The following is a 57671-nucleotide window of genomic DNA, read 5'->3' as shown; positions in this document are numbered from 1 at the left end:
CGTCAATAAGGCGGAAAGCGGCACTGAAGCCGCGTTCCGTTTTTTCGTTACCCGCTCAAAGAGGAAGGGTGCATGCATGTCTGATGCTCCACAGCAAACATCCAGCAAAGGTCTGCAAAAAAGCCTGAAACTGGTTTTCGTGTATACCGTCGCCACCGGATCGATCTTCACTTTCGTCAGCTACTGGGACTCGGTGTTCTTCAGCTACTGCGGCGCCGGAACGTTCCTGGCGTTCGCGCTGATGACCGTGGCCATCCTGCCCGTCGCGCTGGTCTACAGCGAAATCTCGCCGCTGTTCAAAACCGCGGGCGGCGAACTGATCTACAACACCGTCGGATTCAACAAGCATGTCGGATTCCTCGCATCATGGCTGATCATGGCCGCCTGGATCTCCGTGCCGCCCGCGGTCGTCATGGCCATCGCCACCTATCTGGGCAAGCTGTTCAACCTTGATCTGAGCTTCCGGACCATCGTCATCATCGGCGTCGTGATCCTCGTCGCGGTGTTCCTGATGAGCCTGCAGGACATCAAGGTGCTGGTCAAGGCGCAGGCCACCTGCCTGTTCGCCAACATCATCACCACGCTGATCACCGCGGTGCTGATCCTGACCTCCGGCCACTGGAGCTTCGACAACGTCGCCAAGCTGTTCGACTTCTCCTCCTTGGATTCCACGATGGGCATACCGGCGTGGATCATCGGCATGGCGTTGCTGATCACCCCGTATTTCGGCTTCGAAACCGTCCCGCAGATGGTCGAGGAAGGCGACTTCCCGACCAACAACACCAAGGCCGCCATCTGCGGCTCCGTGCTCACTTGCGGCGCCATCTACACGATCTTCTTCTTCTGTGTGGCGGGCCTGGCCCCGGTCAGCGACCTGCTCGCCGGAGACGCCGCCAACGGCTTCATGACGATCACGGCCATGCAGAACATCCTCGGATGGAAGTTCTGGCCGGTCGCCTACGGTCTGATCTCCATCCTGATGGGCATGACCGCGTCCATCCTGGGCTTCTGGATGTCCACCGTGCGCATGCTGTACTCGATGGGCAAGAAGAACTTCCTGCCGCAGGCCTTCACCAAGGTCAACAAGCATCAGCAGCCCATCCTGCCGAACATCTTCCTGCTGGGCGTCAGCCTGACGTTCATCCTGCTGCAGAACGCGGGCAGCTTCATGAACGACTTCTTCAACCTGATGTCGTTCGGCTGCGCCTGCGCGTACGCGATCACGACCGTCTCCGCCATCCGTATCCACCACAGGCATCCCGAATGGTACAAGGGCAACAAGAACGTGGTCAAGGGCGGTGACGCGTTCCGTGTGCTCGCCATGCTCATCATGATCGCCATCGCGTTCTTCTGCACGTTGGGACAGGGAATCGGATCGTGGATCTCCTTCGGCGTCTACCTCGGCATCGGCGTGCTCATCTGGGCGTGGATGGTGCTGGTGCGCTGGAAGAAGACCAAGGTCGTCATCGAAACACCGGACGGCGAAACCGAATTCTGAGCCGTACAGGCAAGCCGCTGAAAGCAAAAGCGAAACTTGGGCGTTTTGACGCTGAAACGCCCGGACCATTAACCAACAACCGAATTATCAAAGGAGACAACATCATGGTTCAGCCCAAGCTCGAAGGCAAGGTCGCCCTCATCACCGGTGCCGCTGCGGGACTCGGCGAAGGCATCGCCGAAACCTATGTGAAGTACGGCGCGAAGATCTGCATGGTCGACCTGTCCCCGGACGTCGAAAAGACGGCCGACCGCATTCGAGGCATGTACGAGGGGGCCGAAATCATCACCTGCGTGGCCAATGTGGCCGATAAGGCGCAGATGGTGGATGCGGCCAGGAAGACCGCCGAAGCTTTCGGCACCGTGAACATCGCATGCTGCAACGCCGGCGTGTGCCGTCTGGCCCCGTTCGAGGAAATGACCGACGAGATGCGCGACTTCCACATCGACGTCAACATCAAGGGCGTATGGAACACCTGCCAGGCTGTGATCCCGTATCTGCTGGAGAACAAGGGCGGCGCCATCGTCATCGCGTCCTCGGTCACCGGCGATATCGTCGCCGACGCGGGCGAGGCCGCCTACGCCATGACCAAGGCCGCTCTGGTCGGCCTGACCAAGTGCCTCGCCGTCGAATACGCTGACCGCAACATCCGCGTCAACTGCTCGCAGCTGGGCTACGCCCGCACCCCGATGGTCGAGAAGATGGCCATCGAATCCAATCCGGACGATCCGGAAAGCGCCATCAACGACATCGCCGTCGGCGTGCCGATGAAGCGCCTCGCCAAGCCGACCGAAGTCGGCGAACTGTTCGCCTTCCTCGGCTCCGACGAGGCCAGCTACATCACCGGCGCCCAGATGGTCATCGACGGCGGCAGCACGTTGCCGGAAACGATGAGCATCGGCACCAACTGACATCGGAGCGAATAAGGCTTGCCGACGGGCAAAGGCCGGATGCGCATTGCGGGAGAGCATGCGCATCCGGCCTTTCGTCGTTCAGAGTTCCGCATCCGTTCATCCGCCGTTCGTATGCATGTGCATCACGGTTCACCGCGTTGGTGTATCCCTGTGCGTGCGCGCGCCTCCACTGCACCTGATTGCGGAAACGGCGCCGAGGCGTATCGCGCAGTCATCCAAGGAGAGGAACCTACATGGGCAAATCACGTATACGCACATCGATGGTCGCAGGGATGTCCGGCATCGCGGCGATCGCGATGCTGTCGGCGGTGGCGGCGCCAGCCGCCGGAGCGGCCACCGACACCTACTACAGCAGCAAACAACCGTACGTCGCACCTGACGCCACGACGCTCGCCGGATATTCCAAGGCCCCTGAAGGTTATGGGCCGGTGTACACCGAGATGGTCGCACGTCACGGATCCCGCGGTCTTTTCCAGCTACAAATATGATGCCCTGCTGAAGCTCATGGCGCAGACCGCCGCGGAAAACGACGGATTCGTGAGCGAAGAGGCCGGGCGGACCTTCATGTCCAATCTGGACGCCATCACTGCGGCAAACGTCGAAAACGGCTACGGCATGCTCACCGGCCAAGGGGCCACCCAACATCAAGGCATTGGGGAGCGCGCATACGATCGCAACAAGGCGTTGTTCGATGCCGCCGCCGCGGAGGGCGGAAGCATCGCGTACGAATCCTCCGGCGAGTCTCGGGCCACCGAATCCGGAGAGAACTTCAAAATCGGTTTCGACGAAGCATCGGGCAATGCGCTGTCGGATTCCTACGTGACGCCGACCGATGCCGCGGACGCGGGCGCCGGCGCCCCGTTCCAGAAAAGCCCCGACACGTTGTATTTCCATAAGACTGAGAACCCGGACGGCAGCGAAAAGACCGGCGGCGCATATGACATCGCCAAGCGTTACGAAGACTTCGTCGAAAACGATGGAATCATCGCCAATGCGGAGGACTACATCGAAAACGTGCAGGCTTCGCGGGACGTCTCCTACGCGCTGCTCGGGCAGATCTTCACAGAGGACTTTCTGAACAAGATCGATGACGGGACCTATCGCTGGTACAACACCGTCAATGGCAAAGAGGACGAGAACGAAGACGGACTCGATGACGAAACGCAGGAGCCCATTACCAACTGCGCTCCGAACGCGGGCCCGCAGGACGCCGACGCGTGCGGTGAAACCGGTAAGAAGATCGCGTCCGTGGTGGACGCCGCAATGGACCTGTACAACCTGTATATCATCGCGGCCGACATGCAGGCGGAAAACACCGGCTCCCATGTCTTCGGCTTCGACCGGTATTTCGAGAACATCCCCGCGGAAGACGGCAACGTGTTCGCCTGGATTCTTGATGCCGAAGATTTCTACGAGAAGGGGCCGAGCTACGCGGGGCAGGACGAAACGTACCGCATCGCACAGCCGTTGCTCGACGACTTCTTCGATTCGATCGATGAGCGCATGTCCGGCGGTGAGACCGTGGCCACCTTCCGTTTCGCCCATGCCGAAACCATCATGCCGTTCGCCGCGTTGCTGAAACTGCCGGGCTCCGGCATCCAGGCCCCGGCCGTGGCGAACCCCACCTCCGACGGCGACGTCTACAACTATGCGAACAACGATTGGCGCGGCGAATCCGTCACGCCGATGGCCGCCAACATTCAGTGGGACGTGTATGCCAAGGAAGGCGTCGATCCGGTGACGGGCAAAGCCTATACGCCGATCGTGCGCATGCTGTACAACGAGAACGAAATCGCGTTCAACGATTCCTGCACGCCCGTCGCGGAAGGTTCCTTGTGGTATAAGGAAACCGAGCTGAAGCAATGCCTGTCCGGCATCGCCACGGACGAGGACCCGCGTATCGTGACGGCGTCCGACGTCGCCGATGCGCAGGGCGGACCTGCCGAAAAGCTGGCCGCCACCGGAGCTCCCGTCTTCGTCGCCGCGAGCGCGGCCGCGATGCTCGCCCTCGCGGGCGCATCGCTGTGCGTGTGGCGCGCCCGTCGCTGAAATCGGACGGGATTCACGCAGGCAGCCGTTTCATCAGCGATTCCACGTGGCCTTTCGCCCGAACGTTGTAGCGGGCGAGCATGATGACGCCGTTCTCGTCGATGACGAACGTCGAGCGAATCGGGCCGACGTGTCTGCGGCCGTAAAGATTCCGTTCCCCGAACGCGCCGTACCTGCGATGCACCTGCAGGTCCGCGTCGGACAGCAGGGGGAACGGGATATGGTCGCGTTCGCGGAATTCGGCGAGCCGGCTCACCGAATCCTTCGAAACGCCGACCACCTGATATCCCAGAGCCGACAGGCGTGCGATGTTGTCGCGGAAATCGCACGCCTCCGCCGTGCATCCCGGCGTCATCGCCGCAGGATAGAAATACAGCACTACGCGCCGTCCGCGCAATGCCGTCAAGGAGATGTCGCCGCCCCGATCGCAGGGAAGCGTGAAATCCGGGGCCGCGTCTCCCTGTTGCAGGCGCACCGCGTCGTCGTTCCCGTCGTCGGGCGCATTCGTCATATCCGTATCGTGTTCCGTCATGGTTCCATCGTAGACGAGCAACGGCGACGGTCGGTGCGATGGACTCGCCGGCGAGCGCGCGACGCCGCGTCGACGTCTATCGGCGGATGCGCCTGGAGAACATGACGCTGTCGCCGAGTCCGTCGAGGGCGAGGCCGAATGTCAGCGAATTGGGGTCTCCCGTCAGATCGGGGATGTGGGCGTCCAGCTGTTCGACATCGTTCCGATCGTCGTTCCAAGGTTCCGCGGTGGACACCGAACGGAACAGGGGCGTGACCGCCTGTCGGTCGCGTGCGTCAAGGCGAATCAGCGGAACTGCCATCGTCGCCTCCAATGGTCCGACGGTCTGATGCGGTGCGGGGCCTGTGCGCGGCCGGCGTGCATGCCGGCGCCGTCCTGACGGCATTCCGTTTCGTCGGCAAGCGTAGCATGCCTGCTCGTTCCGGGCTGGGTTTACAGTGCTTCATGTGAAGAAGACCGATGCGCGCGATGGGGTGACGACTATGGGAAACGGTACGGCCGGGCATGCTCCGCAAGCCGCTTTTGCGATTCAGGGCCGTAGGGGGACGATCATACTGATCGCGGTCGGCCTTGCCTGCGGCGTGCTGTCGGGACTGTTCGGCATCGGCGGCGGCACGATCATCGTCCCTGCGCTGATGTGGCTGGGATTAAGCCAACGCCAGGCGGCTGCGACGTCGCTGGCGGCCATCGTGCCGACCTCGTTGGCCGGTGTGGTTTCCTATGCGTCCAGCGGAAGAGTCGATTGGCTATCCGCATTGCTGCTGGCGCTCGGCGTGGTCGCCGGCAGCCAGATCGGCAGCCTGCTGTTGAGCCGCCTGCCGGAAGCGGTGCTGCGTTGGATCTGGGTGGTGTTCCTCGCATGCGTCATCGTTCAGCAGCTGACGTTCACGCCATTGCGCGACGGGCGGATCGTGCTGCACCCGTGGTCCGGATTGCTTCTGATCCTGCTGGGCGTGTTCGTCGGTACGATGTCGGGCATTCTCGGCGTCGGGGGAGGCGCGATCATGATGCCCGCATTGTCGTTCCTGTTCGGTGCCGGCGATCTGCTGGCGCGCGGCACATCGCTGCTGGTGATGGTGCCCGGCGCGATTTCCGGCACGGTGACCAATTGGAAGCGCGGCCTGGTCGAGTTGCGCGGCGTGCTGGGCATCGGCGTATGCGCCGCGCTGACCGCGCCGCTGGGCACGTGGATCGCAGGAATGATCTCCCCACGCACCGGCGCGCTGCTGTTCGCCGCCTGGCTGGCGATCATCGCGGTCAAAGGCGTGATGTCGGCGGTGAAGGCGACGCGCGGCTGAAGGCCGCGTTGCTGATAGCATTGAAAGGCAGTGTGACGAAGATCGGAAGAGGATGGTGGCATGGAGAATAAACGGCGTTCGCACATTGAGCGTTGGCATATTATGTTGCGTGCCATGAGCATGGAGATCCGCGAGCATAAAAGCTCGTTCGTCGTGTACGTGGTGCTGCGCGTGCTCGTATTGCTGACGCTGGTCCTGCAGTTTTTCAACGGCAACTACGAAAGCGTGTTCCTCTGCCTGCTGACCCTGGTGCTGCTGGTCATGCCGAGCTTCGTGCAGGTGGCCTTCCACATCGAATTCCCCTCCGTGCTGGAAGTGATCGCGCTGCTGTTCATCTTCGCGTCAGAGATTCTTGGCGAAATCAGCGCGTTCTATGAAAGCTTTCCGTTCTGGGATACGATTCTGCACACGCTGAACGGCTTCCTGATGGCGGCCATCGGCTTTTCATTGGTGGATCTGCTGAGCCGCAGCGAAAAAATCAAATTCGAACTGTCGCCGTGGCTGATGGCGATCATCTCCCTGTGTTTTTCGATGACGATCGGCGTGCTGTGGGAGTTCTTCGAATTCGCGATGGACAACATGTTCGGTCTTGACATGCAGAAGGACACGGTCGTCCATTCCATCGCCACGGTGACGTTGGACCCGAATCATGCGAATGCCGTCGTCACGATCGACGGCATCGCCGATGTCGCCGTCAACGGGCGGGACCTGGGGCTCGGCGGATACCTTGACATCGGCCTGTACGACACGATGGAAGACCTTATCGTGAATTTCATCGGCGCCGTCGTCTTCTGCGTATGCGGCTTCCTCTACATCAAATACCGCGGCCATGGCTCGGTCATCAGCAAATTCGTGCCCCGTCGTAAAACGAAGGAGCACGATTTCCTGCAGCGGATCCTGGACCTGCACGACGCCGAGGCGTCGGACAAACTCAGCGGACCGACAACGTCTGACTGAGCGTATGTGACGCGTGCGGCGCGACGGTGACGGCCTGATCGCGGTTCGCGGCGGCTTCCACGCAGACGAATCCACGCCATTCGCCGGTCTGAAGGTCGCCCAGCGAATCGCCGAGCTGTTCGCCCGGATTCCAGACGACGGTCTGCGGCGCGCCGGCGTTCCTGACGGCGATCACGCGGTCGAGCGTCTCGTCGCGCACTTCCAGCGAAGCGTCGGCGGCGTAGTAGATGTAATCGACCATGCCTTCGAATCCGAGCGGCTCGTCAGCCTGCACGCGTTCGGGGAAGCCTTCACGGGTCGTGTCAAGATAATGGCTGCCCTGCAGGCCGTCGATGGTGACGCCGCCGATATCGCCCACATGCAGATAGGTGTGCAATGCGGCCTCATAGGTCAACGGCGCATCGGCATTGTTCCGCACGGTCAGCGCCATGGTCAGCCCGTCGCCGATCTCGATGTCGTATACGGCCTGGAAATCGGCTCCCGGACCGGACATGACCTGTTCCAGCGTGGTCTTGTCAAGCTGGGACGAATCCAACACGTAACGCAGATGCGAATCGGTGGAAGCGGATTCGTCGAGCTGCCAGAAGCTGATGCGCGCCAAGCCGTGCTTCGGCTTCTTCTGGGCGGTGGCGCCGTTTTCATAGCCGGCGTTGAACCAGGGGAAGACGACCGGAACGCCGGCGCGCATCGCGGATCCGGCCTTCATCGTGATGGTCTTGGGCTGCCACAGGACGGGAGCCTCGCCGGCGGGCGCCCACTGCAGCACGTGCGCGCCGTAGTCGCTGACGAAAGCGGAGCTTTTGCCGTTGGAGATATGGCGAATATTGAAGGAGTCGTTCATATCGTCCAGTATATGGCGACGCATGTCGCATACATGCCGTTCGATTACGATGGATGCACGGCATCGATCAGGGAAGGCGGTACGTCGTGGCGGCATACGGGCGCGATACTACGGATTCGGATTTCGCATGGATGCGTGACGCCGTGCAAAGCGAATGCTCCTCGCGCGTATACGATCGCGCCCGCGGCATCGCACGGCAGTGGCGCGACCGTGTCGTCGCCGCGACCTGCATGCCTCAGACGGCGGATTCGCGGCTGGCCTTGTCGGTGAAGATGCGCGGCACGTCACGATACGACGTGTATGCGGTCAGTCTGACGATCGATATCGGAAACAGGATTCTGCTGGCCCGCGGCTGCAGCTGTCCCGCGTTCGCCGACGACGTCGGATACGGTCGGGGCCATGTCCGCATCGCCCGCAGTCGGAGCCAGCATGAAGACGGCGAAGTCTACGACGACGGCGGCTACGACATTGAATACGACGATTTCGATGATGATTTCGGCGGCGGTTTCGACGATGTCGATGACGGCCCCGTATACGGATCGGTGTGCGCCGACGACGCGACGCCGGCCGACCGGTATGCCGGCATCTGCAAGCATGTCGTCGCGTTGGCGCTGATCTTTTCGGAGCGCCCCGAAATCTTCCACGGGTATCGTGCGTTCTCCGGAACGCCGGAAGGGCTGCGCTCCTACATGCGGCGTATCGACGATCGTCTGCAGGAATCCGACAGGAATCGTCAATTGGACGCGCTCAAACGCATCGCCTACGCCAAGGATCGCCTGCGCGGCGAACAACATGGGATCCCGGTCGCCAAAGGATCCCGATCGAACGGGGCGCCTTCGCATAGGCGCGCCGCCGACGCGGATACTCCGACACTGCCCGGCGGCGTGTATCTCAAACCCACGCTGACGCTGGGCTCGAGCGCTTGGTCGCTGCAATTGAGCATCGGCTGCGGCAGCGCATCATACATCGTCAAAAGCATTTCCAAACTGGTGCGTGACATCACCGACGAAGTCCATACGTCGTACGGAGCGAAACTGGCCTTCGTGCACACGCCGAACATGTTCGACGCCCAATCGCGGAAACTGGTCGGCCTGCTGCAGCGCATCATGGAATCCCGGCGCATCGCCTACACGCAAGGCCACATGTACGTGTCCACGGCAAGCATCGAACGCAATCTCATGCTCAGCAATGCGGAAACCGTGGAACTGCTCGACGTGTGGACGGCAAATGGCTCGATCGACCTCGTCATCGAAGGCGCCGCACTGAAGGCGCGGCCGGTTCCCATCATCGACGAGCGTCCGGCCTTCGGCTTCACCGTCGAACGGCAGCGGCGCGGCGGCAAAGAAGGCGCCGTCATACGATGCGACACCACCATCTACACCACAGCAAACGGCGGCGATCGGGCATACGTGCTCGCATCCACGCCTCACAGCGGCGGCCGGCCCGTCTTCTTCCGGACCGGCGACGACATCAGACAGGCGGAATCCGTTCTGACCATGCTGTGCGACGGCGATCCGGACGGCGTCTTCATCGAAGACGATGACTGGATCATGTTCACCCGCACCATGCTGCCGATGCTCGCCAAAGCCGGCATCGGCATGCAGCTGCCGCAATCACTGGCGGTCGACCGCACCGAACATTGCACGATCGCCTTCTATCTGGACCGCGATCACGACAGCATCACCTGCGAGGCGGCGGCGCAGTACGGGCGACACTCCTTCCAGCTCATACCGGAAAGCGACGGCATCCACGGGCCGGCGCATCCCGACTCCACCGACAAAGCCAGCCTGATCGCGCGCGACCGCAGCACGGAACGACAGTCCATACAGCTGGTGCGCCAACTGTTCCCCGAATACAGGCCCGCACAGCCGGCCACGTTGAAGGAACGCGACGAAGACGCCGTACTGCTGCTGCTCACCGAAGGCGTCGACATGCTGCGCGAAATCGGCGACGTCTACTCCACGCCGGCCTTCGACGGATTGATGACGGCATCCTCGCCCAGCATCAAAGTCGGACTGTCCATCGACGGCGGTCTGGTGGAAATATCGCCCATCGCCGACGAAGTGCCCGCCAACGAAGTCGGCTCGGTGCTGGCCAGCTACAGGCAGCGCCGCCGATACCACCGCCTGCGCGACGGACGCTTCCTCGACCTGCACGACGCCGACCTCGACGAACTGGACCGCGTCGCGCAAGACCTCGATCTGAGCGCACGCGCATTGAACGACGGCGGCATCACCGTGCCGGCCTGCCGTGCGTTCATGCTGGACGGCGACGTGGACGACGCGCATAAAAGCGAATCCTTCAGCGCATATATCGGCGAACTCGCCGTCATCGATCCCGCACGATACGAAGTGCCGGCGCAACTGCGCGACACCTTGCGGCCATACCAACAAGAAGGCTTCCGATGGATGGCGACGCTGTGCGACAAAGGATTCGGCGGCATCCTCGCCGACGAGATGGGCCTGGGCAAATCATTGCAGACACTGACATTGCTGCAATACCGGGCCGCGCTCGCAGGCGACGGGCGGCGCTGCTCGCTGATCGTCTGCCCGGCGTCGCTGGTCTACAATTGGGCCGCCGAAGTCGCGAAATTCACGCCGCAATTGAAGGCCGTGACATTGGTCGGCTCGAAGGCGGAACGCCGAGCGATCCTGCAGTCGTTGAAGACGGAGCGGGATGTCGCCGGCGATGGCGGTGTCGCCGGCGACAATGCGGTCAACATCGCAGGCGACGCGGGGGAGAGCGGCGCGCGAAATCCTGCGCCCGACATCGTCATCACATCATATGATCTGCTGCGCCGCGATATCGAGGACTACAAAGGCTGCGTTTTCGACGTGATGGTGTTGGACGAGGCGCAATACATCAAAAATCATGCCACCAAACTCGCCAAGGCGGTCAAACAGGTCCATGCCGACCATCGTTTCGCACTGACCGGCACGCCCATCGAAAACCGGTTGAGCGAATTATGGAGCATCTTCGATTTCCTGACGCCGGGACTGCTCGGCAGCTACACGAAATTCCGCGAACGCTTCGAACAGCCCATCATCGCCGCCGGCGGCGAGCCGTCCGTGATGACGGATAAACTGCGCGCCGTGGTCGGACTGTTCATCAAACGTCGTCTGAAGGCCGACGTGCTGACCGAACTGCCCGACAAAACGGAAACGATCGTCACCGTCGGGCTTGAAGGCGAACAGCGCAAACTGTATGCCGCGCACGAGCAGCGGCTGAAAAGCATCGTCAACAAAACGCAAGGCAAGGATTTCGACACCGGCAAACTGCGTATCCTCGCGGAACTGACGAAACTGCGCGAAATCTGCTGCGACCCGCGACTCGTCTATACGAACGCCAAGGACGCCTCGGCCAAGCTCGCCGCCATCGAGGAATTGGTCGACAATTGCATCGACGCCGGCAAGAAGACGCTGATCTTCTCGCAGTTCACGTCGTTCCTCGACCTGATCGGAGCGCGACTGACCGCCCGCGGCGTGAAATATTACAGCATCACCGGGCAGACGCCGAAACGGAAGCGCCTGCAATTGGTCGACGAATTCAACGCCGATACGACGCCCGTGTTCCTGATCTCATTGAAGGCCGGCAACACCGGGTTGAATCTGATCGGCGCTTCCGTGGTGATCCATGCCGACCCATGGTGGAACGAGGCCGCGCAGAACCAGGCCACCGACCGTGCGCATCGCATCGGGCAGACGAGTGACGTCAACGTGTATCGCATCGTCGCCAAAGACACCATCGAAGAGCGCATCGTCAGACTGCAGGAGGCGAAAAGCGACCTGGCCCGCCGGTTCACCGACTTCGGCGACATCGGCGATCGCGGCGGCGTGGAGGTTGGGGCCGGCGCCGCCTCGGTCGCCACGCTGACCCGCGAAAACCTGCTCGACCTGCTGTCCTAGTTGGCCTTCCCCTCCTCTTGACACTTTTGACCGGTGTCTACGGCGTGTTGCGGTCAAAAGTGTCAGAGAGAGGGAGTGCCGGCCATGGAAGACGGTACGCAGGGTTGCGTGGCTGACGTTTTTGGTCGCGACACGCCGTTGGTTGCGGTCAAAAACGTCAGAAGAACGGGAAGACCGATGGGAGTCCGGCGGGAGGACGGCGGGGAAGTCCGACGGGGAGCCCGGCGGGAAGGGCGGTGGGAAGGGCGGTGGGGCCGATGGGAAGGGCGGCGGGGCCGATAGGGAGGGTTAGCTGGGGGTGGTGGGGACGGTCGAAGGGGAAAGCCGCCGCGCTTGGGTTTGGGCAGGGGCGGCGGGGCCTGCGGGGAGGAGCGCCGGGATTATTCGCGGACGAGCTGGATGTGTTCGACGTCGTCGCGGCGGGAGCGGCGGTAGATGACGAAACGGTTGCCGATGATCTGCACGACTTCGGCGTCCAGCCGTTCGGCCAGCTCTTCGGCGGCCTCCCTGGCGGTCAGTCCGGAGCCGTCCAGCACCATGCATTTGATGAGTTCACGCTTTTCGATGGTCTCGTCGGCCTGCTTGACGGCCGCGTCGGTCAGGTCGTTCTTGCCGACCTGGATCAGCGGATTGAGGTGCTGGCCGAGGCCGCGCAGCTGCTTGATCTGCTTTTTGGTCAATGCCATGGGAATCATGTCCTTCACGTGTATGCGGATCGCTGTGTTCGCCGCAATATCAGTCTTGATCAGTCTTCCCACTGTACAGTAAGGCGGCGTCTTGTATTGCAGTCGCGTATAAAGGCGCGCGATTCGGCCGCATACGCAGGCGAGTGGGACGAGGACATTGCAGGCGCGTATATACAGCGTGCAAAAGGCCGGATTGCTCGAATCGTTGTACACAAATGTCCGAATCGTGGACATTTGTGCAGTCGGCGGGACTGCGGATGATTAGCTTGCAGCAACAACTTAACCAAACCGTTGAAGCGGAGATGGTGACGGCCACGCCCCTACAGAGAGCCTGCGATGCTGAGAATCAGGCGGAAAACGGGCCGTTGCATATGGGGCCGCCGAGGGTACGGTCCAAATGCGTGCGGCGCGGATGCGTGCGGCGCAAAGTAAGCCGTGACGTGAAGGCATACGTCAGTTGCCGGAGGTATGAAGGTACCTCGCTAAGCGCACGGGTCATGCCGTGAAGACAAGGTGGCACCGCGGAAGCGGCGCATATGCCGGGGAATGAAGATTCATTTTCGGCATGTGTCCGTCGATTTTCGTCCTTGACAAGCAGCGAAGCTGTCGGGGACGTCGTATGTGAAAAGTCCATGATGGCGACGCTGAACATCGATTCAGAAAGGCCATGCCATGGAGTTTGCTCCGACTTTTGATGAAGTCAGGCGATACGGCGCCGGCGAAGAATACGACGTGCTGCCAGTCAGCTGCGAAATCCCGGCGGGAAACCTGACGCCGCTTGACGTGCTCGCAGCATTCAAACGCACCTCGCGACACTGTTTCCTTTTGGAATCCGCCGAACGCGGGCGGAACGGACGGTATTCGTTCGTCGGTTTCGAGCCGTCGATGTCGCTGCATTGCGTCGACGGCATGATGACGGTCGACGGCGACGTCTTTGCGACGAATGATCCGTCGGCGCCGATCCGCAAGGCGCTTGCGGCGCGTCGCAGTCCGCGCATCGAAGGACTGCCGCCTTTTACGGGAGGTTTCGTCGGATATTTTTCCTACGATTACTTGGGATACGCGGAGCCGACGGTGCCGCGCGCGGTCGATGACGGCGACGTTTTCCGCGACGTCGACCTGATGCTGTTCGACAGTGTGATCGCCTTCGACCATATCCGTCACACGATCATTGTGATCGACAATATGATATTGCGCGGCGGCGAGCCGGCTTATGCCGAGACATGCGACAAGCTGCGTGGAATTACGGATTTTCTGCGCGATATCGAAGCGCAGTTGGCTGGCGGCAAGCGGTTTGATGACGAAACCGGCCGTCTGACCGGCCCGATGACGCCGCTGTTCGACGAATCGCGATTCTGCGCGATGGCCGAACGCGCGAAACGGCACATTCGTGAAGGCGACATCTTCCAAATCGTCCTGTCGAACCGTTTGAGCGCGCCCTTCACGGGAAGCCTGCTCGGCGCGTATCGCGCGCTGCGCGACATCAATCCTTCGCCATACATGTTCTACATGCGCGGCGACGACGTGGAGATCGCCGGCGCCTCGCCGGAAACGTTGTGCAGACTGCGCAACGGCGAACTGCGCACCTTCCCGCTGGCCGGCACCAGGCCGCGCGGGCGCGACGATGCGGAGGACCAGGCGTTGGAACGCGATCTGCTCAGCGATCCCAAGGAGCTCGCCGAACACGATATGCTGGTCGATCTGGGGCGCAACGATCTGGGCAGGGTCTGCGAATTCGGCTCGGTCGAAGTCGAACGGCTGCATGATGTCGAACGGTTCTCGCACGTCATGCATATCGGCTCCACCGTATGCGGGAAGCTGCGCGTCGACCGTGACGCGTTGGACGCCATCGAAGCGGTGCTGCCGGCGGGAACATTATCGGGCGCGCCGAAAATCCGCGCCTGCCAGCTCATCGCAGAACTCGAACAGGCACCGCGCGGCATCTACGGCGGCGCCATCGGATACATCGACCTGACGGGCGATATGGACGCCTGCATCGCCATCCGTCTCGCCTATGCGAAGAACGGCACCGTGTATGTGCGCAGCGGCGCGGGCATCGTCGCCGATTCCGTCGCGGAAAACGAATATCGCGAATGCGTCAACAAAGCGGCGGCGGTCATGGCCGCATTGAACGAAGCGGAAGGGGCGGCGGCATGATTCTCCTGATCGACAGCTACGACAGCTTCACCTACAATCTCGTCCAACTCATCGGCTCGATCGAACCGGATATCCGCGTCGTACGCAACGACGAACTCACCGTAAGCGACGTGGCCGCGCTGCGTCCCGACCGCATCGTGCTTTCGCCCGGTCCCGGCCGCCCGGAAAACGCCGGCATCATCGTCGACGTGGTCCGCGAGCTCGGCGGCAGCGTGCCGATCCTCGGCGTATGCCTGGGCCATCAGGCCATCTGCATGGCCTACGGCGCGCGCATCACCTATGCGAAGCATCTGATGCACGGCAAACAATCCATGACAACATTCGCAAACGACGATGCGAATGTGCTGCTGCGCGGATGCCGACGCGTGTCGCCGGTCGCCCGATACCATTCGCTCGCGGTCGACGCGTACGACATCCCCGACTGCCTTCAGGTCACCGGCGTCGCCGACGACGGCGAAATCATGGCCGTACGGCATAAGACATTGCCCGTATACGGCGTGCAATTCCATCCCGAATCCATCCTCACACCGGACGGGCCGGCGATGCTGGGCAACTTCATCAGATAGCGGCCGCCGCAATCGTCGCAATCAGCAGAATCAGCAATCAACACAATCAGCGAAACCTCATCAACCAGGCATCATCATCAAGGAGACATCATGATCAGGGAAGCGATCGTCAAAATCGTCGACAAGCAGGATCTGACCTACGGCGAAGCCTATGTCGTCATGAACGAAATCATGAGCGGCCAGACGACGCCCACGCAGAACGCGGCCTTCCTCGCCGCACTGTCCACGAAAAGCGCACGCGCGGAAACCATCGACGAAATCTCCGGCTGCGCGGCGGCCATGCGCGATCACGCGACCACGGTGGACCTCGGCATGCCGATCTTCGAGATCGTCGGCACCGGCGGCGACAACGCGCACAGCTTCAACATCTCCACCACCTCGGCATTGGTGTTGGCGGCGGCCGGCATGAAGGTCGCCAAGCACGGCAACCGCGCGGCCTCCTCGCTGTGCGGCACGGCGGACTGTCTGGAGGCGTTGGGCGTGAACATCAGCCAAAGCCCGAAGCGCTGCGCCGAACTGATGGACGAAGTCGGCATGTGCTTCTTCTTCGCCCAGAAATACCACACGTCGATGAAGTACGTCGGCGCGATCCGCAAGGAGCTCGGCTTCCGCACCGTATTCAACATCCTGGGCCCGCTGACCAATCCGGCGACGCCTTCGATGCAGCTGCTCGGCGTCTACGACGAATATCTGGTCGAACCGTTGGCCAAGGTGCTGTCGAATCTGGGCGTCAAACGCGGCATGGTCGTATACGGGCGCGACAGGCTTGATGAGATCTCCATGAGCGCGCCCACCGCGGTATGCGAAATCGACGACGGAGAATTCAAGTCGTATGTGATCGCGCCGGAGGATTTCGGCCTGCCGCGCTGCACGCGCGAAGACCTGCAGGGCGGCACGCCGCAGGAAAACGCCGCGATCACGCGCTCCGTACTGGCGGGGGAGCGGGGCCCACGCCGCAATGCGGTGCTGATGAACGCGGGCGCATCGCTGTATATCGGCGGCAAGGCCGACAGCATCGCCGACGGCATCGCATTGGCCGCGCGGACCATCGATTCGGGCGCCGCGACGAAGACGCTGGAAGCATTCATCGAAGTGAGCAACAGGCCGTCGGATGACGAGTGCGCGTAAGTGAAAGGCGTCACGGCTGCGTGCCATAATGAGCGGCGTTCATGCAGGGGAACCCGAACGGCCGGGTTGAGAAAGGCGAACGCCTGACCCTTTGAACCTGTACGGCTAACACCTACGAAGGGAGCATCATGACTGACACGCAGTCCGCCGCATCATCGCACAGCCCGTCGGAAGCCTTCAACGGCCCGATCACATTGAATAATCTGCCGCCGTTCGCGCGCCGCATGCGCGAAGCCGCCGACGTGGTGTGGGAGGACGGCTATCGTCAGCCGTTCCTGCGCGAACTGGGCGAGGGGACGCTGCCGCGTGAAAAATTCGCCTTCTACCTGCTGCAGGACTACCGTTACCTGAACGATTATGCCAAAGTGCACGCGTTGGCGACGACCAAGACCAGCGACCTGGAGATCATGCAGTTCATGGTCAACGTGCAGAACAGCATCTTCAACGTCGAATCCTCCGTGCACCGCAAGTACATGGCGTCCTATGGCGTGACCGAAGAGGAGATGACGAACGTGAGGCAGTCGATGTTCGCGCGCGCCTACACGTCGAACATCCTCGCCATCGCCTACGAAAAGGATCTCGTCGACATTCTGGTCGCCGTGCTGCCGTGCGCATGGGTGTATGCGGATTACGGCCAGCGTCTGGCCGCCGAATTCGCCGACACGTTGGACTCCAACCCGTACGGCAGCTGGGTCGACATGTACAAGACCGACGAATTCTGGCAGGGCGCGGTCTGGCTGATCGAACACATCGAACGCATGGCCGCTGACCTGAGTGAGGAACGCAAGCAGGAGCTCATCGACATCTTCGTCACCGGCGTGCAGAACGAATACATGTTCTGGGCCAGCGCCTACGACATGCATTACGCATGGAAGAAGGAATGGGATAAGGGCCTGAACTGATCGCGTCATGCCGTCAGGCATCGGGTGCCGGGCATATCCCAACAGACGGCGTGATGTTGGATATGCCCGGCACCTCTTGCTTTTCCGGCGAACCAGATGCCGGCATCCCGCCATTTTTTGACGATATGCCGTACGGATCCGAACGTCGGACATGCGGTTCACAGGATCGGCAAGGCAAACAGCAGGATGATATAAAGGACGGCGAAAAGCGACAGCGCGGCCTCGCCCCAGGACAGGCGCGCCACACGCCAATGCGTACGCTGCAGTCCCTCTTCGAAACAGCGCGCATCCAAAGCCAGCGCCAACCCGTCGACATGCCGCAACGTGGCGGCGAAAACCGGAACGACGATGGCGGCCATCGCACGGCAGCGACGCAGTGGGGAGCCGCTTTCCACATCCCCGCCGCGAGCCGCCTGCGCGTCGACGACGGCGCTCGCCTCGGCGGCCAGGTCAGGCAGAAAACGCAATGCCAGGCTCATCACCAACGCCACCTCCTGAGTATGCCAACCGAAGCGGCGCAAGGGCGAAAGCAGCGCTTCGAAAGCGTCGGTCATCGCGGTGGGCGTCGTGGAATACAGGAACACCGCGCCCAGAATCACCACAAGCGCGAACCTGAACGCATACAGCAGCGCGGTGACGATGCCGTCACCCGTAACGGTCAACGGCCCGAATCGTGCCAGCACGGTACCGGTATGGACGAACAGCACGTTCAGCAGACCGACGAACGCCAGCAGCGCCAAAAGCATGCGTGTGGAATTGAACAGACGCTTCACGCCGATGCCCGACAATGCGATCAGGACCGCGGTCGCCAGCATGCCCGATGCGAGCTGCGGCGCGGATGAGATCGCGAACATCGCGAACATCAGCGCCAGGAAGACCGGCGTTTTCACACGCGCATCGATGTTCGGCAACGGCGGATTCGCGTGCAGGCGATGCAGCGGATCGCCATGCCACTGATACCGGCACCGAGGCCGGTATCGAGAATCGGCGGCGTCAGCCTGCGACGGCGTTCGCGATACGTCGGCTGTGGCCTGATCGGCATCGGCGACGGCATCGGCGACGACGGATTCCCCGTTCATGCCGCCCGGCGATACGGAACCGTTCAACCGGATCACGCGGTCGGCCAAGGACATCTCCTCCTGCGCATGCGTGATGATCAGCACGGCAACGCCACGTCTGGCGAGCGTCGCGATCAATTCGCGCACGCGCGCGGTGGCCGCGGCATCCAGACTGGCCGTCGGCTCGTCCAATACCAGCACGCGCGGGGCGCATGCGACCACGCCGGCGATGGCGGCCAGCCGACGCTGCCCGCCGGACAGGGAGAACGGCGAACGCTGCGCCACATGTCCGATATGCAGCAGTCGCAGGGCATCGTCGACGCGCGATCGCACCTCATCATCGCTCAGACCAAGATTGCGTGGACCATATTCCACATCCTGCGCGACGGTCGGCGCGAACAGCTGGCGCTCCGGATGCTGCATGACGTAACCGATTTCACGCCGAAGCCGCCGGCGGTCGCGTTTGCCGATCCCCCTGACATGCGTGCGGCGGCCGGAAAGAGAACGACGGCTGCGCGCCACGTCGATGCCCGCGACGGCGATATCGCCTTGCGACGGCTTCGCCAACGCGCAGGCAAGACGGGCGATGGTGCTTTTGCCCGCGCCATTGGCGCCCGTCAGCGCGACGATTTCGCCCGGAAACACATCGAAGGAGACGTCTTCGAATACCGGCCGCTCCTCTTCGGGATATCGGAAGGACACATGCCGGAACGACAATGCCGGCGCGGCCTGATGCGTGGCCTTTCCCGCGGGTTCCGACGATGATTTCGATGCTGGTTTCGCAGATGATTCCGCAGACGGTTCCTGCGGGAATCGTGCGGCGTCTTCTTCGCATTGCGCCGCTGTGGACTCCACGATACGCCCATCCAGCAATTCCACGATCCGGTCGGCATCCTGCATTTCATCGGCATGATGCGTGACCAATACGATCGTCGTGCCGCGGGCATGCAGGTCGGTGAGCAGACGCATGAATCCGCGCCTCGCATGCGGGTCGAGCATGGCGGTGGGCTCATCCAGGATCAGGGCGCGGGAATCCATCGCCAGCATGCCGGCGATGGCGATGCGCTGCTGCTGGCCGCCGCTCAGACGCGTCGGATCGTCGTCGGCATGGCCGAGCATGTCGACGACGGCCAGCGCCCGGTGCAGACGCCGCCCGATGCCGTCACGTTCGATCCCCAGATTCTCCGGGCCGAAGGCCACGTCATACTCGACCACCGTCGTGACGATCTGGTCTCGAGGATTCTGGAACACCGCGCCGATGCTTTTGCGCGCGGTACGGTAGGCGTCCGGATGCGCGCCGGCGGCATCGAACACGACATGCCCCATCAGCGTCACATCGCCGGCATCAGGGGCGGTCAGGCCGGCGATCAGCCGGGCCAGCGTGGATTTGCCCGAACCGTTCGGGCCGACCAGACACACGTATTCGCCGGCATGAATGTCAAGACTGACGTCGTCGAGAGCCCAGGATGCGCCGCCGTCATAGCTGAATCCGACATGACGCAACGACGCGACGGGAGCGTCGGCGGAAAAGCCGTTGATACGCTGCATTCACGCCTCCGCGTCAGCGGTCGAGCAGGCGGGAGACCGGCTTGTAGACCAGGAACGTGATGACGCCATGCAATGCGAATTTCGCCAGGTTGAACGGCAGCAAGGCCGGCACGATCAGCGCGGCGACCTGTTCGACGGTCATATGCGCATACAGCGGCGTCACCAGCAGATTGCCGATGATGGCGGCGATCAGAGCCGTCGCAGCGCCGGCAAGAATGGCGAGAACGGCGTTGAGGCGCGTCTTCGAACGGCGATAGATCAGCGCGGCCGGTACGGACAGCGCCAAGGCGACGGCGACGGCCATCAGCGTGCCCCACGGGTCGATGAACAGATGCGGCAGAAAACCGAGCACGCTGACGATGGCGGCGGCGGACGGGCCGAACGCGAAGCCCGCAATCAGGCAGACGATGCCGGAAGGATCGTATTTCAGCCACGGAATGCCGGGAATCAGCGGAATCTCAAGAAAACTCACCGCCATCGACAATGCGGTGAACAGCGCGTAGACGGCGATGCGGCGGGTGGACCAGCGTCCCGAATCGGCCACGCCCGTCGAATGCGAGGAATCCGGACGTACGGCGGCTCCGGCGGCGTTGGCGGCGTCGCCGGAGCCGGCACCGGAGCCGGCAGTGGAATGGGTATGGTTATGCGAAAGCATGCTCATGACAGAGCTCCGTTTCTTCCATCCGGACTGTGACCGTTGGCTCCGGAATCCCACCGGATCGGCCGCCATGGCGGCTCGCGGGCTTCGCCTTGCAGCCGTTATATGCCGGTTGCGGCGTTACCGCCAGTAAGGAATCGCACCTTCCCTGAAACTTACAGGCCTATCTTTACTGAAGCGACGGGACAATAGCCGCACGGCATGATGCGATGCGATCGAAGTCGTGCGATCCTGCAGAGGATACGATTTCCGCAGACGATACTGCGCATCGATCAAACGTCGATCGACCTTCGATCCAGCATCGTCCGGCCTCCGAACAGGCGGTCATCCGACCGTCAATCAAGGGAGAGTGCAAGAATGGTGGGCATGAGTGAAAAGAACGCCGAAAAGAACACCATCGAAAAGCTGGCGATTGTCGTCGTGACCTATAAGCGTCAGCAACTGCTCGCCACACTGTTCGAATCATTCGAAAAATTGACGGTCGCCCCGTGGCGCATCATCATCGTCGACAACGAGGCCAGCGATGAAACGAAGTCCATGGTCGAAGGGCTTTCCGGCAGGCTGGCGGTGCGATGGGGCAAAGCGCAAGCCGACGCGGAAGGCGGGGAAGAGCGCGTCGTATACGCTCCGCAAGCCGGCAATCTGGGCGGTGCCGGCGGCTTTTCCGCAGGCGTCGCCAAAGCGTACGAATTGGGTGCTGAATGGTTCTGGGTCATGGATGACGACGTCGCCGTGCTGCCGGAAGCCATCGAACGCCTGGCGAAGTGGACGGACCGTCATGATGTGATTCAGGGAAGCCGCTACGACTTCGACGGCGGCCCGTTCTATTGGCAGTACGATTTCATCGTGCCGCTGGGCATTCCCAATCCGATCGCGCCGGCCGCCTTCGGTCCCGCCGGATATCGCGTGATGGACACCCTGTGCTTCGAAGGCGGCCTGTTCCGCCGCAATATCGTCGAACGGATCGGCCTGCCCGATCCGCGCTTCTTCATCTATTGGGATGACACGATGTACGGCTATCGCGCAAGCAAGGTCACCAATCCGATCGTCGTGCCGGACGTGATTCTGCGCCGTACGCGCGAAATCGGCAATTGGGACATCGCCGGCCTGCGCCAGCTCAATTCGACCTCCGACATGAACCGCTACCACATCATGCGCAACCGCGGCTACATGGCCCGCTATTTCATGGTGTACGGCGATTACCGCCCGTTCCTGTTCGCGCTCGGCACGGCCGCCACCGCCGCGAAGGAAGTGATCCGTCTGGTGATGGTCGACCGCGAACATGTGCGCACTGGGCTGGTGCAGATCGCCAAGGGCTGGCGGGATTCGCACAAGCTGATGCACGACCCCGACTGGAAGCCGATGCCGCCTTTGGCCTGACGCGTCCCGCCCGCGTTCAGGCGTGGGTGAAGCGGCCTCCGTCGCCCCACGTCCAGCTGCCCTGGCCGGCGCCGATCTGGAAATGCAGTTTGGCGATGCCCAGATCGTTGAATGCCTGACCGGATTCGAGAGCGGGGTCGATGCTGGCCGTGGCCGTACCGGTGGCGGCGTCATAGGCGAACACGATCGGCTGGCGATTCATCGCGCTCGGCGCCTTCATTGCGGCCTCCACGCCGCTGCGGAACCATTCCGGAGCGGCGGCGCGTTCTTCGTCGTTCATGCCTGCGGTGAATTCCTCGAAGGATTTGCTGGCGCGATGCGTGCGCTGGTATTCGCACAGCTCCTCGAAGCTTTTCGCCGCATGATTCACGTGATCATGCGGCAGTCCGATGACGATGCCGACATACAATTCCCGATCGCCGTCGATACGGCAGTATCCGGCCGCTTCGGCGGCGTTCCAGCTGCCGCCCACCCACAGCGTGCCAAGGCCGCGCTGCGTGGCCGCCAGCACGACGCGCTCCGCATAGAAACCGGCCTGCTCCTTGGCTTCGTCGTCATCCTTGGGCCCGATGACGGCGATATAGTTGGCGGCGTTATGCAGATGCCCTGAAGCGTTCGCCTCCGCGAACACGTGCGGCTTATCGGTGACCAGCTGCATCGAGAGGCCCGACAACGTGTTCACCGCGTCGATGGTCATGCTGAGCTGGCGGATCATATCGTCGTCGATCGGATCGGAATCATAGTCGCGCACCGCGGTACGAATGGCGATGGCGTCAATAAGCTGTGTATGTTGTGCCATGCCACCATATTATGCGTCGCCGTCGGCGTTGCGCGGCTGACGCGCAAAATTTTTATGCAATCGTATGCAAAAAATCGATGTCGTTGCGTGTAATCGGCGCCATGCGGGCTAATATGGCAAGTACTGGTCCATCCCACACCAAACCATCTACCTGGAAGAGGTCAATGATGATTGAAACTGCGCAGGCGTTCGGCGTTGATATCGGCGGCTCCGGAATCAAGGCGGCTCCGGTCAATCTGGAAAAGGGCGAATTCGCCGAACCGCGTCTGAAGATTCTCACCCCGGAGGTCTCCACGCCGCAGGCCGTCGGCGAAATCGTCCGCCAGCAGCTCGAGCATTTCGAAGTCCCTCAGGATACTCCGGTGGGCATCGCCTTCCCGGCGCCGATCAAGCCCGGTCAGAAGCTGGACTTCATGGCCAACCTCGACCAGTCCTGGATCGGCGTGGATGTGACCGAAGTCTTCTCCGAAGCATGCGGACGTCCCGTCACCGTGGTCAATGACGCCGACGCGGCAGGCCTTGCCGAACAGCAGTACGGCGCCGCAAAGGGTCATGACGGCCTGGTCATCGCGACGACGCTCGGCACCGGCATCGGCACCGCGCTGATCTACAACGGCGTGCTGATCCCGAACACCGAACTCGGCCATATCGAATTGCGCAAGGGCAAGGGCGATGCCGAAAAGTACGCGGCCTCCTCGGTGCGTGAGCGTCTTGACCTGAGCTACAAGCGTTGGGCGAAGCGTCTGACCAAGTATTACGGCCTGATGGAAATGTATTTCAATCCAGAACTGTTCGTCGTCGGCGGCGGCGTCAGCCGTGTATCCGAAAAGTTCCTGCCGTATGTCGATATCAAGACGCCGATCGTCGCGGCGAAGCTGCATAACGAGGCCGGCATCATCGGCGCCGCCTATTATGCGAGCACAAAGCAGAATCACTGATTGATCACTGCCGATATGCCATATGCGGCCGGCATTGGATGATGGAATGCCGTCTGTCGGGGTAGGGTAGCGTTGCCATTGCGTGGCGCTGCCATACCCTGTTTTTCTTTATCCTTAAAATGATTACGCCGATACCGTAAGGGTGGCGAGGCAAATGCCCCCCCCCCTGACGCTTTTGGCCGCAGACTCCGGCGTGTTGCGGTCAAAAGTGTCAGGAGGGCGGAACACCACCAATAACAATCCGCTAACGACATACTCTCTCTGACGCTTTTGGCCGCAGACTCCGGCGTGTTGCGGTCAAAAGTGTCAGAGGGATAGCCGTAAGGAGCGGAGAGGCCCATGCCTGCGGGGGAGGGGCAGCCGGCGGCGCCCGTGACGAAAGGCGATGCCTTCGTCACGCAGGCCGGCGGCGCGCACCACGTCGAACTCGCGAAGGCTTGTCGCGTGCAAAGGCCCGTCGTCCGCAGATGCTCGCCGCTGTTCGAATTGCCGAAACGATGCAGCGGGACCGTGTCCCCGTTGGCAATGCCTGGAATCCTGCGCATATTCGATTAGAGGCTGTAATGAAATCGTTGACGGCTCAGCACCATGAAATTACTGTTGATGATTTTCCGTCCATATTGCGAGACCAATATTCATCCTGTACGGAATAGGCTCACATATCCGAGCCCGTTTTGCGGCGGAATCCCGTTACAATGATTGCCATGGGATTTCTCACACAGTTGTTCGGCGGCAAGCCCTCGTCCATGCCGTCCTCCGTCGTTTTCGAGATGCAGTCGGCCGGCCACACCTATGAAGACGGCAACCTTGGCCTGAAGCCCACCACGTTGACGATCACGCCGCAGGACCGCCGCGTGGCCGTGATCGGTCTGAACGGGGCAGGCAAGACGACGTTGCTGAAACTTCTGGACGGCGCATTGCAGGCGACGACGGGCTGCGTGCATGTGATCGCCGGCGACGAAACGCTTGACCCGAGCGTGAAGAAGCAGAACAAGCGCGTCGAAGAAGTGGTCGGGCGTGTACGTCGCGAGGAGATCCCGAACAGCTACTATCAGGCGAAAGACATCGGAGCGGCGGTCGATGCCGCGTTGAAGGCGCGGAAAATCCCCGACAGCGAACGCATGGCCATCATCGGCAACCTGTTCGCCCATTTCGGTCTTGCCGATGTGGCGCGCCAGCCGGCTTCCGCGTTGGATTCGCTGAAACGCCATCTGCTTGCGATCGCCGCCGCGTTGAGCGTGTCCCCGGCGGCCATCGTGGCCGACGAGCCGACGAAAGGCCTGGATGAGATCGGGTCGGCCATGGTGGCGAAGGCGCTGTTCACCTACGATAAGCAGGTGATCTTCGCCACGCATGACATCGATCTGATCCGCCGCCCGGAATATGCGATCGACCGCGTGCTGGTGGTCGACGATCATGCGGTCGTGTTCGACGGCAAGCCCGAAGAGGCCGCGGCATTCTATGACGATCTGGTCCGGCGCGCATTCGAAGCGGCGAAGGCGCAGATGAGGGCGTAGCCGAAGGCGCGGTAAGGCGATAAAGCCGGATAGGCCGTATTGTCAGGCTTTCAGGCGATCGCCTCGTCGACCATCATGGCGACGGTATCAAGCAACGCCCGGATGCCGTTTTCGAATACGCCTGGTTCAGGCAGCAGCGATACCGCCAGATAGCCGTTCGACGTCATGTCGAAGAAATATCCAGGCTGGCCGGTCAGATTATGCGTTTCGATCAGACGAAGTACCAGCTCGTTTTCGTCGATGACGGACGGCACATGCAGCAGCACGTTCCAGCCGCCTTCCGCGCGCAGCACATTCGTATAACCATACCGGTCATCGTCGAGCAGCCGATGCAGCGATTGCAGATTGGCGCGCGTACGCTGCCGCACCAGAGCGGTCTGTTCCGGCGCGATGTCCAGCATGTCGGGAATCCGGTCGGCGATCAGATCGCTCATCGGCAGATAGTCGTCGGCGATCACATCCAGACGACGCTTCGCCTCCGCGACATCGTCGGCCGGCCCGGAAACCTGAATCCAGCCGACTTTCGCGTGCGGCGCCGCCAGCATTTTGGAAAAACCGTCCAACGCGAATGTGAGCACGCCCGTTTCCCCGGCCAGTCGGGCATTGCCGGCGAAAGGCTCCAGATCATAATCGAAGAACACTTCATCGGCGATGATCGCGATATCATGTTCGCGGCATAGCGCAACGATCGCCGCGCGTTCCTCCGGCTTCACATATGATCCGGTCGGATTGTTCGGATTGATGAGGATCAGCGCGCGGATGCGGCCGCCTTCGGGGGAGTCGAGAACAGCACGCAATTCGGCGACGTCGATATACCAGGATCCGTCGAATCGCAATTGATAATTGATCGAATCCACGCATTCCAATTGCGCGATGGATTCGATCAGCGGATACCCCGGCTTGGGCGCGAGCACGGCGTCACCGGCATCGCATAACAGTTTGATCAGCCACGAGTACGCCTGCGAAGTCGAGCTCAGAACATACAGGTCATCCGGCGATGGCGATACCGGCGTCTGATTTTGGTTTTGCGCATCGGCAAGGAACGCCGCCAACGCTTCGCGCGCGGCACGGGGGCCTCGCGGATCGGCGGCATACGGACCCGGCAGCATCACGGGGGCAAGACCATGCCTGGTCGGATTGGAATCATTCAATTTGCCGAGAGCGACGCCCCGCCGTTTCGCCTCCGATTCAGCCAAGGCGATGGGATTTGGGGAGCTGATGTCAACACGGGAGGAAAAATGCACGGTCATAGGCCAATACTGTAGTCCGGCCAAGGTATAGGCCGGTTCGGCCATGATCCGAACCGCGGCCTGCCATAGACGATGGCCTTGCCGACAGGCGTGCCATCGGCAAGGCCGTATACGTGATTCCGATATGTTTTCTGCCGGCTTCAGGCGAAATAGAATCCGTTGAAATCGTAGGAATACACACGGTACAGATACGACGTGCTCGGCTCCATGTAGTACTGCGCCAGCAGATCGCCGTCGGCGTCGTACTGTCCGAACAGGCCCTGGCCCCCCGAATCGATGAGCACATGGCCGTTGCCGAGTTCCTGCGCCGAACTGACGTATTCGGAGAACGGCACGTCGAACTGGCTGACTTCGGCGTACGTGCCGGCGTTCTCGTCGACCAGATACTTGCGGAACTGCGAAGTCGCCTCAGGGTCCTGCGCATCGGTGACGATGCCGTCGACGACGCTCCAATCGAAGTCGGGGCGGGTCATCGCATATCCGAAGTTATTGTCGAACATGTACAGGTAATACTGTCCGTCCTCAAGGGAATCGTCGGGCGCGTACGTGACGGAATGCTGGCCGCCCGTATCCGGGAAATCGCCGTCCTTGGCCAGGAACGCCGACCGGTATTCCGTGCCGTCCCACACGCTGGGCTCGCCGATCATGTAGTCGAGCGTCGGATCCGTTTCCAGATCGTTGACCTTGATGATCGTCGAGGTCTCGCGCGCGGAGAACAACGCGGAACCGTCAGGCAGCATCTGGATCGTGTTGCAGTGGATCCAATCCCAGCGGTCGGTCGCGGACGGGTCGGATTCGTCGATGCCCTCATGCTCCGTGGAGGCCTTGTAGTCCGGGAACATATCGGCGAAATCAAGCAGCAGGGAGACCTCGCCGGTTTCGACATCCAATTTGACGACCTGATCCTGCACGGCATGGTCGGAACGGGTCAGGTCGGTGGCGAGCATCACGATGTCGCCGTCATCGTCGAACGCATAGTCATGATGCAGGATGAAACGGTCGCCCAGGTCGCAGATCTTCTCCAGCTTGCCCAACCGGTTCATGCCCACCATGTGCTTGGTGGAGGCGGAGAACCACATCAGACCGTCATCGTCGAACAGCAGACGGTGCGAACGGTAATACAGCACAGGCACTTCGCCGCGCAGCACACCGTCGGTGTCGTAGTAGAACATGAAATCCTGGTCGTTGCTGTCGTTGCCGAGAACCGCATACAGGCCGTCGCCCAGGTCGGTGCCGTCCTCGGGCCGCTGCGTCAGCTCAAGCCGGACGTCCTCCGCGCCCAGCAGCGTCGCGCCGGTGCGTTCGACGGAACGCGTCCGCTCGCCGCCGTTCTCGTCGGTGACGGTGAACGTGATCGTGTTCTTCTCATCCGGAATCAGACCGAGAACGCTGAACTCGTGCTCCGTCTGATATTCCTCGTCCTGATAGGCGGTACGGGTGAAATCCGGGTATCCTTCCGCCGAAACGGTGTACGTGACCGAAGCCGGTTCCTCGGTGGTGAAATACACGTACAACGACGTGGTGTTCGTGCCATACGGGTTCTCGGCGATGAAGATATCGTCCAGCGTGCGCTCTTCGGAATCGCGTTCATGCGCCAGCCTGTTGTCGGCGCTTTCCTGATACTGGGTCGTATACACGTTTTCGATCCGAGCGTTGAGACGTGTGACGCGGCTGTGCTCGATGGCGGCCTGGACGTCGTCGGACGAGAGGACGGTGACGCCCGCAACGACCGCCAATGCGACCAGCGCGCCGACCCATTGCAGTATTCGACGGTGCGCGGACGATGATGCTGTATGTTCCAACTTTCCTCACTTTGAAGGCGATCGTATGGCGAACGCACGGTTGACTAACGGCAGTATAGTCGTGGAGCTTGTCAGGGAAATGGCCGGAACCTGGGAATACGCCGGCATTACGCTGGGAAACCCTGGCGGCATATCATGCGGTAACGTCGCGGCAACGCTTCAGCGCAATAGCGAGAACCATGATTTCACGTCGTGATACAGCGTCGGATTGTTCTGCATCAGCGAATCGCTGCGTCCGATCACGAACATCGACACCATCACCAGCAGCAGGGACAGCATCAGCAGCAGCGCCGTCGCCATCCGGGCCCGCGATCTGATCGAAGTCTTCGGCCCGTTGATCGCCGTCAGAATCGGCGAAAACGCCGCCAGCACGATCAGCCAGCCGAAATCCGTCATATAGCGCCATCCCAATCCGCCCTCATGCGCGTCGAACGCGATGAGGAAGAACGCCAGCAGCATGCATACGGTCGCGAAATAGCGCCACCGCCCATACGTTGCGCGGCCGCGCCGGGCGAATACGGCGAACGCCGCCAGCGCAAGCGGCAGCATTACGAAAAAGCCGCCGATGACGGGCTCCGCATACCCCCACTGCGGAAGCGGCGTAGGGGAGAGCGCCAGAAACGGGAAGTCGTCGGTGAAACGCAGCGGCAGCAGCAGATAATATCCGACCGTCACCAGAAAATTCGATGCCGTCTGCTGGTTGACCGTCATATCGGAAACGGTGATCTGATAATCGTTGCCGAATTGGAAGGGCGAATCGAAACGCGCCATATTGTAGGCCAGCAGCGGCAGCACCACGATGATCGCGGGAACCAGCATCGCGGCGGGCGTGGCCAAAGCCCGCTTCAACGTGACGGTACGCGCGCGCAGGGCATGCAGCAGCGCGGCGATCTGCGCGTGGAAAATCGGAAACGCCAGCAACGAGGCGACCGCAAAAGTCGGACGGCATCCAAGATTCGCGGCGATGCACAAAGCGCCGGCGGCCACATGCGGCAGCGACAGGGCGGGAGCGCCTTCAACCGACCACATGCCACGACCGGACTTGCGCGGCGACGTCGCGCCCAGCCACAGCCACAGGCCCAACGACGTCAACGCCAGCGAGGCGACGACCGGCACGGAATAGAAATTCGTGCGGAACGCCAGATACGGCAGATTCGCGCCCAGCAAAAACAGCACGCATATCATCGACGTGGCCGCCAGCGAAGTGGTCTCGTCGATGCGATGCACCAGACGGATCACCAGCAGCAGGCCGAAAACGAGGAACGCGAACAGCAGGACCATCATCGCGGATCCCGTCGGCAGCATCAGACCGCCGTCCGTCCACAACGACGTGATCGCCTGATACGGCAGATACAGCATAATGGCCGGAATCACGCCGAAATACGAATACCAGTGGCCGTCATATACCGCATAGTCCCAGTAGATCGGCGAAGCGCCTGCGGCAAGCAATTCGTCGCGAACCTGCGGATCATACGGATTGGCGGCGTCCGCAAGCCCGTCGGGCATCGGCAAATCCAGCCACGCATGCCCGTGCAGCAGGGCGTCGGCCACATGCACATACTGGTCGAAATCATAGGTGTAGGAGCCCGGCTCATGGAAGACCAGCGGTGTGAAGGCGGTCGCCTGCCAGATGAACACGACCGTCGCGGCGACGGCGAACGGCGACAGCAATGCGGCGAACGCCACACGCTGGCGTCGCTGCGAAGGGTCAAGCGGGATGCGCCACAGACGCGAACCGGGCCGCCACAATGTCAGCAGGACGACGAAGAACAGCATGATGCCGACGCGCAGCGGGTCGATGGAAAACGGCACATGCACATTCGCCCGCACGGCCGCGACCGGAATCACGCTGCCCGTAGGCGCCAGCAGCCACAGGCGGACCGAATCGGACGCCTCGCAGCGCAAATACAGCGAGCGGGGGCTGTCCAGCGATATGGATTCGATCCGGCCGGAGACCCCGTCGCCGTCGGCGCGCACGGAAAACGTCGTGCGTATCGCCGTACGTTCGGCGGTGTCGGTGTCTGCGGTGTCGGTAGTGTCGGTAGTGTCGGCGGTGGCGTCGGTGGCGTCGGTGGAGGCGTTTTGCGCGTCGATGACGTCGTCGTCCTGCATATCGCCGCCGGCGTCGGCGTGCGCGTCGGCGCGCACCGGATCGACGCGGATGAACGACGACGTGCCGTCCGCCTGCACCTGCAAGTATGCGCCGGTCGGATCGGTGATCTGCAGCAGCCCCTCATCCAGGCGCTTCACGCCCGGCCCCAAGACATTCGACGCGGCGGCGGAATCGGTGCTCGCCGAAAGGGACGACCAGAACGGCATGTTGAACACGCCGCATTCGAGCAGCAGGATCGTCGCGATTGCGGCGATCCAGCCGATGATGAGACGGCGGCGGGCCTTGAGACGCTGTCGGGAGGAAATCACTCAATGTATTGTATGCGGTGCGCGGCATATGCGTTTCGACGGCGTGAGGCATGCGTGGGGCGCATGCGTTCGCGCGACCCGTGATCGGGCCCGTATTCTCACGCCCGCATCGTGCGAACGCTCACAAGGTATGATGACAGTATGCCTCATACCACACCGCAATCGAACAAGCACGACCGTCCATCCAACAAAGCCGTGGCAACGGGCCGTCTTGCACGCGGCGTAAGGCAGCTGCTGAATGCGGCCCTGCACGGAACCGCGCCGAAGAACGGCTCCGCGAAAGCGTTCGAAGACGCCCTGGCGTCATCCGGGGGACTCGCGCACACGCTGTCGGAGCATTCCATCACCTTGACCCCGCTCATCAAACGCCGCGCATTCGACGATTTCGAAGGGGTACCCGGCAAACTCCGCCTGGGCTGGGCGCAGCTGCCGCAGACCAAGGGGCAGGCGTTCTCTCTCGGCATATTCGCCGATGACCGGCATTTCTCACAGGTCGCGATCGCCGACAGCAAGGGGCGCGTGTTCGTCGGAACCGATCCGACGATGGACGTGCAGGGACGCGAACCACGGTTCATCTTCGCGAAGGAAGACGAATTGTCCCTGCCGGACGACGCGCGACTGGTGGCGACGCCGCATGAGCGCGGGCGGCGTTCCCCTCACGATTCGCGGTCCTCTTCGGCGCGCCCCACGTCGCGCTCCGCAGAGCAATCCGCCATACATGCCGCCGTTCGCGACGCGAAGGACCCCTCGCATACGGTGAAGGCCGTGCAAGGCGGCATCGCAGGTCGCGACGGCAGCGGCCGCATGGTCTGGCTTGCCTCGTGGCTGAAGCGAGGCAACCGATACACGTTGGAGCAGGTGCGCGCGAATCTGCCCAAGTCGATGCGTTTCAATCTGGAATACCGCGATGCGATCGCGATCGCGTTCTTCGCCGCATACATGCTGCCGCAGATGAACGGCGTGCTGATCGGTTTCGGATCGGGCAACATCTTCCGCCGCCTCAACCGTGAGGCGCCGATGGGGGCGATCCGCCGTTCCGTGCGTGACTCCCTGTCCGCGCGTGCGCATGGCATGCGCGCCTCCGGACTGGAGGACCATTTCGCCGATCTGATGCGCGAGGCGGGCGCGTTGGATCAGATTCCCGGCTTGGAGGCGGTGCACGGCGCAGAGCCGATGCATCTGTATACGTCCAGCTATTCGGGCACGTATTTCTTCTCATGGGATTCGTCGATGCCGTTCGAGCCGGCGTTGAAGGCGCTGCGCATCGAAGGCAATCTGAACCGTTTCTCGGTGGTCAGCTCATGGCTGGAACGCAACGCCCGCATGGGCCTGCAGCCCACCGAAGACACGGTGACGCGGGCGCAGGCGGCGCAGATCGACGAGGCGCTGTTCGAACATCCCGCGCTGATCGTGCTGCCGCGTTTCGAAGACGCACGGACGGATGCGTCGCCGACGCCGGACGGCCTGTCGGTGCCGTCGGCGGATCGGGAACTGGAGGCCGTTTCCGAATTGGTGCGTACCGCGCGCATGATCGCCGGCCATATCGCCACCGGAACGTGGACAGAGGATCGCGACGATCCGCAGACGGACGCGCATGTCCGGCAGGCCAACGAGACCGAATCCGCCTACAGCGGCAGCGAATGGGTGTACCGGCAGACCATGGCGCTGCTGCTGCGCAGCCTGCGTCTTCCGTTCCGCTACGACGTCGAATTCCGTTCGAATCTGAGCCGCGGCGAAGTGGCGGTGGGCTTTACGTCCGCCGGCGTTTCGATGATGCCGTCCAGCCATTATGACGGGAAGCGTCATACGTGGACGACGTATTCGGAGGACGAGCGCGCCGCGATGTGCACGGATTACAATCTGCGCGTCGGCATGATGATGGCGGCGTTGGCGTTCGGCGCGAGCAAGGATGTCGAATCGGTGTCGATCCACATCGATTCGATCGGCCTGGAGGAGGCCGTCGCCGAACAGGACAGCGCGATTTCGAAGCTGATGAGCGAAGCGCTGAGCAGGTTCGAACGCATGCATGCCGGCGATATCGGTTTCACCGGAGGCAAGGCCGACCCGAAGGACGGCGATATGCATGGCGATCCGTCAAGGGCTGCGCTGCCGCCGGTGCGCGGTTTCGCGGAGATGTCGCCTTCCGGCGGCCATGATGAGCCGGATGCGGCGTCGCCGTCGGAAGCGTCCGCCGCCGCGTCCGTCCCCTCTTCGGACGACCTGCAGGATATGAGCGAGGTCAATCGCAGCTTCGAAGATCTGATGCGCGATTTCGATTTCGACGAGATGACGTTCGCCTCATCCTCGTCGAACGACGGGGAATCCGCCGATGCCGGCACGCCGGATGATGACGGCGCGCATGATCGTGACGCCGCCGCGGCGAACGGCATGCAGGACGCCGCGCATTCGACGGAGGCCGACGCTGCCGGCGAGCAGGGCGACGAGGATCCGTTGGCGGCCTTCCATCGCAATCCGACCGTGCGCAATATCGTATCGGTGACGTTCACGCGTGAGGAATTCCTGGATTACATCGACGGGAACGGTCTGAACGAGCCGTTGCAGGCGTACCGCGCATTCGACGCGACATTGAGCGTGGACGGGCATGGCGCATTGCAGCCGGTCGAATCGCAGTTCGAATTGCGCGACAATCGTTTCTCGCCTTCCGGCTCGCAGGAGGAACCGGAATTGTCGGAACAGCGTTTCTCCGCCCGAACGGCGGAGATTCTGGGCACCTTCGACGCGGTGGGCCTGTCGATCCAGCGCGCCGACCTGCTGCAGCGCGCGACGGGCGAATTCCACCGTCTCGCCGTCGACGTCACGCTGACCGCGGCCGAAAAGGCGCAGCAGGCGATGAACGTCATCAACTCCATCGCCGATCCCGAACTGACACAACTGGCGCCGCGGATCACCAGCGCGTTGATCGACGGCGAGGACATGCCGAACCTCACGTTCCACATGTCCGACGATCTCGACGCCGAACGCGTGAAGGCCCGCGACCTGCTGTTCTCCGGGCAGCTGGACGCTTCGCTCGAACATATGGAGAACGCCGTGGAAGCGCTCGACCGCACGTTCGAAACGAATCCCGGCGTGCCCCGCTACTTCAACTCGTATGCGGAACGCGTGGTCTACAACCATCTGTTCGCGACCGAGGACGAACTCACCGTCATCATTCCGGACAACCTGTTCTACGCGCACATGGAACTGGCGGATCTGCTCGCGCAGCTGAAGGGGCCGCAGGAAGCGTTGAAGCATCTGAACGCGATGGTCTCATACGCGCCGTCCTATCCGCTGTCGCATCTGAAACTGGCCGTCCAACTGGCGCGGAACGAGGACTGGAATTCCGCCGGAGCGGCCTGCCTGAACGCATTGCGCGTCGCCCTGGACCGCGACGACGCCGCATACGCCTACTACCGGTTCGCCTATTCGGCATGGATGCGCGACCAGTTCGACGTCGCCGCCGCCGCGTATATCATGTGCGACCACATCGCCTCCGGACGCATCGCCATGCTGGAATCGGAATTGCAGGAACTGCTCGCCCGCGCCGAATCGCAGTGCATCGACGTGCCCACCAACGTGGAGGACGCGATGGCCGTGCTGCGGCGCGACGACCTGCCGATATGGCCGGATGTCGAAGTGTCGTCCATCGTCGACGACGCCGCGCACGTGTGCGTGGACGAAGGCATGTTCGTGCCGGCGCGTACGCTTACCGTCGCCTCGTCGCGCATACACGACGCCGCGCATGACGGCACCGACGTGGTACAGTCGCAGTTCCTGCGATCGCTGAACAATTGAGTGGAGGAACCATGGCCTCGAAACATGACGTCGAATCCGAACAGCTGGCATGGGATTTCGACGCGTCGGACGCAACGTCGGACGATGCGCCAGCCGTCGTGGAACAGCATGAAACGGTCGGCTCCGACGCATGGATCGCGGGATTGCAGTCCACCGACGCCGACGCCATGGCATTGGACCGGCTCGACGTGAACGCCCTGTCGGCGGAGGCGGCCGCACGCCTGTGGGCGCGAGTCGCCGCATGGGTCGAATCGGATCAGATCGCATACTATATCGACGATGCCCCCGTCTCATCCGACGCCGCCTACGATGCGCGCCTGCGCTGCCTGCAGGCCTTGGAACAGGCGTTCCCCTCACTGGATTCCCCGCAGTCGCCCACGCATCGCGTCGGCGGCACGTTCTCGAACGATTTCGCCTCCGTCACGCATCCCTCACGCATGATGAGCCTGGACGACGTGTTCTCATTGGAGGAGCTGCGGGCCTGGTACGATTCCGTGCTGCGCGACCTCGACTGGCCCGAATCGAAGCCGCTGCCGATGTCGTGCGAAGTGAAGATCGACGGACTCGCATTGAATCTGATCTACCGCAACGGCGTGCTCGAACAGGGTCTGACCCGCGGCGACGGCGTCACCGGCGAAGACATCACCCTGAACGTGCGCACCATCGCATCCATTCCGCAGAATCTGCAGGGCCCGGCGCAGGACATTCCCGAATTCGTCGAAATCCGCGGCGAAGTGTTCATGCGATGGGACGACTTCCGCGCATTGAACGAAGCCAACGAAGACGCCGGCCGCGTGCCGTTCGCCAACCCGCGCAACGCAGCCGCCGGATCGCTGCGCCAAAAGGATCCCCGCATCACCGCGACCCGGCGTCTGAGCTTCTACGCGCACGGCATCGGATCCCTGCGATGGGGCTCCGGCCGTGACGGACACGACGAAATCAACGACCAATCCGAAGCCTACGCGCTGTATGACAAATGGGGCGTGCCAGTCTCCCCGCACAACCGCACCGTGCAGTCCTTCGGCGACATACTCGGCATGATCGACTATTACGGCGAACACCGCGGCGACATCGAACACGCGCTCGACGGCATCGTCGTCAAAGTCGACGATCTGGCATTGCAGCGCACGCTCGGCGCCACCTCGCGCGCGCCGCGCTGGGCGATCGCGTACAAGTACCCGCCCGAGGAAGTCAACACCGAACTGCTCGACATCACCGTGCAGGTGGGGCGCACCGGGCGCGTCACGCCGGTCGCGATCCTGAAGCCCGTATACGTCGCAGGCTCCACCGTCGCGCGCACGACATTGCATAATCCGTTCGAAGTGGCGCGCAAAGGCGTGCTGATCGGCGACACCGTCATCGTGCGCAAGGCCGGCGACGTGATCCCCGAACTGGTGGGGCCGGTATTGGAACGCCGCAACGGGCGCGAAGACAGGCTGCGCGAATTCGTGATGCCGACGAACTGCCCGTCCTGCGGAGCCGCATTGGCGCCGGCCAAGGAAGGCGACAAGGACATCCGCTGCCCGAACGTCGAATCATGCCCGGCGCAGCTGACCGAACGCATCATCAACCTGGCGTCGCGCAAGGCCTTCGACATCGAGCATTTGGGCGACCAGTCAGCCATCGCATTGACGAATCCCGAGGAAAACCGGCCTTCCGGTGTGGAAACCTACGATCCGAACCGTACTGAGATCCTCGTCGCTCCTGGCGAAGAGCCCGAGCCGTATGAGCCGATGGAAGGATTGCAGCTGCCGCCGGCGCAGCGGCCGGTGCTGTCCAGCGAAGCCGGCCTGTTCACGTTGACGGCGGACGATCTGAAGGACGTGTACGTGTGGCGTGAAGCGCCGATCATCGAAGTGCAGGAGCATGTCGACGCCAACGGGCGCAGACGCAAAACCCGCAGACGCATCGGCGGATCCGGCCTGTGGCATCGCGTGCCGGCCTTCTGGACGACGGCCACCAAAGCGAAGAAGATCGGCGCGAACACCACCGATGATTTGCGTCGCGAAGAATACCCGGATTATGAAGTGCCGGCGGACGCCGTGATCGTCGACGAACTGCGCAAGGCATCGCGTGACGGCAGCGTCAGCGTACAGCCCGTGTACGTCAGGCCCGGCGAGAACACGCGTAAAATGCTGGACGAAATGGACAAGGCGCGGCACGCCGACCTATGGCGGGTGCTTGTCGCCCTGTCGATCCGCCGACTCGGCCCACCCACCGCGCGTCTTATCGCGACCACATTCGGTTCGCTGGAGGCCATCGAAAACGCAAGCGTCGAAGAGCTTTCGCAGATCGACGGCATCGGGCCCGAAATCGCCGAATCCGTGGTCGGATGGTTCGCCGCGGCGCGCACGCCGGGGGATTGGCGCGGCGACGTGCTTGACGCGTGGAAGGCTGCGGGCGTAGGCGTCGGAGAGGCGGAAACCAGCGACCTGCCGCAGACGTTGGCCGGCAAAACCGTGGTCGTCACCGGCACGCTGGTCGATTTTTCACGTGATTCCGCCAAAGAGGCGATCGTCGTGCGCGGCGGCAAGGCGGCAGGTTCGGTCAGCAGGAAGACCGACTGGGTCGTCGTGGGCGCGAACGCCGGTTCGAAGGCCGCAAAGGCCGAAGAACTGGGTGTCCCCGTACTGGACGAAGACGCCTTCAAACGACTGCTGGAAACAGGCGATCCTACGCCCGATCCGGACGGTCAGCCGATTGCGGACGTTCCATCAGACGTTCAGCCAACGCTTTGAACGTACGGCCCAAGCCGTCGGTGCGCAGCGCCCCCTCCTCGGTGAGCACTGCGGGCCGGCCGGCCTCGCCGATCTCGCGCAGCTGCGGCTCAAGCGGCAGCTGCGCCATCAACGGCACGTCATAGCCCAACGCATGAGTCAACTGGTCGGAAACGCGCTGGCCGCCGCCGGCGCCGAAAATCTCCAGACGTTCGCCCTTATGTTCGAAATAGCTCATGTTTTCGACGACGCCACGCACCTGCATCGGCACCTGCAAGGCCACCAGGCCGGAGCGTACCGCAATATCGGAGGCGGAAGACTGCGGCGTCGTCACCACCACCAATTCCGCATTCGGCAGCGCCTGCGCCACCGAAATCGCCATATCGCCCGTGCCCGGCGCCAGATCGAGCAGCAGCACATCCGGCTCGCCCCACCACACATCGGACAGGAACTGCTCCAACGAGCGCTGCAGGCGCGGGCCGCGCCACAGGATCGCGCGATCGGTGCCGGCGAACATGCCGATCGACATCATCTTCACGCCCCACGCCGTCACCGGCATCAGCATGCCGTTCAGATTCGTCGGCTGCGAATGCACGCCGAACAGGCGAGGAATCGAAAAGCCGTAGATATCGGCGTCGATCACCGCGGTGTCCAGGCCGAGCGCGGCGAAGGTCGCGGCGAGATTCGCCGTCACCGACGATTTGCCGACGCCGCCCTTGCCGGAAGCGATCGCGAAAATACGCGTTTTGACGCCCGGCTTCGTAAACGGATTCTGACGGCGTTCCGCCTTCAAACGTCCCACCAGTTCGGACAGCTTGTCCTGGCTCATCGCCGAAATCTCGATATGGGGGATAAGCGTCGCATCCGGATACGAGGCGACCGCCTGATCGATCTGCTCGGCAATGGCCTGCGACAGCGGGCATCCCTCCACGGTCAGCTCGACCTGCACCGTCACGTCATAGGCCTCATTGCCGGCGGCGTCATTGGTCGGCGTGATCGCGATGCCGGGCACCATGCCCAAATCGGTGATGGAACGGCCCAATTCCGGATCGATGACCCTGCCCAGCCGTTCACGGATCGCTTGCTCAATCAGACGTACGTCGCCCATACAACCTCCTTCAACGCACACCACCCTACCGTGAAACGGGGGAGCGCGCCAGAGGAGGATGCGAGTGAGGTGCGTGGCGTCATGCATTCATGGCGGATTGTGTTGTTTGAAGTTATTTCTGTCTCCCGCAGGCAGAAAAAGAGCCCCCGGATTTTGAGCACTGCCAGGAGGCTTGGAGGCTGCCGTTGGCATAGCGATATAACGATTGACGTGTGAATGCAAGAGGATTGGTCCGCCATATTCGTCGCATGGTGTACAGTGTCCGATGACACGGGAGCCCGAAGGGGCTGAGAGGAAGCGGACGCTTCGACCGTATGAACGTGACCGGGCAATTCCGGTGTACGGAGTCTCTCTCTACCCGTGCCTTTGAAAAGAAGAAAGGCACATATCATGTCACAAACCGTAAAGAACGCAGTCGTCCATTCCCGCAAGTGGCGCGTCGTCGATATCGTCGTCGCCGCAGTCATCGCGGTGGCTTCCGGCGTGGTGTTCTGGGGCTGGGACATCGTCTGCGGAGCGCCTTTGGCGTTGTTCGAAGCGGTCACCCCCGGTTTCGAAGGTCTGCTGAACGCATTCTGGTTGTTCGCCGGACCGCTGGCCGCAATCATCGTGCGTCGTCCGGGCGCGGCATTGTTCGCGGAAACCGTCGCCGCACTGCTTGAACTGACGTTGGGCAACCAGTGGGGCGTAGGCGGATCCCTGGTCGTCGGCATCGTGCAGGGCGCAGGCGCCGAACTCGCCTTCCTCGTCTTCGCATACCGCAAGTGGAACTTCCCGGCCACCGTACTGTCCGGCGCGCTGTCCGGACTGGGCTGCGGCATCTACTACTGGCTCACCAACCCGGGCTGGGGCACGCTGCGCGCCTCCATCTATCTGGGCACTTCCATCATCTCCGGCGCAGTGCTCGCCGGTGTCCTGATGTGGTATCTGCATCGCGTCATCGCCCGTACCGGCGCGCTCGACCGTTTCGAATCCGGCCGTGCCGTACGCGCATAAAACCATGCGGCATCGCTGATCGGCGCCGCCGGACGGCATCATCAAATCACAACCGCGAATAATCCCGAAAACGCCGCCGAGCGATCGCATACGCCGGCGGCATCGCGGCGATGACGGCGGGCCGTTGCCCACGGGCGGCCCGCCGTTTTTTGCATGGATGCCATTGCTATGCGATATCTGCATATCTGCCTTATGACGCCGGTGCGATACGCCGTCCCTTCTCCATGACGTAGTTGGTCAGCGTCACGCCTCGCCGCGTCACTTCCTGCGTGCGTACCGTCCTATATCCGCGATGTTCGAAAAACGGTTTCGCGCTGATGGATGCATGCGTGGTGATGACGCTGTCGCACCGCCGTTCCAATTCATCGCAGATCGCGGTGGCGATCCCCTCACCCTGATGCGCCGCATGGACGTACAGCCGGTCCAGATAACCGTTTGCGGCCATGTCCCCGAATCCGACAATGGTCTGGCCTTCGTCTTCATCTTCGTCCAAGGCCACGATGGTGTAATGCTCCAGGAAAGACCTGTTCCACTGGTCCATGTCGATGTTCTGCGGGGCCCAGGCATCCAATTGCGCCGCTGTGTAATCCTTCGCATTGACGGTATGAACGGTGGCTCGGAACAGTTCGATGATTTCACTGCAATCCGACGGGCGATACTGCCTTAATCGCATGGCGCCTCCGCATGATTCCACGACTTTTCGTCCATCGATGGTACCTTGCCCGCTCTATGTCGTATTGATTCTTTAGACGTCTTTGTGCTGGTCTGCGTGACAAACGGTTTTTGCCGCAGTCGATGCGGCATTAAATGCGGGTATGGAGAAGTATGTTCTAGGGGTCCATCCATGGGGGCGAAGAAAAGAGCGGTTTGAGTGGATTGTTGATACCACGCTCAAAATGAGGAAGGCATCTAAGCCATATCTTGAATGGCCTAAATCGCGAGATATGAGGAAGCACAACGATTTTGCCCGGGTTTGCCGCAGAACATGTAGAGGCTGAGCAGGGACGCTTCCGCCGGATCTGAGACGCGCCAATGTGACAAAACAGGCAGGAGAAGCGACAATGAACAACGACGGTACCCCGCACGCGAGCATCCAAGATGCGGCGAACCCCGCGGGGTCGTTCTCTTTCCAGCCAGTCAAACCGCCGCTATCGTTCGAACGTCAGGTCGATCTCATGCAGGAGCGCGGGCTGGTCGTCGACGATAAAGCCGAAGCCGTGCGATGGCTGTCTCAAACCAACTATTGCAGGATCCGTGGATACTGGCTGGCATACGAGGACGACGGCAAGTTCATCACAGGCACAACCCTGAAGGACATCCGGGAAACATATCGTCTTGACACCGAGCTTCGGCTGTGGCTATGGGAGGCGATCGGTCCGATCGAAATCAAAGCGCGTACCGCTCCTGCCTGCCATCTGGGCATGGCCTGCGGTCCGCTCGCCTACGGGCAGGCCGAATGCTTCTCAAACGAAAAAGACCACCGGCACTCAATGGAAAGCTTCCACCGCGAACGTGACCGCGCGTTAAGGGACCGCATTCCATGTGTGGTGCACAATATGGGTAAATACGGCTGCCTTCCTATCTGGGCCGCCGTGGAGATTATGTCGATGGGAACCAGGTCTCGGCTGTACGGCAACCTGTCGAATACGGCCGCATACGCCAATGGGATGACGGTAAGGAAAGCCGTCGCGAATGACTTCGGCGGCGTTCCCCGTCACGCGGAAAGCTGGCTGAGGCATCTGACGTATATGCGCAATCTGTGCGCTCATCACAGCAGGCCCTACAACAGAACGATGACCATGAAGCCGGCTTTGCTCAGAGTGGACGCTCGATATGCCGGTTCGAAACTGTTCCCGACGATACTTGTGATTCAACGCATCTATGAATCCCTTTGGCCGGAATGCCGGCCGATGACGGCGAACGATCTTGTTTCGCTGATCGACCGCCATCCATCCGTATCGTCGACATCTCTCGGCTTCCCGGATAACTGGCGCGTCGTATCACGGTAGGATGAATCGGAAAAGCAAGCTGCGAAATAAGTGAAGAGGTCGTCCCGCAGTCACACTATTGATGGTATCCTGATACCGGATGGAATCGTTCTCCCCATATGCCAAGGAGGGCGCGCGAGAAAGGGCAGCGGATAGTGCTTATCTGAAAGGCGACGAATACCGTCGGCAGAACCGTGCGCGTCGAAGCGCACTGCCGCGCGTTGCCTTCAGGGCCCGACATACGGTTCCGTATTCGTCGTTCGCATCAGATGCATATCACAACAGCAGTGCGCCTTGTATGAAAGGCATCCAATATGATGTTGACGCTATCCGATGTCTCCTATACCTATCCGCAAGCCCCCGACCCGCTTTTCGAACACGTTTGCACGACCTTCCCCGACGGATGGACCGCCGTCCTCGGCGACAACGGCATCGGTAAGACCACGCTCATCAACATCGCCATCGGAAAGCTCAAGGCCGATCGGGGCAATATCGGCCCTGCGCCGGGAACGTTTGTCAGTGCGTACTGCGCGCAGGAGACGACGGCCAAGCCGGACAACATCGACGATTTCGCCTCGGATTGGTCGCCGTATGCCATGGCCGTGCGCAACGCGCTATGCATCGACGACGCCTGGCTCTACCGTTATGAAAGCCTGTCGGGAGGCGAGGCGAAACGCGTGCAGCTTGCCTGCGCGATGGCGGCGCAGCCTGACCTGCTCGTTTTGGACGAGCCGACCAATCATGTCGACGCCCGCACGCGCGACGCCATCATCGCGGCGATGCGCCGATATCAGGGCATCGGCATCGTCATATCGCATGACGTCACGCTGATCGACGAGACGTGCGGGCGATGCGTCGTCTTTGAACGGCGGCATGTCGGCACGCGCGACATCACCGTCGTCAACACGTATTCCGGCGGATACACGCAGACGGCGGCGCAGATCGAAGCCGCGGCGGCGCATGACGATAAGGCTCTGGCGGCCGCCAAGGCCGAAGTCGGAAGGCTTCAGTCGGTGCAGGCGCAACGCTTCCAAAACGTGCAGCATGCGAATTCGCGTATGGCGGCGGGGTCTCGTATCAATGCGAAAGACCATGATGCGATCGGCCGGCGCCATCTTGCGAAGGCGACCAGCGTGGACGGTGCCGCGTCGCGCGCGTACGCGCAGATGGGCGCCCGCGTGGCCGAGGCGAAAAGCAAAGCCGCCGGCATCATGATCCCGGCGTTAAGTATCGGCCCGACCGACCATATCGGCATGACGGGCCCGAACGGATCGGGCAAGACCACGGTGATACGCGCGTTGGAGGCCGCCCTGCCGGATGACGTGCCGACCCTGACGATCGGGCAATGTCTGGATGATGCGACGGTCTGCGCCTCGCTGGATCGTCTGGCCGTGCTTCCACGCGAAGCCCGTGCCGCGGTGTTGGGCGCGTACGCCCGATTGAACGCCGATCCGGACCGGCTGCTTGCAGGCGGCGCGCCGTCGCCGGGGGAGAGCCGCAAGCTGCTGCTGGCTCTGGGCGTGGTCGACGGTCCGCAGCTCGTCGTCATGGATGAGCCGACCAATCACCTGGATCTGTCGTCGAAACAGGCGTTGGCCGCATGCCTTGCCGATTTTCCGGGCGCCCTTGTGCTGGTCAGCCATGACGAATGGTTTTTGCGGCAGGCGATGCGGCATTGAAGGATGCGCCATTGCAGAATGAATGGCGAGGAGTCATATAGGAATGTGATGGCCATGAAATCATAAACGCAATCAAATGCGGAAATCCGAGGTCGTTATTGCCGTGTCGCAATTGTCCGAAATCGGATTATCATGAAATACTATTGTCTGAATTTTGACAAAGTCGCGTGTCGGCAGGATGTGCGGGTCGCATCATGCTCGACGGATGCGTGACACGGCAATGATTGCGATGCCGCTGTATGACTGCAGAGGAGGGACCCATGACCGACGGCGCTTCGGTATTGCTGGAACGCTTCAATCGTTCCTGGAAAGGCATCGATCGCGTATACCACGAAATCGCCCGTCGCAGCGGCCTATCCGACTGCGCGTTCTGGATGCTGTACGCATTGCGCGAAGCAGGCAGCGCGATGCCGCAGAACGAACTGTCGCAGGTTTGGCTCTATAGCAGGCAGACCGTATCGTCCACGCTCCGTCAGCTCGAGGGGCGCGGATTGGTCACAGTCGACTATGCGGCCGGCAGCCGAAGGGAAAAGCAAATCGATCTGACCGAGGCCGGCGTGCGATTCGCACACGACAATATCGATCCGGCTATGGGTATGGAAAAGCAGGCGCTCACCGAACTGAGCGCGTCGGAACGCGACATGATGTTCGAACTGATCGACCGTTATGCGCATCTGCTGAACAATGCGCTGAACACCGGCAGCGACGGCGATCACCACGAATAACAACGATTGCACAACGACGGACAAGGGAAGGAGCAACCACACCGTGAGACTGCTGTTACGATTCCTCAAACCATACAAGGCGCTGACGGCCGCAACCGTATTCGCGCTGTTGCTCGATGTGGCGGGCGTGCTGTTCATCCCCACCATTCTTGCCTCGATGATCAACATCGGAGCCACCGAAGGCGGCATCGACAATATCGTGTCCACCGGCGTTCTGATGCTCGTCGTCACCGTGCTGTCGGGCGCAGGCGCATTGGGCGGTAGCTATCTGTGTGCAAAACTGTGCTCCGACGTGGGCCGCGACATCCGTAACGCCATCTACGATTCGTCGCTGCGTTACGCCGACGGCGACTTCAAGGAATTCGGCACCGGCTCGATGATCACACGCACGCTGAACGACGTCAACGTCATCCAGCAGACGCTGATGATGAGCCTGCAGATGCTCGTCCCCGTGCCGATCATCTGCGTGATGGGCATCACTCTGTCGTTCGTGATCGACGTGACGATGGGCTGGGTGCTGCTGCTCACCGTGGCCATCGTCGCGGCGATCACCGTGTTCGTCGTGGCCAAAGCCGTTCCGATCTTCGACAGGCTGCAACGGTTCATCGACCGCATGAACACCGTGCTGCGCGAAAACATCACCGGCGTCCGCGTCATACGCGCGTTTGGACGCGACCTTCATGAACGCGGGCGCATGGGCAAAGCCTTCTCCGACTACGCCGACAGCGCCATCAAAGTGAATCTGATGTTCGCGGGACTGGACAGCCTGTCGTTCTTCTTCATCAACATCGTCATCGTCGTCGTCATCTGGATCGGCGGCGACCGCGTGGGCGCGCATGCGATGCAGATCGGCGACATCACGGCGCTGGTCGAATACGCCATCCTGATCCTCTTCTACATCATGATGGCCGGATTCGTGATGTTCATGGTGCCGCGTGCATTCATCTGCCTGGGACGCGCGAAGGAGGTCATCGACCGCAAGCCTTCGATCGAGGACGGAGTCTCCGACACCGCCACCGACCGCGGCGCCGCATCCGCATGGAACAGCCAGACCGACGACGGCGAACCGATCGAAAACGAGAAGGTCGTATGCTTCAACCACCTCACCTTCCGTTTCGCGGACGGCGCCGAAGACACGCTGCGCGACCTCACGTTCTCATGCCGACGCGGCCAGACCACGGCCATCATCGGCCCGACCGGCTCAGGCAAATCAACGGTCGCGCGCCTGATGCTGCGCCTGATCGACGCGACCGACGGCCGCGTGCTCGTGCAGGGACGCAACGTCAAAGACATGACCCAGCATGAACTGCGCGAACGAATCTCCTACGTGCCGCAGAAAGCATGGCTGTTCTCCGGCACCATCGCCGAAAACCTGCGCTACGGCAACCCCGACGCCACCGACGAGGCACTCTGGCACGCGCTCGACGTGGCCCAAGGCTCGTTCGTGCGCGAACTGCCCGACAAACTGGAGTCACGCGTGGCGCAAGGCGGCACGAACTTCTCCGGCGGGCAACGGCAACGTCTCGCCATCGCCCGCGCATTGGTGAAAAAAGCCGACCTGTATATCTTCGACGACTCGTTCTCCGCGCTCGACTTCGCCACAGATGCGGCGCTGCGCCGCGCATTGGCAAGCGAGATGAGGAACGCGGCCATGCTGATCATCGCACAACGCGTGAGCACCATCGTCAACGCCGACCAGATCATCGTACTGGCGGATGGCAAAGTGCAGGGCCGTGGCACGCATGAGGAGCTTATGCGCGATTGCCCGACCTATCAGGAGATCGCGCGCTCGCAGATGCCGGCCGAAACACTGGAATCAATCGAACGACCGGCCGCGGCAGGCCAAACGGACAACCGGAAGATGGAGGTGACCCGATGAGCGAGGCAACCGCGACACCGACCCATGACGACGAAGAGGAACTGGAGGTTCCCCGCGACCTCAAAGCCACCGTGCGCCGTCTCTGGTCCGTCGCAAAATCACAGCACTGGCGCATCTTCGCCGTATGCGTCAGCATCGTATTGTACGTCGCCGTCACATTGGCCGGACCGATGTACACCGCCTATCTGATCGATCTGATCTGGGGCGAGGTGCAGGCCGCCTGGCAGTCCGGCGAACAGTTCCGCATCACCTGGCGCAACGGCGGGATGCAATGCCTGGGGCTGTTCGGTCTCTATACGCTGCAGTGGGCGTTCTATTCGACGCAGACCTTCGTGATGGCCAGCTTCGCCGAGCGCATCAACCTGATTCTGCGCAACCAGGTGGGCGAGAAACTCACCAAACTGCCGCTCAAGTATTATGACGCGCATCAGCCCGGCCGCATCATCAGCCGTGTGACCAATGATCTGGACAAGATGAGCGAGGTGCTGCAGACCGGTCTGCTGCGTCTGCTCGTCGCCATCGGCCAGGTGACCGGCGCCGTCGTGATGATGGTGACGATCAACGTCTGGTTGGCTGTGGTGTTCCTCGTATTCGCCGTCGGATCGACTTTCGTGACGCGGTTCGTGGCATCCAAGACCTTGGTGCTGGCGGCCGAACGACAGCGGGCGGTCGGCATCCTCACCGGACATGTGGAGGAGGCGTATTCGGGCCGTTCGATCATCCGCGCCTTCAACCAGGAGGAGTCCAGTTCGGAGCGCATCCATCAGGCCACGCAGGACGTGGCGGATACGATGCGTCGAGCCGATTTCATGACCAATGCGATCAGCCCCGCAATCCGTCTGATCGTTCGTCTCTCACAGGTCGTCATCGCCGTGATGGCGGGCCTGATGCTGGCCGCCGGACAGCTTAGCGTGGGCGTGTTCCAGGCCTTCTTCCAATACATCAACCAGGCTTCAGAACCGTTGACGCAGATGTCGTTCACCATCAACAGTCTGCAGTCGGCGCTGGCTTCGGTGGAACGCGTGTTCGACATTCTGGATGAGGAGGAGATCGAACCCGAACCGCCCGAACCTGCGCATGTGCGCGAACCGCTGCGCGGCCGCGTCGATTTCTCGCACGTCAGATTCGGCTACGACACGGAACGTCCGCTGATGAAGGACGTCTCGTTCGTCGCCGAACCGGGCCACCGTACCGCAATCGTCGGCGCCACGGGAGCAGGCAAGACCACGCTGATCAACCTGCTCATGCGGTTCTACGAGATCGACGGCGGCCGGATCCTGCTCGACGGCGTCGACACCCGTCGGATGAACCGTACCGAACTGCGTGGCGAATTCGGCATGGTGCTGCAAGACGCGTGGCTGTTCGACGGCACGATCGCCGAAAACATCGCCTACGGGCGTCCCGACGCCACACGCGAGGAGATCGTCGCGGCCGCGAAGATGGCCCGCGTCGACTATTTCGTACGCACGCTGCCCGACGGCTACGACACCAGATTGGCGAACGATGCGGAAAACATCAGCCAAGGCCAACGGCAGCTGCTGACGATCGCCCGCGTCATCCTGTGCGATCCGAAGATCCTGATCCTCGACGAGGCCACGTCGTCCGTGGATACGCATACGGAGCGGGAGATCGGCAAGGCGATGGACACGCTGATGCGCGGACGGACCAGTTTCGTCATCGCGCACCGCCTGTCCACGATCGTGGACGCCGATCTGATCCTGATGATGGACCACGGCACGATCATCGAACAGGGGACGCATCATGAGCTGCTGGCGGCCGACGGCGCCTATGCCCGCCTGTACAATTCCCAGTTCGCCTGATCCCAGGCATCCGGCTTCGGTTTCGGTTTCGCGTCGGATATGAATGTGCCCCTTGGCTTTGTCGCCAAGGGGCACATTCATATCCGACGCAGGCCATTGCGGGGCAATGACCTGCATCGGAAATGTCAGATGTGGAAATACAGTTCGTATTCCAGCGGGGTCGGGCACAGGCGGGCCTGATCGATTTCGCCGCGCTTGAGGCCGATCCAGGTTTCGATCAGGTCTTCGGTGAAGACGTCGCCGGCGGTCAGGAAGTCGTGATCGGCTTCCAGCGCGTCCATGGCCTCGGACAGGGAGCTCGGGACCTGCTTGATGCCGGCATGCTCTTCCGGCGGCAGTTCGTAGAGGTCCTTGTCGATCGGTGCCGGCGGCTCGATGTGGTTCAGGATGCCGTCCAGGCCGGCCATCAGCTGGGCGGAGAAGGCCAGGAACGGGTTGCAGGAGGGGTCCGGGGCGCGGAATTCGATGCGCTTGGCGGCCGGGGAGGTGCCGGCCAGCGGGATGCGGATCGCGGCGGAACGGTTACGGGCCGAATACACCAGGTTGACCGGGGCCTCGAAGCCCGGAACCAGACGATGATAGGAGTTCAACGACGGGTTGGTGAAGGCCAGCACGGAGGAGGAGTGCTTGATCAGGCCGCCGATGTACCAGCGGGCCATGTCGGACAGGCCGCCGTAGTTCTTCTCGTCGAAGAACAGCGGCTTGCCGTCCTTCCACAGGGACTGATGGCAGTGCATGCCGGTGCCGTTGTCGCCCGCGATCGGCTTCGGCATGAAGGTCGCGGCCTTGCCGGCCTGAGCGGCGGTCTCATGGACGACGTACTTGTACTTCATCAGATCGTCGCCTGCATGCTGCAGGGAGTTGAAGCGGTAGTTGATCTCCTCCTGGCCCGCGGCGCCGACCTCATGGTGGGCGCGTTCGAGCACCAGGCCGACCTTCTGCAGATTGGACACCATGTCGTCGCGCAGGTCCTGGGTGTGGTCGATCGGGGGCAACGGGAAATAGCCGCGCTTGACGCGGTTCTTGAAGCCGATGTTCGCGGTGCCGTCGTCTTCGACGTCGCGGCCGGAGTTCCACGGGGCTTCGACGGAGTCGACCTCGTAGAAGGAACGCTGCATGGAGTTTTCGAAACGGACCTTGTCGAACAGGAAGAACTCGGCTTCCGGAGCGAAGTAGGCGGTGTCGGCGATGCCGGTGGACTTCAGATAGGCTTCGGCCTTGGCCGCGACCTGACGTGGATCGCGCGAATACGGTTCGTCGGTCAGCGGGTCGACGATGGAGAAGGAGACGTTCAGGGTCTTGTGCTTGCGGAACGGATCGATGTAGGCGGTGGTGACGTCCGGGATGAGCTTCATGTCGGACTCGTTGATGGCCTGGAATCCCTCTATGGAGGAACCGTCGAAGGCCATGCCGTCGTCGAAGGCGTCCTTCAGGAATTCGCTGGCCGGCACGTTGAAGTGCTGCTGAACGCCGATCAGATCGGTGAATTGGACGGAGACGTATTCCACGCCTTCCTTGTTGATGAGGGCCTCGGCATCGGCCTTGGTTTCCAGTGCAGTCACGGGACCGCTCCTTTCCATGTGTTCCATGAAAAAAAGTAACTTACGGGTTCCAAGTGTAGAGGAAAGCGTTTCGCCCACTCGCGGTTTGGGTTACGAGAATGTTTCGTGATGGGGGCGCGACCGTGTCCAAAAGGTGTTCCGGATAAGGGAAAAGCCCCGGGAAAGGGCTTTTCCCAGGGCTTTCGGGGCGTCGCCCGTCGTTCAGGACGATCCAAGAGCACGCCCGGATTCTGATGACGGTCAGCGTCCGCGCATCGCACGGCGGCTGATCTTCTGCGGGCGGTTCGGGTCGATGCCCTTCGGGATGCCCATGCCGGCCTTGTTCTGCAGCGTGCGCAGACGGCCGTTCAACGTATCAAGCTCCATCTTGGTCAGCAGGAAACGACGCTTGGGATGGATGGCGGCCATGAGCTTGTTCTTATGATGGGTCGGCTCGTAGCTCTTGCTCTTGATCACCGTCTTGCGCAGCTTCTGCAGGCTCACCTGATGCTCGCCTTTGCCGACGTAGATGCGGTAGACCGGAATGGAGGAGCCCGCGGTCACGCCCTTGATGCGCTGTTCCTGGCGGTCCATCGCATGAACGAGACGCTTGTAGTCGCCCTCGCCCAGCAGGTAGATGCCGTTGAAGCCGGTGCCGCGCCAGATGACGTCCTTGGTCTTCGGATCGATCCAGACGGGTTCCTGCGGGAAGGTGAAGCCGGCCTTGCTGATGTTGCCCAACACGCTGATGGCTGCTCCGGGACGTCCTTCAAGCTTGGCATAGCCGACCTTATCCGCACGATTCGTCAAAGTGATGGTGGCCAGCAGCGCGCCGATCATGATGAACGTGACCATCGTGAAGATCCAGGTGAGCCACGACCAGTGGAATACGAGGCCCAGAACGATGCCCACGATGACCGGGGCGAGCGCCGCGCCCGCCAGGAACCAAGGCAGCTGCTTGTCCGATTCATGCGTGTACTTGTAGATCTGGATGATCTGCTTGAACAGATGCTGCTTGCCCTTCGGCTTCTCTTCCTTTTCTGCCATGCTTCCTCACTTGGTTGACGTGGTTGAACACACTGAAACGTTAGTCTATCAGCATCGCCGGCGTTTTCGTGCCGTTTTGCCGTCACCTCGTATGCAACGGGCGTCCGTCGGCCTTGAGCAGCGCCTCCCCGAAAGTCTCGCCGAACGTGGGGTGGGCATGGATCAGGCGGGCGGCGTCGGCGAGCGGAATCGCATTGCCTACGACCTGCTGCGCTTCCGCGATCAGGTCGCTTGCGGTCGGCGCGACGATATGCACGCCGAGCACGACAGGCACGCCGGGCCGGTCGGCCCTTTCGCCGCAGACGACCGACATCGCGCCGCCGGTGCCGCTCATCATGATGCGCGCGTTCGACATCATCGGATACGCGGTTTCCGTCACGTTGACGATGCCGTCATGCGCTTTCGCCTGGTCGAGCGTCATGCCGACGGTGGCCGCCTCCGGCGTGCTGAACACGATGCCTGGAACGGTGTCGTCGTCGACCGGGCGGGGGGCCAGTCCGGCGATGCTTTCCGCGATGACGATGCCCTGTTCGAACGCGCGGTGCGCCAGCGCGGGGCCGCGTGTGATGTCGCCCAACGCCCACACGTGGTCGATGCTGGTGCGGCCGTATTCGTCCGTCACGACCAGCCCGCGTTCGTCGCGTTCGATATTCGCCTCATCGAACCATGCGTCATCCGTGTTCGGGTCGCGTCCGATCGCGACGAGCGCGACGACGCCGATCGCGCTGAACTGCCCGTCCTTGCCTTCTCGCGTGTAATGCACGGTGGCTCCGAGATCGGCGCCGGTGTCGATCGACGTGATTCGGGTGTTCGTAATGATATTGACGCCTTGCTTTTTCAGTTCGCGGGTCAGTGCGGCGCCCGTCCGCCTGTCCCAGCCCGAAAGGACGCGGTCCTTGCGGATCAGCAACGTCACGTCGCATCCTGCGGCGTTCCACATCGAGGCGAATTCGATGGCGATGGCGCCGGCTCCGATGATGACGGCGCTATCGGGGAAAGTGTCCGCTTCCAATGCCTGTGTGGAATCGATGACCGCTTTGCGGAACGGTTCGCCGGGAAGCGGGCGTGGCCTCGATCCGGTGGCGACGATGACGTCGTCCGCGACGATGTCGACGTTGCTCCCCATGGATTGCGGGGTGTCCGGCTTGTCGAATCGCAGGATTTCGGCGTTGCCGTCCGATGGCGTCACATGGATGATGCGTTGCGCGTCCAGTGCGGCCTCGCCGCGGAAGACCGTGATGCCGCGTGCGCCGACCAGCGAGGCGAGGCCTTTCGTCATGGTCGAGACGACGCCGGTGCGGTAGCTGCGCAGTTTGCCGAAATCGACGGATGAGATGGCTGCTTCGATGCCGAACATCTCGCTATGTCGGATGACGTTGGCCGTATGCGTCGCAGTGATCAGCGCCTTTGACGGAATGCATCCGCGATTGAGGCAGGTGCCGCCCAACGTGGCGTCGCGTTCGATGAGGGCGACGCTTTTGCCCAATTCGGCGGCACGCAACGCCGTTGAGTATCCGCCGGGGCCTGCGCCGATGATTGCGATGTCGAATTGCTGCTGCATGTCCGCCTCCTCGTCATTGAATGAGCTGTCACCGATGATAACCAGTGGTCGCCGTGAAAACTCGCGATTGCCGAACCGTCATTCCGGTTTCCACATATGTAATCATGATAAACAGGAACGCCGCCGGCATTTCGCCGACGGCGTTCGGATGAAACGGCAAGGTCGATGCGGGGCGGGTCACTCCGGCCAATGTCCACGCTTCGGGTAACGCGGCTTGGGCATGCGCCAGCGGCGCAGCTGGATGGCGCGGCTCCACGCGTAGGATCCGGAACGCATGCCCTTGGCGACGGAGCGCTCGCCGAACTTTTCGATGAGCTTCTTCTTGAGCTTGCGCCACATGAGTATCACATCGATCACGACGGCGGCCAGATAGACATACAGAAGTATCATCGTCGCAAGATACAACGCCGGCCAGATGGTCATCACGACCATCGAACAGATGAGAATGCCGAATGCGACCGGAATGAAGAATTCACCCAGGTTGAAGCGGGCATCGACATAGTCGCGAATGTAGATGCGCCACGGCAGACGTTCGGCTTTCGGCATATGGGCGATGTCGCCGCGCTGCATCGCCTCGTATTCGGCGTTTTCCTTGTCTCGCTGACGCTGCTTGGCGGCTTTCGCGCTGGCCTTGCGGTCCTTGGGCACCAGGGGTCGCAGGCCCGCTTCCTGCGCCTGCTTGCGCTTCGGCGTAGGATGACCTTTGCCTGCGGACTGCTGGGGCGCGGTTTTGACGGGCTCCTGTGCCTTGTCCTCTTCCTTTTTAAACAGATTCATGCCATAGAGGGTACGGTGAAGCCTAGACGCCTTGCACGGCGGGCGAAGCCTGTCGCGGCCGCTCATGGCCGTACAATGGCATCTGATAATCGTATTCTCGATATCGCTTTCGGATATCGCGTATGTAAAAAGGAGAGTCATGGCAGTCGTGACTACCGACGAGATTCGCTCCCGTGTGGAAGAGGATTGGAATCGCATCGTCGACCTGCTCAATCGCAAAATCGCATTGCAGTCGATTTCCGCGCATGGCATCACCGGCGAGCACATGAAGCGTTCGGCTGAATTCGTGGCCGAAGAACTGCGCAAGGTGGGCGTGGACGCCGCCGTCGCACAGGCGCATAACGCGGACGGCACTCCCGGCGCCTGGGAGGTGATCGGCTCCAGGATCGTCGACCCGCAGGCTCCGACCGTACTGCTGTATGCCCACCATGACGTGCAGCCGGTGCCGGACCCGGCCGAATGGAACACGGACCCGTTCGTCGGCACCGAAATCGACACTCGTCTCTATGGCCGTGGGGCCGCCGACGACGGCGGCGGCATCGCCATCCATTCCGGCGCGTTGAAGGCGCTGGGCGACGATCTGGGCGTCAACATCAAGGTGTTCATCGAAGGCGAGGAGGAGATGGGCTCGCCGAGCTTCATCCCGTTCATCGAAGAGCATCGTGACGAATTCGACTCCGACGTGATCATCGTGGCCGATTCGGGCAACTGGGCCCCGGAGATCCCGAGCCTGACCACGTCGCTGCGCGGCAACACCTGCGTCGACGTGCACGTCAAGGTGCTGCACCATCCGGTGCATTCCGGCCAGTACGGCGGCCCGATCCTCGACGCGAACACGCTGGCCGCGATGCTGATCGCCTCCATGTATGACGAAAACGGCGATCTGGCCATTCCGGGTGTCGCGGCGGAAGAGCCGATCGGCGGTCTGCAGCAGGATCTGGACGAGGCCACCGTGCGCGCCGACGCCGGCATCGTCGACGGCTATCGTCTGGCCGGCACCGGTTCCCTGGCCGCCCGCCTGTGGACCAAGCCGAGCGTCACCGTCATCGGCTTCGACGCGCAGCCGGTGGAAGGCTCGTTCAATGTGGTCAGCCCGGAGACGACGTTCCGTCTGTCCCTGCGCACCGCGCCGAACCAGCGCCCTCAAGAGGCGCAGGCCGCTTTGACTAGATTCCTTGTCGAACATGCTCCGTTCGGCGCCGAAGTGAGCGTCGAGCCGGGCGAAAACGGCATGGGCTGGGCCATGGATCCGAGCGCCGAAGCCACGAAGGATGCGCTTGAAGCGATGGAGGAGGCCTTCGGCGTCGCCCCGATCAACAAGGGCGAAGGCGGTTCCATCCCGTTCATTCCGGAACTGCAGCGCATCTTCCCCGACGCCCAGGTGCTGGTCACCGGTCCGGAGGATCCGAAGGCGAACGCGCACAGCCCGAACGAATCGTTGAGCCTGCCGGGCCTGAAGAAGAACATCGTCACCGAAGCGCTGCTGCTGGCCAAGCTGGCCAGGTAGCTCCGTCGTCCGTGACGAACGGATGAGCATCGAAGGCGGTCGAATGCCATCGGCCGCCTTCATTCTGTCATGGGCCTTTTCTATAGTGTTGCCCCGGACACGGGGGCTGCGTCCGGTGTTCGGCACCGGAACGCGGCTGAGATGAGGGAAACCTCGACCGATTGAACGTGAAACCAGATAATGCTGGCGCACGGACGTCTCTCTTTCCCGTGCCTTCAATGAGGATGTTCACGGGTGTGATGCCTGTGAACCGAAACGAAAGGCACAAGGCAATCTATGTCTGCACAAATTACCATGAAGTGGCGCGTCGTCGATATCGCAGTGGCATCCGTGATCGGCGTGGCTTCGGCTTTGATCTACTGGCTCTGGTCGATTATCACCACCGCGCCGTGGAGCGCGCTGGAACTGGTCGTTCCCGGTCTGGCGGGGGTGCTCAACGGCATGTGGCTGTTCGCCGGTCCTCTGGCCGCGGTTATCGTGCGCAAGCCGGGCGCGGCGGTGTACGCCGAAGTGATCGCCGGCGTGCTGGAGGCGTTGCTGGGCAACCAATGGGGCGGCGCAGGAACGTTCATGATCGCACTGATTCAAGGCCTGTTCGCTGAAATCGTGCTGCTCGCCTTCATGTACAAGAAGTGGAATCTGCCGGTGATCGTGCTTTCCGGCGCGGTGTCCGGCATCGGCTGTTGGGGATACTCCTTCTTCACCCATCTGCAGGCCATCGATCTGACTGGCAGCTACGGCGTCGTGTATCTGCTGACCACAATCGTCTCAGGCGCCGTGTTCGCAGGTCTGCTGATGTGGTACCTGTATATCGGCATCGCCAAAACCGGCGCGCTTGACGCGTTCGCGTCCGGTCGGGAGATCCGCGAACACTGATATTCCCGTATTCCGCACTATTCAATCGAATCGGCGTCACACCGCAGGTCGGCAGGCAAAGGAACCGAAGGGGAACAATGTCCGATAATGCAACCTTGAGCTTCGAGAATTGGGGCTATCGACATGCTTCGCGAAAACAGTTTTCGGTACGTGGCTTGAACCTTACCGTTGAAGCTGGGCAGCGAGTGCTGCTGTTGGGAGCTTCAGGCATTGGAAAATCGACCATTCTTGCCGGCGCGGCGGGTCTGCTTGGCGGTGAGGAACATGCCGAGCAGACCACCGTCTCCTCACAAGGCACGCAGACGCTGGTCGACGCGGACGGTGGCGTCACCGAAGGCCGTGTGCTGGTGGACGGCGTCGACGTGCATAAGGCCCGCGGCCGCGTCGGCTTGGTGCTGCAGGATCCGGACGCCCAAGCGGTGTTCCAGCGTCTGGGCGACAACGTGGCGTTCGGTCCGGAGAACCTCAACGTCGAACGTGAGGAGATCTGGCGTCGTGTGGACGATTCGATGAACGCGGTCGGACTCCATGGCGTGCAGCTGCATCGTTCCGTTCTGCATTTAAGCGGCGGTCAGATGCAACGTCTGGCATTGGCCGGAGCGCTTGCCATGCGCCCGGGCGTGCTGCTGTTGGACGAACCGACCGCGAATCTTGACCCGCAGGGCGTCGACCAGGTGGTGGGGGCGGTGCGTGATGTACTTGATCGACAGCATTCCACAATGGTGCTGGTCGAGCATCGCGCGGCCCCATGGATTGGCATGATCGATCGCGTTATCGTATTGGGATTGCAATCCGAAGGCCGGCAATCGGCGCGCGTGGCTCAGGAGGGTGACGAAGAGGAGGTCAACCGCAGCGGATTCCAACGCACGGTCGTCGTTGCGGACGGCACGCCGGATGAAGTGTTCAACGATCCTTCCCTTGACTTCGCCGAGCTCGGCATCTGGGTGCCGGACCGTTACCGCCGTCCGGAAGATGACATCACCCGCATCCATACGGATGACGAGCCTGAATATTCGCCGGACGCCGGTACCGGCAAAGCCGTGCTGAAGGTCGAGGACCTATCCATCGGACGTGACGGCCAAGCCATCGCCGAACATATCGACATTGAGTTCCATCCCGGCCAGATCACCGCTCTGGTGGGCGCGAACGGCGCCGGAAAATCCACGTTGTCGCTGACCCTCGCCGGCCTGCTGGAACCGGTCGCCGGCCATGTGCATGCCAGCGCGAGCCTGTCGATCGGCGCCGAAGGCGATGAGCCGATTGGCTGGAAATCCACGCAGCTGACCTCACGCATCTCCTATGTTTTCCAAAATCCGGAGCACCAGTTCGCCTGCGGAAGCGTTATGGATGAGGTGATGCTGGGCCCCCTGCGCGCAGGCGTGGGGGAGCAGGAGGCCCGCGACCGTGCCACGGAGCTGCTGAAACGCTTCCGTCTGAGCCAATACGCCAATGCGAACCCGTACACGTTGTCCGGCGGCGAAAAACGCCGTCTGACGGTGGCCTCCGCGCTGGCGGCCGCCCCGCGCGTGCTGATTCTGGATGAGCCGACCTTCGGCCAGGACCGCCGTACATGGATGCAGATCGTGCGCCTGATCCACAGTCTGCGCGGTGACGGCGTCAGCATCATCATCGTCACGCATGACCGAGATCTGGTCACGGCCTTGGGCGCCCGCGTCGTCGAACTGCTGCCGGAACGCGCGGCCGCCGAATGGCGTGAGACGCACAATGCCTACGGCGTCGAAAGCGTCCTCGGAACAGAGCTGGCGCAAAACGCATCGCACTCCCCAACGGATATGCTGGTGCCCGTCAGCGCAGTCAACGAGCGTAAGGAAGACACGAAAGCCGCCAGCCGCTCGCCGTTCCTCGCATCCATCAATCCCGCGTTCCGTCTGATCGGAGCGATTCTCGTCTCATTGCCGCTGCTGCTCAGCCTCGACACGCTATCCGCCTCGGTGGCGCTGGCGCTCGAACTGGTGCTGCTGATGATGCTGCGCTTCACGCCATGGCGCATACTGCGCTCCACCTGGCCCGTGTTCATCGGCGCGCCCAGCTCGGCTCTCGCAGTGCTGCTGTATGGCAAATCCGGCGGCGACATATGGTGGCAGTGGGGCCTGATCCTGGTCACCGACCGTTCCGCGCAATTGGCGCTCGCCACCGGACTGCGTATCCTGGCGATCGGCATACCGGCCATCATCATGATGCTTGGCCTGGACGCCACCGACCTGGCCGACTCGTTCAGCCAGGTACTGCATCTGCCCGACCGTTTCGTCTACGGCGGTCTCGCCGGCATGCGCCTGTTCTCCGTATTGCAGGACGATTGGGCCGCCCTGACCGCGTCGCGACGTTCGCGCGGCCTCGGCGACGACAACAAGATCAAGGCGTTCTTCCCGCAGACCTTCGCATTGCTGGTCCTGTCGATCCGTCGTTCGACGACATTGGCCACGGCGATGGAAGCGCGCGGATTCGGCGGAACCGGCCCGCGCTCGCATGCGCGCGTCAGCGTGGTGCGAACGCGCGACTGGCTGTTCGTCGCAGGATGCCTCGCAGTGCCTGCGATCGCGTTGCTATGCGCCGTATATTGGGGGACCTTCGCGCCGTTCGGCGCATGATCCGCTACCGCCGATGCGGGCCGGGGCCATGGCTCAAGGCCCGCGCGACGGCGATCGTTGCGGCGATGATGGTGATTCGCGGCTTATGACGGAACGTTTTAAGGGGATTCCGGCATGAAGATGAACTGCACCCCAAAAGTTGGATTGGAAATATTCTGATCTGATTTTTGGAGGTACGGTTTCTCATGTCACAGGACGGAAGAAGACGTTACAGCGACCGGTACATGCGACGCGTCGCCGGTCTG

At 62.0% G+C, this 57671-nt stretch carries 39 protein-coding genes, 1 pseudogene and 2 riboswitches; of the genes and pseudogenes, 24 read left to right on the top strand and 16 right to left on the bottom strand.

Going from position 1 to position 57671, the window contains the following annotated elements:
- Nucleotides 1-76 precede the first annotated feature (76 nt).
- From AC1AX7_RS08880 to AC1AX7_RS08870, 3 genes and pseudogenes are all read left to right on the top strand, one after another.
- Nucleotides 77-1498, top strand: a complete 1422-nt coding sequence (locus AC1AX7_RS08880; RefSeq protein ID WP_476509724.1) for an APC family permease — start codon at nt 77-79, stop codon at nt 1496-1498.
- Nucleotides 1499-1602: 104 nt separating this feature from the next.
- Entirely contained in the window at nt 1603-2409 is an 807-nt protein-coding gene (ucpA, locus tag AC1AX7_RS08875) for an SDR family oxidoreductase UcpA (protein WP_476509723.1), read from the top strand.
- A gap of 236 nt (nt 2410-2645) precedes the next feature.
- Nucleotides 2646-4461 (top strand): annotated as a pseudogene (locus AC1AX7_RS08870) (histidine-type phosphatase).
- 13 nt (nt 4462-4474) lie between these two features.
- Here AC1AX7_RS08870 and AC1AX7_RS08865 read toward each other — a convergent pair.
- Nucleotides 4475-4993, bottom strand: a complete 519-nt coding sequence (locus tag AC1AX7_RS08865) for a peroxiredoxin (RefSeq protein WP_476509722.1) — start codon at nt 4991-4993, stop codon at nt 4475-4477.
- Between the two features lie 76 nt (nt 4994-5069).
- The gene (locus AC1AX7_RS08860; RefSeq protein WP_476509721.1) at nt 5070-5294 is read right to left on the bottom strand and encodes a hypothetical protein; all 225 of its coding nucleotides are present in this window, start codon (nt 5292-5294) and stop codon (nt 5070-5072) included.
- Between the two features lie 181 nt (nt 5295-5475).
- On the opposite strand from AC1AX7_RS08860, the gene AC1AX7_RS08855 reads away from it, so the two are divergent.
- Nucleotides 5476-6291 (top strand): sulfite exporter TauE/SafE family protein, encoded by an 816-nt coding sequence (locus AC1AX7_RS08855; RefSeq protein WP_476509720.1) that lies wholly within the window; start codon nt 5476-5478, stop codon nt 6289-6291.
- Between the two features lie 102 nt (nt 6292-6393).
- A complete protein-coding gene (locus AC1AX7_RS08850) occupies nt 6394-7248 on the top strand; it encodes a DUF2238 domain-containing protein (protein WP_476509719.1) in 855 nt (284 codons plus the stop codon).
- On the opposite strand, the gene AC1AX7_RS08845 is transcribed toward AC1AX7_RS08850, so the two are convergent.
- On the bottom strand, nt 7223-8113 hold the full coding sequence (locus AC1AX7_RS08845) for a D-hexose-6-phosphate mutarotase (RefSeq protein ID WP_476509718.1): 891 nt from the start codon (nt 8111-8113) through the stop codon (nt 7223-7225). The two genes, AC1AX7_RS08850 and AC1AX7_RS08845, sit on opposite strands and share 26 nt — an antisense overlap.
- 107 nt (nt 8114-8220) lie before the next feature.
- Here AC1AX7_RS08845 and AC1AX7_RS08840 point away from each other — a divergent pair, with 107 nt between their 5' ends.
- Nucleotides 8221-11994, top strand: a complete 3774-nt coding sequence (locus AC1AX7_RS08840) for a DEAD/DEAH box helicase (RefSeq protein ID WP_476509740.1) — start codon at nt 8221-8223, stop codon at nt 11992-11994.
- A gap of 380 nt (nt 11995-12374) precedes the next feature.
- Here the strand turns inward: AC1AX7_RS08840 and AC1AX7_RS08835 are convergent, their stop codons facing one another.
- Nucleotides 12375-12680 (bottom strand): YhbY family RNA-binding protein, encoded by a 306-nt coding sequence (locus tag AC1AX7_RS08835; RefSeq protein ID WP_476509717.1) that lies wholly within the window; start codon nt 12678-12680, stop codon nt 12375-12377.
- Nucleotides 12681-13352: 672 nt separating this feature from the next.
- On the opposite strand from AC1AX7_RS08835, the gene AC1AX7_RS08830 reads away from it, so the two are divergent.
- The 4 genes from AC1AX7_RS08830 to tenA all read left to right on the top strand — a co-directional run bounded on the left by AC1AX7_RS08830 (nt 13353) and on the right by tenA (nt 17433).
- The gene (locus AC1AX7_RS08830; protein ID WP_476509716.1) at nt 13353-14837 is read left to right on the top strand and encodes an anthranilate synthase component I family protein; all 1485 of its coding nucleotides are present in this window, start codon (nt 13353-13355) and stop codon (nt 14835-14837) included.
- Complete coding sequence (locus tag AC1AX7_RS08825) at nt 14834-15403, top strand: anthranilate synthase component II (RefSeq protein WP_476509715.1); 570 nt, start codon at nt 14834-14836, stop codon at nt 15401-15403. Before AC1AX7_RS08830 ends, AC1AX7_RS08825 begins: the two co-directional genes overlap by 4 nt.
- A 90-nt stretch (nt 15404-15493) precedes the next feature.
- Nucleotides 15494-16531: an anthranilate phosphoribosyltransferase gene (gene trpD, locus AC1AX7_RS08820; RefSeq protein ID WP_476509714.1), complete on the top strand. Its 1038-nt coding sequence runs from the start codon at nt 15494-15496 to the stop codon at nt 16529-16531.
- 35 nt (nt 16532-16566) lie between these two features.
- Nucleotides 16567-16671, top strand: a riboswitch (TPP riboswitch).
- Nucleotides 16660-17433, top strand: coding sequence for a thiaminase II (tenA, locus tag AC1AX7_RS08815; RefSeq protein ID WP_476509713.1), 774 nt, complete (start codon nt 16660-16662; stop codon nt 17431-17433). (Overlaps the previous riboswitch by 12 nt.)
- Before the next feature lie 158 nt (nt 17434-17591).
- Here tenA and AC1AX7_RS08810 read toward each other — a convergent pair whose 3' ends face one another.
- On the bottom strand, nt 17592-20039 hold the full coding sequence (locus AC1AX7_RS08810) for an energy-coupling factor transporter ATPase (RefSeq protein WP_476509712.1): 2448 nt from the start codon (nt 20037-20039) through the stop codon (nt 17592-17594).
- A gap of 13 nt (nt 20040-20052) precedes the next feature.
- Nucleotides 20053-20694 carry an ECF transporter S component gene (locus AC1AX7_RS08805; RefSeq protein WP_476509739.1) on the bottom strand — a complete coding sequence of 214 codons (642 nt, stop codon included), beginning with the start codon at nt 20692-20694 and terminating at the stop codon, nt 20053-20055.
- Nucleotides 20695-20706: 12 nt separating this feature from the next.
- A riboswitch (FMN riboswitch) is annotated at nt 20707-20857 on the bottom strand.
- A gap of 197 nt (nt 20858-21054) precedes the next feature.
- Here AC1AX7_RS08805 and AC1AX7_RS08800 point away from each other — a divergent pair.
- On the top strand, nt 21055-22077 hold the full coding sequence (locus AC1AX7_RS08800) for a glycosyltransferase family 2 protein (RefSeq protein WP_476509711.1): 1023 nt from the start codon (nt 21055-21057) through the stop codon (nt 22075-22077).
- Between the two features lie 16 nt (nt 22078-22093).
- Here the strand turns inward: AC1AX7_RS08800 and AC1AX7_RS08795 are convergent, their stop codons facing one another.
- Nucleotides 22094-22876 carry a nitroreductase family protein gene (locus AC1AX7_RS08795; RefSeq protein WP_476509710.1) on the bottom strand — a complete coding sequence of 261 codons (783 nt, stop codon included), beginning with the start codon at nt 22874-22876 and terminating at the stop codon, nt 22094-22096.
- 167 nt (nt 22877-23043) lie between these two features.
- Between AC1AX7_RS08795 and ppgK the strand changes: the two genes are divergently transcribed.
- On the top strand, nt 23044-23814 hold the full coding sequence (gene ppgK, locus AC1AX7_RS08790) for a polyphosphate--glucose phosphotransferase (RefSeq protein WP_476509738.1): 771 nt from the start codon (nt 23044-23046) through the stop codon (nt 23812-23814).
- Between the two features lie 704 nt (nt 23815-24518).
- The gene (locus AC1AX7_RS08785) at nt 24519-25331 is read left to right on the top strand and encodes an ATP-binding cassette domain-containing protein (RefSeq protein ID WP_476509709.1); all 813 of its coding nucleotides are present in this window, start codon (nt 24519-24521) and stop codon (nt 25329-25331) included.
- 50 nt (nt 25332-25381) lie between these two features.
- Here AC1AX7_RS08785 and AC1AX7_RS08780 read toward each other — a convergent pair whose 3' ends face one another.
- From AC1AX7_RS08780 to AC1AX7_RS08770, 3 genes are all read right to left on the bottom strand, one after another.
- Nucleotides 25382-26581, bottom strand: coding sequence for a pyridoxal phosphate-dependent aminotransferase (locus AC1AX7_RS08780; RefSeq protein ID WP_476509708.1), 1200 nt, complete (start codon nt 26579-26581; stop codon nt 25382-25384).
- A gap of 140 nt (nt 26582-26721) precedes the next feature.
- Nucleotides 26722-28383 carry an aryl-sulfate sulfotransferase gene (locus tag AC1AX7_RS08775; protein ID WP_476509707.1) on the bottom strand — a complete coding sequence of 554 codons (1662 nt, stop codon included), beginning with the start codon at nt 28381-28383 and terminating at the stop codon, nt 26722-26724.
- A gap of 159 nt (nt 28384-28542) precedes the next feature.
- On the bottom strand, nt 28543-30804 hold the full coding sequence (locus AC1AX7_RS08770) for a hypothetical protein (protein WP_476509706.1): 2262 nt from the start codon (nt 30802-30804) through the stop codon (nt 28543-28545).
- Between the two features lie 141 nt (nt 30805-30945).
- Here AC1AX7_RS08770 and AC1AX7_RS08765 point away from each other — a divergent pair, with 141 nt between their 5' ends.
- Both AC1AX7_RS08765 and ligA read left to right on the top strand, forming a co-directional pair.
- Nucleotides 30946-34596 (top strand): tetratricopeptide repeat protein, encoded by a 3651-nt coding sequence (locus AC1AX7_RS08765; RefSeq protein ID WP_476509705.1) that lies wholly within the window; start codon nt 30946-30948, stop codon nt 34594-34596.
- Between the two features lie 11 nt (nt 34597-34607).
- Nucleotides 34608-37334: an NAD-dependent DNA ligase LigA gene (ligA, locus tag AC1AX7_RS08760; protein ID WP_476509704.1), complete on the top strand. Its 2727-nt coding sequence runs from the start codon at nt 34608-34610 to the stop codon at nt 37332-37334.
- Here ligA and AC1AX7_RS08755 read toward each other — a convergent pair.
- Complete coding sequence (locus tag AC1AX7_RS08755) at nt 37270-38421, bottom strand: Mrp/NBP35 family ATP-binding protein (RefSeq protein WP_476509703.1); 1152 nt, start codon at nt 38419-38421, stop codon at nt 37270-37272. The two genes, ligA and AC1AX7_RS08755, sit on opposite strands and share 65 nt — an antisense overlap.
- A 390-nt stretch (nt 38422-38811) precedes the next feature.
- Between AC1AX7_RS08755 and AC1AX7_RS08750 the strand changes: the two genes are divergently transcribed.
- Nucleotides 38812-39417 carry an ECF transporter S component gene (locus AC1AX7_RS08750; RefSeq protein ID WP_476509702.1) on the top strand — a complete coding sequence of 202 codons (606 nt, stop codon included), beginning with the start codon at nt 38812-38814 and terminating at the stop codon, nt 39415-39417.
- A 190-nt stretch (nt 39418-39607) separates the two neighbouring features.
- Here AC1AX7_RS08750 and AC1AX7_RS08745 read toward each other — a convergent pair whose 3' ends face one another.
- Nucleotides 39608-40090 carry a GNAT family N-acetyltransferase gene (locus AC1AX7_RS08745; RefSeq protein ID WP_476509701.1) on the bottom strand — a complete coding sequence of 161 codons (483 nt, stop codon included), beginning with the start codon at nt 40088-40090 and terminating at the stop codon, nt 39608-39610.
- Nucleotides 40091-40478: 388 nt separating this feature from the next.
- Here AC1AX7_RS08745 and AC1AX7_RS08740 point away from each other — a divergent pair, with 388 nt between their 5' ends.
- The 5 genes from AC1AX7_RS08740 (at nt 40479) to AC1AX7_RS08720 (ending at nt 47508) form a co-directional block, all read left to right on the top strand.
- The gene (locus AC1AX7_RS08740) at nt 40479-41426 is read left to right on the top strand and encodes an Abi family protein (protein WP_476509700.1); all 948 of its coding nucleotides are present in this window, start codon (nt 40479-40481) and stop codon (nt 41424-41426) included.
- Nucleotides 41427-41719: 293 nt separating this feature from the next.
- Complete coding sequence (locus AC1AX7_RS08735) at nt 41720-43084, top strand: ATP-binding cassette domain-containing protein (protein ID WP_476509699.1); 1365 nt, start codon at nt 41720-41722, stop codon at nt 43082-43084.
- A gap of 260 nt (nt 43085-43344) precedes the next feature.
- Nucleotides 43345-43809, top strand: a complete 465-nt coding sequence (locus AC1AX7_RS08730; protein WP_476509698.1) for a MarR family winged helix-turn-helix transcriptional regulator — start codon at nt 43345-43347, stop codon at nt 43807-43809.
- A gap of 43 nt (nt 43810-43852) precedes the next feature.
- Entirely contained in the window at nt 43853-45688 is a 1836-nt protein-coding gene (locus tag AC1AX7_RS08725; protein ID WP_476509697.1) for an ABC transporter ATP-binding protein, read from the top strand.
- On the top strand, nt 45685-47508 hold the full coding sequence (locus AC1AX7_RS08720) for an ABC transporter ATP-binding protein (protein WP_476509696.1): 1824 nt from the start codon (nt 45685-45687) through the stop codon (nt 47506-47508). The genes AC1AX7_RS08725 and AC1AX7_RS08720 overlap by 4 nt, the downstream gene beginning before the upstream one ends.
- Nucleotides 47509-47633: 125 nt before the next feature.
- Here AC1AX7_RS08720 and glnA read toward each other — a convergent pair whose 3' ends face one another.
- From glnA to AC1AX7_RS08700, 4 genes are all read right to left on the bottom strand, one after another.
- Nucleotides 47634-49070, bottom strand: coding sequence for a type I glutamate--ammonia ligase (gene glnA, locus AC1AX7_RS08715; RefSeq protein WP_476509695.1), 1437 nt, complete (start codon nt 49068-49070; stop codon nt 47634-47636).
- Between the two features lie 240 nt (nt 49071-49310).
- On the bottom strand, nt 49311-50096 hold the full coding sequence (locus AC1AX7_RS08710) for a DUF4191 domain-containing protein (RefSeq protein WP_476509694.1): 786 nt from the start codon (nt 50094-50096) through the stop codon (nt 49311-49313).
- A gap of 82 nt (nt 50097-50178) precedes the next feature.
- Nucleotides 50179-51657: a dihydrolipoyl dehydrogenase gene (gene lpdA / locus AC1AX7_RS08705; RefSeq protein ID WP_476509693.1), complete on the bottom strand. Its 1479-nt coding sequence runs from the start codon at nt 51655-51657 to the stop codon at nt 50179-50181.
- A 177-nt stretch (nt 51658-51834) separates the two neighbouring features.
- A complete protein-coding gene (locus AC1AX7_RS08700) occupies nt 51835-52434 on the bottom strand; it encodes a DUF3043 domain-containing protein (protein WP_476509692.1) in 600 nt (199 codons plus the stop codon).
- A 139-nt stretch (nt 52435-52573) separates the two neighbouring features.
- On the opposite strand from AC1AX7_RS08700, the gene AC1AX7_RS08695 reads away from it, so the two are divergent.
- The 3 genes from AC1AX7_RS08695 to AC1AX7_RS08685 all read left to right on the top strand — a co-directional run bounded on the left by AC1AX7_RS08695 (nt 52574) and on the right by AC1AX7_RS08685 (nt 57426).
- Entirely contained in the window at nt 52574-53941 is a 1368-nt protein-coding gene (locus tag AC1AX7_RS08695; protein WP_476509691.1) for a M20/M25/M40 family metallo-hydrolase, read from the top strand.
- A 276-nt stretch (nt 53942-54217) separates the two neighbouring features.
- Nucleotides 54218-54817 carry an ECF transporter S component gene (locus AC1AX7_RS08690; RefSeq protein ID WP_476509690.1) on the top strand — a complete coding sequence of 200 codons (600 nt, stop codon included), beginning with the start codon at nt 54218-54220 and terminating at the stop codon, nt 54815-54817.
- A gap of 77 nt (nt 54818-54894) precedes the next feature.
- Nucleotides 54895-57426 carry an ATP-binding cassette domain-containing protein gene (locus AC1AX7_RS08685; RefSeq protein WP_476509689.1) on the top strand — a complete coding sequence of 844 codons (2532 nt, stop codon included), beginning with the start codon at nt 54895-54897 and terminating at the stop codon, nt 57424-57426.
- Nucleotides 57427-57671: the final 245 nt, after the last annotated feature.

Source organism: Bifidobacterium sp. LH_449 (assembly GCF_056356755.1).
This window is presented reverse-complemented; position numbering and strand designations above follow the sequence as displayed.

Coding starts and splice junctions, on each gene's coding strand:
- AC1AX7_RS08880 (WP_476509724.1), top strand. CDS start 77: ATGTCTGATGCTCCACAGCAAACATCCAGCAAAGGTCTGCAAAAAAGC.
- ucpA (WP_476509723.1), top strand. CDS start 1,603: ATGGTTCAGCCCAAGCTCGAAGGCAAGGTCGCCCTCATCACCGGTGCC.
- AC1AX7_RS08865 (WP_476509722.1), bottom strand. CDS start 4,993: ATGACGGAACACGATACGGATATGACGAATGCGCCCGACGACGGGAAC.
- AC1AX7_RS08860 (WP_476509721.1), bottom strand. CDS start 5,294: ATGGCAGTTCCGCTGATTCGCCTTGACGCACGCGACCGACAGGCGGTC.
- AC1AX7_RS08855 (WP_476509720.1), top strand. CDS start 5,476: ATGGGAAACGGTACGGCCGGGCATGCTCCGCAAGCCGCTTTTGCGATT.
- AC1AX7_RS08850 (WP_476509719.1), top strand. CDS start 6,394: ATGTTGCGTGCCATGAGCATGGAGATCCGCGAGCATAAAAGCTCGTTC.
- AC1AX7_RS08845 (WP_476509718.1), bottom strand. CDS start 8,113: ATGCGTCGCCATATACTGGACGATATGAACGACTCCTTCAATATTCGC.
- AC1AX7_RS08840 (WP_476509740.1), top strand. CDS start 8,221: ATGCGTGACGCCGTGCAAAGCGAATGCTCCTCGCGCGTATACGATCGC.
- AC1AX7_RS08835 (WP_476509717.1), bottom strand. CDS start 12,680: ATGGCATTGACCAAAAAGCAGATCAAGCAGCTGCGCGGCCTCGGCCAG.
- AC1AX7_RS08830 (WP_476509716.1), top strand. CDS start 13,353: ATGGAGTTTGCTCCGACTTTTGATGAAGTCAGGCGATACGGCGCCGGC.
- AC1AX7_RS08825 (WP_476509715.1), top strand. CDS start 14,834: ATGATTCTCCTGATCGACAGCTACGACAGCTTCACCTACAATCTCGTC.
- trpD (WP_476509714.1), top strand. CDS start 15,494: ATGATCAGGGAAGCGATCGTCAAAATCGTCGACAAGCAGGATCTGACC.
- tenA (WP_476509713.1), top strand. CDS start 16,660: ATGACTGACACGCAGTCCGCCGCATCATCGCACAGCCCGTCGGAAGCC.
- AC1AX7_RS08810 (WP_476509712.1), bottom strand. CDS start 20,039: ATGCAGCGTATCAACGGCTTTTCCGCCGACGCTCCCGTCGCGTCGTTG.
- AC1AX7_RS08805 (WP_476509739.1), bottom strand. CDS start 20,694: ATGCTTTCGCATAACCATACCCATTCCACTGCCGGCTCCGGTGCCGGC.
- AC1AX7_RS08800 (WP_476509711.1), top strand. CDS start 21,055: ATGGTGGGCATGAGTGAAAAGAACGCCGAAAAGAACACCATCGAAAAG.
- AC1AX7_RS08795 (WP_476509710.1), bottom strand. CDS start 22,876: ATGGCACAACATACACAGCTTATTGACGCCATCGCCATTCGTACCGCG.
- ppgK (WP_476509738.1), top strand. CDS start 23,044: ATGATTGAAACTGCGCAGGCGTTCGGCGTTGATATCGGCGGCTCCGGA.
- AC1AX7_RS08785 (WP_476509709.1), top strand. CDS start 24,519: ATGGGATTTCTCACACAGTTGTTCGGCGGCAAGCCCTCGTCCATGCCG.
- AC1AX7_RS08780 (WP_476509708.1), bottom strand. CDS start 26,581: ATGACCGTGCATTTTTCCTCCCGTGTTGACATCAGCTCCCCAAATCCC.
- AC1AX7_RS08765 (WP_476509705.1), top strand. CDS start 30,946: ATGCCTCATACCACACCGCAATCGAACAAGCACGACCGTCCATCCAAC.
- ligA (WP_476509704.1), top strand. CDS start 34,608: ATGGCCTCGAAACATGACGTCGAATCCGAACAGCTGGCATGGGATTTC.
- AC1AX7_RS08755 (WP_476509703.1), bottom strand. CDS start 38,421: ATGGGCGACGTACGTCTGATTGAGCAAGCGATCCGTGAACGGCTGGGC.
- AC1AX7_RS08750 (WP_476509702.1), top strand. CDS start 38,812: ATGTCACAAACCGTAAAGAACGCAGTCGTCCATTCCCGCAAGTGGCGC.
- AC1AX7_RS08745 (WP_476509701.1), bottom strand. CDS start 40,090: ATGCGATTAAGGCAGTATCGCCCGTCGGATTGCAGTGAAATCATCGAA.
- AC1AX7_RS08740 (WP_476509700.1), top strand. CDS start 40,479: ATGAACAACGACGGTACCCCGCACGCGAGCATCCAAGATGCGGCGAAC.
- AC1AX7_RS08735 (WP_476509699.1), top strand. CDS start 41,720: ATGATGTTGACGCTATCCGATGTCTCCTATACCTATCCGCAAGCCCCC.
- AC1AX7_RS08730 (WP_476509698.1), top strand. CDS start 43,345: ATGACCGACGGCGCTTCGGTATTGCTGGAACGCTTCAATCGTTCCTGG.
- AC1AX7_RS08720 (WP_476509696.1), top strand. CDS start 45,685: ATGAGCGAGGCAACCGCGACACCGACCCATGACGACGAAGAGGAACTG.
- AC1AX7_RS08710 (WP_476509694.1), bottom strand. CDS start 50,096: ATGGCAGAAAAGGAAGAGAAGCCGAAGGGCAAGCAGCATCTGTTCAAG.
- lpdA (WP_476509693.1), bottom strand. CDS start 51,657: ATGCAGCAGCAATTCGACATCGCAATCATCGGCGCAGGCCCCGGCGGA.
- AC1AX7_RS08700 (WP_476509692.1), bottom strand. CDS start 52,434: ATGAATCTGTTTAAAAAGGAAGAGGACAAGGCACAGGAGCCCGTCAAA.
- AC1AX7_RS08695 (WP_476509691.1), top strand. CDS start 52,574: ATGGCAGTCGTGACTACCGACGAGATTCGCTCCCGTGTGGAAGAGGAT.
- AC1AX7_RS08690 (WP_476509690.1), top strand. CDS start 54,218: ATGTCTGCACAAATTACCATGAAGTGGCGCGTCGTCGATATCGCAGTG.
- AC1AX7_RS08685 (WP_476509689.1), top strand. CDS start 54,895: ATGTCCGATAATGCAACCTTGAGCTTCGAGAATTGGGGCTATCGACAT.